The sequence below is a fragment of the Caballeronia sp. INML1 genome (assembly GCF_023631085.1).
Classification (GTDB): domain Bacteria; phylum Pseudomonadota; class Gammaproteobacteria; order Burkholderiales; family Burkholderiaceae; genus Caballeronia; species Caballeronia turbans.
In genome coordinates, this window is sequence record NZ_JALQDT010000079.1 from 113,153 (window position 1) to 170,213 (window position 57,061).

At 64.0% G+C, this 57,061-nt stretch carries 54 protein-coding genes (2 of these 54 cut by a window edge); 19 read left to right on the top strand and 35 right to left on the bottom strand.

What is annotated here, in order from left to right; translation table 11 throughout:
- Positions 1-945: the 5' portion of an amino acid ABC transporter substrate-binding protein gene (locus tag NCR38_RS32210; protein WP_061118466.1), read on the bottom strand. 93 nt of this gene lie to the left of the window's left edge; only the first 945 of its 1,038 coding nucleotides appear in the window; it begins with the start codon at positions 943-945; its stop codon lies off the left edge, out of view.
- A gap of 283 nt (positions 946-1,228) precedes the next feature.
- Between NCR38_RS32210 and NCR38_RS32215 the strand changes: the two genes are divergently transcribed.
- Positions 1,229-1,642, top strand: coding sequence for a hypothetical protein (locus tag NCR38_RS32215; RefSeq protein WP_250478359.1), 414 nt, complete (start codon positions 1,229-1,231; stop codon positions 1,640-1,642).
- Positions 1,643-2,137: 495 nt separating this feature from the next.
- On the opposite strand, the gene NCR38_RS32220 is transcribed toward NCR38_RS32215, so the two are convergent.
- The 5 genes from NCR38_RS32220 to NCR38_RS32240 form a co-directional block, all read right to left on the bottom strand.
- Positions 2,138-2,455 carry a Rieske (2Fe-2S) protein gene (locus NCR38_RS32220; protein WP_250478360.1) on the bottom strand — a complete coding sequence of 106 codons (318 nt, stop codon included), beginning with the start codon at positions 2,453-2,455 and terminating at the stop codon, positions 2,138-2,140.
- A 271-nt stretch (positions 2,456-2,726) separates the two neighbouring features.
- Complete coding sequence (locus tag NCR38_RS32225) at positions 2,727-4,076, bottom strand: MFS transporter (RefSeq protein ID WP_284502487.1); 1,350 nt, start codon at positions 4,074-4,076, stop codon at positions 2,727-2,729.
- A gap of 162 nt (positions 4,077-4,238) precedes the next feature.
- Positions 4,239-5,294, bottom strand: a complete 1,056-nt coding sequence (locus NCR38_RS32230) for a 3-keto-5-aminohexanoate cleavage protein (RefSeq protein WP_061118470.1) — start codon at positions 5,292-5,294, stop codon at positions 4,239-4,241.
- 52 nt (positions 5,295-5,346) lie between these two features.
- Positions 5,347-6,195, bottom strand: coding sequence for a TauD/TfdA family dioxygenase (locus tag NCR38_RS32235; RefSeq protein ID WP_061118471.1), 849 nt, complete (start codon positions 6,193-6,195; stop codon positions 5,347-5,349).
- A 10-nt stretch (positions 6,196-6,205) separates the two neighbouring features.
- Entirely contained in the window at positions 6,206-7,186 is a 981-nt protein-coding gene (locus NCR38_RS32240) for a quinone oxidoreductase (RefSeq protein ID WP_250478361.1), read from the bottom strand.
- Positions 7,187-7,665: 479 nt separating this feature from the next.
- On the opposite strand from NCR38_RS32240, the gene NCR38_RS32245 reads away from it, so the two are divergent.
- From NCR38_RS32245 to NCR38_RS32275, 7 genes are all read left to right on the top strand, one after another.
- The gene (locus tag NCR38_RS32245) at positions 7,666-8,811 is read left to right on the top strand and encodes a porin (protein ID WP_061118472.1); all 1,146 of its coding nucleotides are present in this window, start codon (positions 7,666-7,668) and stop codon (positions 8,809-8,811) included.
- A gap of 41 nt (positions 8,812-8,852) precedes the next feature.
- On the top strand, positions 8,853-9,224 hold the full coding sequence (locus tag NCR38_RS32250; protein WP_250478362.1) for a BON domain-containing protein: 372 nt from the start codon (positions 8,853-8,855) through the stop codon (positions 9,222-9,224).
- Positions 9,225-9,298: 74 nt separating this feature from the next.
- Positions 9,299-10,936, top strand: coding sequence for a fatty acid--CoA ligase (locus NCR38_RS32255; RefSeq protein ID WP_250478363.1), 1,638 nt, complete (start codon positions 9,299-9,301; stop codon positions 10,934-10,936).
- A gap of 22 nt (positions 10,937-10,958) precedes the next feature.
- Entirely contained in the window at positions 10,959-11,423 is a 465-nt protein-coding gene (locus tag NCR38_RS32260) for a MaoC family dehydratase (protein ID WP_250478364.1), read from the top strand.
- A gap of 32 nt (positions 11,424-11,455) precedes the next feature.
- The gene (locus NCR38_RS32265; protein ID WP_250478365.1) at positions 11,456-13,147 is read left to right on the top strand and encodes an alpha/beta fold hydrolase; all 1,692 of its coding nucleotides are present in this window, start codon (positions 11,456-11,458) and stop codon (positions 13,145-13,147) included.
- A gap of 146 nt (positions 13,148-13,293) precedes the next feature.
- Positions 13,294-14,091 carry a poly(3-hydroxyalkanoate) depolymerase gene (phaZ, locus tag NCR38_RS32270; protein WP_409241451.1) on the top strand — a complete coding sequence of 266 codons (798 nt, stop codon included), beginning with the start codon at positions 13,294-13,296 and terminating at the stop codon, positions 14,089-14,091.
- Between the two features lie 75 nt (positions 14,092-14,166).
- Entirely contained in the window at positions 14,167-14,865 is a 699-nt protein-coding gene (locus NCR38_RS32275) for a DsbA family oxidoreductase (RefSeq protein ID WP_250478367.1), read from the top strand.
- Positions 14,866-15,008: 143 nt separating this feature from the next.
- Here the strand turns inward: NCR38_RS32275 and NCR38_RS32280 are convergent, their stop codons facing one another.
- The 3 genes from NCR38_RS32280 to NCR38_RS32290 all read right to left on the bottom strand — a co-directional run bounded on the left by NCR38_RS32280 (position 15,009) and on the right by NCR38_RS32290 (position 19,082).
- Positions 15,009-16,799: an acyl-CoA dehydrogenase gene (locus tag NCR38_RS32280; protein ID WP_250478368.1), complete on the bottom strand. Its 1,791-nt coding sequence runs from the start codon at positions 16,797-16,799 to the stop codon at positions 15,009-15,011.
- 548 nt (positions 16,800-17,347) lie between these two features.
- Positions 17,348-17,794, bottom strand: coding sequence for a type II 3-dehydroquinate dehydratase (locus tag NCR38_RS32285; protein WP_061118477.1), 447 nt, complete (start codon positions 17,792-17,794; stop codon positions 17,348-17,350).
- A gap of 4 nt (positions 17,795-17,798) precedes the next feature.
- On the bottom strand, positions 17,799-19,082 hold the full coding sequence (locus NCR38_RS32290) for an MFS transporter (RefSeq protein ID WP_061118561.1): 1,284 nt from the start codon (positions 19,080-19,082) through the stop codon (positions 17,799-17,801).
- A gap of 186 nt (positions 19,083-19,268) precedes the next feature.
- Between NCR38_RS32290 and NCR38_RS32295 the strand changes: the two genes are divergently transcribed.
- Entirely contained in the window at positions 19,269-20,054 is a 786-nt protein-coding gene (locus NCR38_RS32295) for an IclR family transcriptional regulator (RefSeq protein ID WP_061118478.1), read from the top strand.
- A gap of 232 nt (positions 20,055-20,286) precedes the next feature.
- Here NCR38_RS32295 and NCR38_RS32300 read toward each other — a convergent pair whose 3' ends face one another.
- Positions 20,287-21,645 carry an epoxide hydrolase family protein gene (locus tag NCR38_RS32300; RefSeq protein WP_250478369.1) on the bottom strand — a complete coding sequence of 453 codons (1,359 nt, stop codon included), beginning with the start codon at positions 21,643-21,645 and terminating at the stop codon, positions 20,287-20,289.
- Between the two features lie 422 nt (positions 21,646-22,067).
- Between NCR38_RS32300 and NCR38_RS32305 the strand changes: the two genes are divergently transcribed.
- Positions 22,068-22,259 (top strand): hypothetical protein, encoded by a 192-nt coding sequence (locus NCR38_RS32305; protein ID WP_250478370.1) that lies wholly within the window; start codon positions 22,068-22,070, stop codon positions 22,257-22,259.
- A 13-nt stretch (positions 22,260-22,272) separates the two neighbouring features.
- Here the strand turns inward: NCR38_RS32305 and NCR38_RS32310 are convergent, their stop codons facing one another.
- The 9 genes from NCR38_RS32310 to NCR38_RS32350 all read right to left on the bottom strand — a co-directional run bounded on the left by NCR38_RS32310 (position 22,273) and on the right by NCR38_RS32350 (position 30,485).
- A complete protein-coding gene (locus NCR38_RS32310) occupies positions 22,273-23,046 on the bottom strand; it encodes an OBAP family protein (RefSeq protein ID WP_250478371.1) in 774 nt (257 codons plus the stop codon).
- Positions 23,047-23,176: 130 nt separating this feature from the next.
- Positions 23,177-24,106 carry an electron transfer flavoprotein subunit alpha/FixB family protein gene (locus NCR38_RS32315; RefSeq protein ID WP_250478372.1) on the bottom strand — a complete coding sequence of 310 codons (930 nt, stop codon included), beginning with the start codon at positions 24,104-24,106 and terminating at the stop codon, positions 23,177-23,179.
- Positions 24,107-24,856, bottom strand: a complete 750-nt coding sequence (locus tag NCR38_RS32320) for an electron transfer flavoprotein subunit beta/FixA family protein (RefSeq protein ID WP_250478373.1) — start codon at positions 24,854-24,856, stop codon at positions 24,107-24,109. It abuts the gene before it with no gap.
- A gap of 23 nt (positions 24,857-24,879) precedes the next feature.
- A complete protein-coding gene (locus NCR38_RS32325; protein WP_250478374.1) occupies positions 24,880-25,476 on the bottom strand; it encodes a HutD family protein in 597 nt (198 codons plus the stop codon).
- Complete coding sequence (locus NCR38_RS32330; protein ID WP_250478375.1) at positions 25,457-26,644, bottom strand: FAD-binding oxidoreductase; 1,188 nt, start codon at positions 26,642-26,644, stop codon at positions 25,457-25,459. Before NCR38_RS32330 ends, NCR38_RS32325 begins: the two co-directional genes overlap by 20 nt.
- 115 nt (positions 26,645-26,759) lie before the next feature.
- Positions 26,760-27,545, bottom strand: a complete 786-nt coding sequence (locus NCR38_RS32335; protein ID WP_061118487.1) for an ABC transporter ATP-binding protein — start codon at positions 27,543-27,545, stop codon at positions 26,760-26,762.
- Entirely contained in the window at positions 27,533-28,300 is a 768-nt protein-coding gene (locus NCR38_RS32340) for an ABC transporter permease (RefSeq protein ID WP_061118488.1), read from the bottom strand. The genes NCR38_RS32335 and NCR38_RS32340 overlap by 13 nt, the downstream gene beginning before the upstream one ends.
- A gap of 10 nt (positions 28,301-28,310) precedes the next feature.
- Positions 28,311-29,333: an ABC transporter substrate-binding protein gene (locus NCR38_RS32345; RefSeq protein ID WP_061118489.1), complete on the bottom strand. Its 1,023-nt coding sequence runs from the start codon at positions 29,331-29,333 to the stop codon at positions 28,311-28,313.
- Positions 29,334-29,483: 150 nt separating this feature from the next.
- Complete coding sequence (locus NCR38_RS32350; protein ID WP_250478376.1) at positions 29,484-30,485, bottom strand: LysR family transcriptional regulator; 1,002 nt, start codon at positions 30,483-30,485, stop codon at positions 29,484-29,486.
- A 189-nt stretch (positions 30,486-30,674) separates the two neighbouring features.
- On the opposite strand from NCR38_RS32350, the gene NCR38_RS32355 reads away from it, so the two are divergent.
- Positions 30,675-31,625 carry a GlxA family transcriptional regulator gene (locus tag NCR38_RS32355; RefSeq protein WP_250478377.1) on the top strand — a complete coding sequence of 317 codons (951 nt, stop codon included), beginning with the start codon at positions 30,675-30,677 and terminating at the stop codon, positions 31,623-31,625.
- A gap of 5 nt (positions 31,626-31,630) precedes the next feature.
- Here NCR38_RS32355 and NCR38_RS32360 read toward each other — a convergent pair whose 3' ends face one another.
- From NCR38_RS32360 to NCR38_RS32405, 10 genes are all read right to left on the bottom strand, one after another.
- A complete protein-coding gene (locus tag NCR38_RS32360; RefSeq protein WP_250478378.1) occupies positions 31,631-32,824 on the bottom strand; it encodes an FAD-binding oxidoreductase in 1,194 nt (397 codons plus the stop codon).
- 57 nt (positions 32,825-32,881) lie between these two features.
- Positions 32,882-34,510, bottom strand: coding sequence for an FAD-dependent oxidoreductase (locus NCR38_RS32365; protein ID WP_250478379.1), 1,629 nt, complete (start codon positions 34,508-34,510; stop codon positions 32,882-32,884).
- Positions 34,511-34,528: 18 nt separating this feature from the next.
- The gene (locus NCR38_RS32370; RefSeq protein WP_250478380.1) at positions 34,529-35,932 is read right to left on the bottom strand and encodes an MmgE/PrpD family protein; all 1,404 of its coding nucleotides are present in this window, start codon (positions 35,930-35,932) and stop codon (positions 34,529-34,531) included.
- Entirely contained in the window at positions 35,929-37,008 is a 1,080-nt protein-coding gene (locus NCR38_RS32375; RefSeq protein ID WP_250478381.1) for a flavin reductase family protein, read from the bottom strand. The genes NCR38_RS32370 and NCR38_RS32375 overlap by 4 nt, the downstream gene beginning before the upstream one ends.
- A complete protein-coding gene (locus NCR38_RS32380) occupies positions 37,001-38,260 on the bottom strand; it encodes an SRPBCC family protein (RefSeq protein WP_250478382.1) in 1,260 nt (419 codons plus the stop codon). The genes NCR38_RS32375 and NCR38_RS32380 overlap by 8 nt, the downstream gene beginning before the upstream one ends.
- Positions 38,261-38,339: 79 nt before the next feature.
- Positions 38,340-39,212, bottom strand: coding sequence for a nitrilase-related carbon-nitrogen hydrolase (locus NCR38_RS32385; protein WP_250478383.1), 873 nt, complete (start codon positions 39,210-39,212; stop codon positions 38,340-38,342).
- A gap of 3 nt (positions 39,213-39,215) precedes the next feature.
- Positions 39,216-40,139 carry a glycine betaine ABC transporter substrate-binding protein gene (locus NCR38_RS32390; protein WP_086961087.1) on the bottom strand — a complete coding sequence of 308 codons (924 nt, stop codon included), beginning with the start codon at positions 40,137-40,139 and terminating at the stop codon, positions 39,216-39,218.
- Positions 40,140-40,162: 23 nt separating this feature from the next.
- Positions 40,163-40,879 (bottom strand): ABC transporter permease, encoded by a 717-nt coding sequence (locus tag NCR38_RS32395; RefSeq protein ID WP_250478384.1) that lies wholly within the window; start codon positions 40,877-40,879, stop codon positions 40,163-40,165.
- Positions 40,876-42,066 (bottom strand): ABC transporter ATP-binding protein, encoded by a 1,191-nt coding sequence (locus NCR38_RS32400; protein WP_086961091.1) that lies wholly within the window; start codon positions 42,064-42,066, stop codon positions 40,876-40,878. Before NCR38_RS32400 ends, NCR38_RS32395 begins: the two co-directional genes overlap by 4 nt.
- On the bottom strand, positions 42,063-42,806 hold the full coding sequence (locus tag NCR38_RS32405) for an ABC transporter permease (protein WP_086961093.1): 744 nt from the start codon (positions 42,804-42,806) through the stop codon (positions 42,063-42,065). Before NCR38_RS32405 ends, NCR38_RS32400 begins: the two co-directional genes overlap by 4 nt.
- 294 nt (positions 42,807-43,100) lie before the next feature.
- Between NCR38_RS32405 and NCR38_RS32410 the strand changes: the two genes are divergently transcribed.
- On the top strand, positions 43,101-44,081 hold the full coding sequence (locus NCR38_RS32410) for a LysR family transcriptional regulator (RefSeq protein ID WP_250478385.1): 981 nt from the start codon (positions 43,101-43,103) through the stop codon (positions 44,079-44,081).
- Between the two features lie 39 nt (positions 44,082-44,120).
- The gene (gene hutG, locus NCR38_RS32415) at positions 44,121-44,918 is read left to right on the top strand and encodes an N-formylglutamate deformylase (protein ID WP_061118499.1); all 798 of its coding nucleotides are present in this window, start codon (positions 44,121-44,123) and stop codon (positions 44,916-44,918) included.
- Positions 44,919-45,105: 187 nt separating this feature from the next.
- On the opposite strand, the gene NCR38_RS34580 is transcribed toward hutG, so the two are convergent.
- Positions 45,106-45,378 carry a GntR family transcriptional regulator gene (locus tag NCR38_RS34580; RefSeq protein WP_409241452.1) on the bottom strand — a complete coding sequence of 91 codons (273 nt, stop codon included), beginning with the start codon at positions 45,376-45,378 and terminating at the stop codon, positions 45,106-45,108.
- Positions 45,379-45,463: 85 nt separating this feature from the next.
- Here NCR38_RS34580 and argG point away from each other — a divergent pair, with 85 nt between their 5' ends.
- Positions 45,464-46,795: an argininosuccinate synthase gene (argG, locus tag NCR38_RS32420; protein WP_061118500.1), complete on the top strand. Its 1,332-nt coding sequence runs from the start codon at positions 45,464-45,466 to the stop codon at positions 46,793-46,795.
- 164 nt (positions 46,796-46,959) lie between these two features.
- Here argG and NCR38_RS32425 read toward each other — a convergent pair whose 3' ends face one another.
- Entirely contained in the window at positions 46,960-48,174 is a 1,215-nt protein-coding gene (locus NCR38_RS32425) for an MFS transporter (RefSeq protein ID WP_250478397.1), read from the bottom strand.
- Positions 48,175-48,511: 337 nt separating this feature from the next.
- Here NCR38_RS32425 and NCR38_RS32430 point away from each other — a divergent pair, with 337 nt between their 5' ends.
- The 3 genes from NCR38_RS32430 to NCR38_RS32440 all read left to right on the top strand — a co-directional run bounded on the left by NCR38_RS32430 (position 48,512) and on the right by NCR38_RS32440 (position 53,225).
- Positions 48,512-52,135, top strand: coding sequence for an AAA family ATPase (locus NCR38_RS32430; protein ID WP_250478386.1), 3,624 nt, complete (start codon positions 48,512-48,514; stop codon positions 52,133-52,135).
- A gap of 18 nt (positions 52,136-52,153) precedes the next feature.
- Complete coding sequence (locus NCR38_RS32435; RefSeq protein WP_250478387.1) at positions 52,154-52,450, top strand: nickel-binding protein; 297 nt, start codon at positions 52,154-52,156, stop codon at positions 52,448-52,450.
- A 184-nt stretch (positions 52,451-52,634) separates the two neighbouring features.
- Positions 52,635-53,225, top strand: coding sequence for a YSC84-related protein (locus tag NCR38_RS32440; RefSeq protein ID WP_061118502.1), 591 nt, complete (start codon positions 52,635-52,637; stop codon positions 53,223-53,225).
- 227 nt (positions 53,226-53,452) lie between these two features.
- Here the strand turns inward: NCR38_RS32440 and NCR38_RS32445 are convergent, their stop codons facing one another.
- Complete coding sequence (locus tag NCR38_RS32445; protein WP_250478388.1) at positions 53,453-53,824, bottom strand: YciI family protein; 372 nt, start codon at positions 53,822-53,824, stop codon at positions 53,453-53,455.
- A 185-nt stretch (positions 53,825-54,009) separates the two neighbouring features.
- Positions 54,010-54,444, bottom strand: coding sequence for a hypothetical protein (locus tag NCR38_RS32450; protein ID WP_061118504.1), 435 nt, complete (start codon positions 54,442-54,444; stop codon positions 54,010-54,012).
- 235 nt (positions 54,445-54,679) lie between these two features.
- Between NCR38_RS32450 and NCR38_RS32455 the strand changes: the two genes are divergently transcribed.
- On the top strand, positions 54,680-54,898 hold the full coding sequence (locus NCR38_RS32455) for a hypothetical protein (RefSeq protein WP_250478389.1): 219 nt from the start codon (positions 54,680-54,682) through the stop codon (positions 54,896-54,898).
- A gap of 105 nt (positions 54,899-55,003) precedes the next feature.
- On the opposite strand, the gene NCR38_RS32460 is transcribed toward NCR38_RS32455, so the two are convergent.
- Together NCR38_RS32460 and NCR38_RS32465 are read right to left on the bottom strand one after the other, a co-directional pair.
- Entirely contained in the window at positions 55,004-55,372 is a 369-nt protein-coding gene (locus tag NCR38_RS32460) for a YqjD family protein (protein ID WP_250478390.1), read from the bottom strand.
- Positions 55,373-55,467: 95 nt separating this feature from the next.
- Entirely contained in the window at positions 55,468-56,595 is a 1,128-nt protein-coding gene (locus tag NCR38_RS32465; protein ID WP_086961127.1) for an L-dopachrome tautomerase-related protein, read from the bottom strand.
- Between the two features lie 214 nt (positions 56,596-56,809).
- On the opposite strand from NCR38_RS32465, the gene NCR38_RS32470 reads away from it, so the two are divergent.
- Positions 56,810-57,061, top strand: partial view of a hypothetical protein gene (locus NCR38_RS32470; RefSeq protein ID WP_250478391.1) — the 5' portion only. 9 nt of this gene lie beyond the right edge of the window; the window shows 252 of its 261 coding nt (coding positions 1-252); its start codon is at positions 56,810-56,812; the stop codon falls past the right edge of the window.

Genomic DNA, 57,061 nt, shown 5'->3' on the forward strand with positions numbered 1-57,061 from the left:
GCGGTCGAACATTTCTCCGTAGTTGCCAGCGCTCTTCAGCGCGCGAAGCGTCCAGCCAGGTGCGATGCCCAGCGTTGCGGTCACGCTCGCGTCCGGAACGAGCGCGCGCGCGACGAGCGGATCGCGGACGCGCTCGGCCTGGTTCTGACGCGTCACGCCGAGTTCTTCCGCGGCGATCAGCGTGAAGAGCACCCAGCGCACGATGACGAGCCACGCCTCATCGTCGCGGCGCACGGCCGGCGCGTGCGGCTGCTTCGAGATTCGTTCCGACAGGATCGTCAACGCCGACGCACCGCCGGGCGCGCGGCTGCGCAGCGTGGCCAGCAAGGAGACGTCGGCCGTCACGGCGCGACAACGCCCGGCGGTGAAGGCCTGCTCGAGTTCCGCCGCAGAGCCGACTACCAGCGGCTTCAGATCGAGCGCGTTCGCATTCGAGTAGATGACGAGATTGGTTTCGCTGGTCGTCTCGCGCTGAACGCAGATGGTCGCCCCTTTGAGCGATGCGAGCGTGCGAATGCCGCTCGCCGTCGGCACCATGAAGGCCTGCGCGTCGTAAAACAGCACGCCCGCGAATTGAACGCCGAGCGTGCCTTCGCGCAGCAGGGTCCATGTCGTGTTGCGCGCGAGCACATCGATGCGGCCTGTTCGGAGTGCCGGAAAGCGGGCGGACGTCCTGAGCGGGACGAAGGCGACCTTGTTCGCATCGCCGAGCGTCGCGGCGGCCACCGCCCGGCAGAAATCCGCGTCGATGCCGGACCAGTGCCCGGACGCATCCTGTTGAGAAAAGCCTGCGATGCCGTCGCTGACGCCGCATCGCAGTACGCCTCGCGCCTCGACCTGCGCGAGCGTGACCGATCCCGCCGCGAAGGCGGGGACCGACGATGTCAGCAGCGCGAGCAGCGCGGCGCCTACGATCGCGATGAATGTCACCGCAGAGTTGCGCATCGTCTTCTCGATATGAAGACTCCCGTTCACGGCGTCTTGTCACGTGGTTCGTGCTCGTAGCGGCAGAGCGTCTGCTGTTTCCTGTCTCTGCCCGGTCCGACGGGACACGTGTCAGATTAGGTTGTAGACGAAAACTGGTCCAGTTCAAGCGGTTGTTTCCCCGTATTCGAGGCAATGGCATGAAGCGCGTCGCGTCGATCTTCGCTGCTGTAGTGCGAAAGCGCACGGAAGGACCGGCTCGTCTGCCAGATACTGTGCCCTCCCCAAAGGCCGGGAGGTTTCGATGCGCGCTTACGTCTCGCTGCCGGTTCTTGCACTTCTGATTCCTCTCGCCGGGTGCAACACGCCACCCATTCCGCCGGGAAAGTCGGTGGATATCCCGACGGCGCTCCAGAATGTCCTGGACGGAGTGTGCAACTTCAAGAAGGCTCAAGCCGAACGCAAACAGGATTACGGTGTTGCGATCGACTCGATCACCGTCGAACTCGACCTGACTGTCGACGGAGCGCAAAGCCCGCCCGTCGCCGTCGCGCCCGATATCAAGTTCATCCCGACAGTCAGTTACGGGCACATCATCACGGCGAATACGGGAAGCAGGCTGCTCGTTTCGCTGAAGAACGTGGATGTATCCAAAGGGGCCGGCGTGACGTGTCCGCCGTCCGCGCCAGCGAAGCAGGAGAAGACGACGGTTCAGTGAGGCGAGGGGAAAGTCTGCGCGGTCGCTTTCAACGGGCGCGTTGGCGGCGGCCGTATGGATAACATCGGTCGCGCCAGCCATCGGCATCGCGAAGCAGACGACAGCGCTCAGGTTGCGGAAACGTCACGCTCGCGTGGCGATCGAAGCCGCCGCATGCGGCGAACACATGCGTGATCAGTCTTATCGACGCACCACATCATTCGTTCCGGCCGAGAACAGCCAGGGACTCTGCTGAAGGTTCGCGCGCTCGCCTTCTGATACGGATACTGTTGCCGCTGGTGCGATTTCCTCCGAGGGGGGCGGCGTTACCGCCGCACGGACGAGGACGCCAGCCGATGTGAGGAAAATTGCGGCCAACAACAGGATTCCCATGGCGTTTGCCTTGCAGGTCTGGCAGTTGTGAGACGCGGAGCCGTACTGTCAAGTTACACTCACGCACCGGTGTCCGATTGACACACGTCAACCGTTCGCAGACGCGTGCGACGGATTTTCATGTCAATCGCCGGTTCGCATCTCGACTTCGCCATCGATCGTTTCGACGTGGAGCTTCGTGAGACACAAGCCCTTCGCGCCGACGACACAGCCCGACCTGAGATCGAAGCGCAGTCCGTGCGCGGGGCACTGCAGTATGTGACCGTCGAGACGGCCGTTCGCGAGCGATGCGCCATTGTGCGGGCATGAATTGTCGATGGCGTGAATGACGCCTTCGACATTGAAAAGCACGACGCTACGCCCTTCGACGAACCGGAGCACGCGTGAGCCCGGCTCCGGCGCGTTGCCGCCGGCGATCGATATCGATGTGTTTCGCGTCATTTGTGTGGTGCCTAGGTGAACGTGTCTGCATCCTGGTGCAGCGACGCTTCGTGCAACCCTCTCCGTGAGAGAGGGCTGCGCGCATGCCGACGAATCGGGCGTCGCTGAAACGATACTCAATGCCACGCGCTCAAATCATGGCAGGGCGTATGCGCATCCATCCAGTCGTACGGGTCGTGCTGTTTTCCCCACGACCACGTCTGCACGGCCGGTACGCGGCTTTTTGCAACCTGCAATGGCACAGCCTTCGCCTCCAGATGAATAGCAGAGGCTACGCAAGCGGCTTCTGCAAAGGCTCATCGTTCGCCGCTTCCCCACGCAGCGTGTCGATGCGGCTCAGGTCACGCGCATATCTCGATCTGCCGATCGCGAAGGCGATCATCGCCGCGACGCTTACGAGCGGAATCAGCTGCAGGGCGCCCAGCAGACCGATACGGTCGGCGATCGCGCCGGTGACGAGCGGACCGGGCGCGAGGCCGATCAGGTTGTTGGCTAGCGTCAGCGTCGCGAATGCGGATGCATGGATCGCCGCCGGAGTCAGGTTCGCGACCATCGCGCCCGCCGGTCCCGATGTGCCCGCCACGATGAGAATCCCCGCGCCGAGCAGGACGAGTTGCAGCGGGCCGGCATCGAGCCTGAAGCCGATGGAGAGAAACACGAGCGAGAACAGACAATAGGCGAGCGCGGTGATCCACTTGCGCGACGGCGCGTTTCTGCAGATGCGGTCCGTGAGCACGCCGCACGCGACCATGCCGACGCCGCCCAGCAGCACGAAGACGGCTGCGCCCGCGGCTGCCTTGTCGGCGGGCATCGCATAGTAGCGATTCAGGAAGCTGGGCATCCACGCGATCACGGCGCCCATGATGAAGAGTTGCAAGCCGCTGCCGATATACGCGCAGACCACCGAGACCGTCGAGAACAGACCTGCCAGCAGCGTGCGCAGGCTCGTGCGCACACCGTCCGCGCGCCGTTTCGCAGCCGGGACATCGGGAAACCGTGCGGCGATGCGTTTGTCCGACACCACCAGCCGGTAGGCGATCACGAGCAAGAGGCCGAAGGCTGCCATCGCTCCGAAAGACGCTCGCCATCCGAAGTGCACGGCGACGAATCCGCCCAGCGCCATGCCGAGCACCGAGCCGAACGCGCCGCCGGCCATGAACGCGCCAGTGAGCGTGGAGCGCAGATGCGACGGAAAAATACTGAGGATGAGCGCGATACCCACGCTGCCGTAGGCAGCTTCGCCGAGTCCGACGCAGGCGCGGGCGATCAGCATTTCGCCATAGTTCGTGGCGACGGCGCAGCCGAGCGTCGCGACGCTCCAGAGCGCCGCCATCAGAACGAGGCTGCGCACGCGGCCCCAGCGGTCCGCGAGAACGGAGAGCGGGAAGGTCAGAAGACCCACCATCAGCGCGACGACGCCGCTCAGCGAGCCCAGCTGCGTGTCGGAGAGGCCCCACGCTTGTTTCAGCAGAGGGAATACCGCGTTGAGGACCTGTCGGGACATGTAGTCCGACAACAGAAGTCCGAACGTGAGCGCGAATACGATCCATGCGTATTTGCGCGATACGGCGCGGGTGGCGTCGATGTTGCGCGCGCCCGGCTCGATGCAGTCGATTTCCAAGATTGTCTCCTCCAATGTACGCCGTGGGCATCGTCATGCGCATGCGTGCGCGGCGTGCCTTTGTTCGTTGTGACCGGGAAGACGTACTTCCCGGCCTGCGCCGTGGCGTTTCAGTGTAAGTGTGAAGGCGCGGCGGCCAGCGCCGCGCCCGCGCGCCGTATGTCAGGCCGCGCGCAGCGGCATGTTGACCTGGCCCGGCTTGCGGTTCGGCGCCATGCCGTTCGCGGCAAGCGTCTCGTCGGCGGTCTCGTACTGCACGCCGATACGGTAGATCTCGCGCGCTTCCTTGCCGCTCGCGATCTCGCGTCCCAGTTCGCGCGCCACGCGCACGCACTGCTCGATCTGCTGCACCGACGTGAAGCGGTTGCCGTGCTGATCGATGATCGTGTCCTCGATGCCGCAGCGCGGATGCAGGCCCATCGACATCGCCATCATGTTGAACGGCAGGACGTTCTTCAGCAACGACTCGGCCGTGAGCGTGCAGCCGTCCGGCGCACGATGGACGAAGTTGAAGAAGTTGAACGGGTTCGGGCCGTCGAAGCCGCCGCCGATGCCGATCCACGTCAGATTCAGCGGCCCCTTGTAGACGCCCTTGCGCACGAGGCGTTCGAGCGTTTCCAGCGCGTGGATGCCGGTGAGCTGGAAGTGCGGCTGGATGTTCGCGGCCTGCAGGCGGCGCAGATGCTCCTCGACCCATGCCGGGCCGGCGGGAACGGTCATTTCGCTGTAGGCGGCCATGAACGCGGGATTCGACAGCGAGGTGCCTTCCAGATACTCCGGATACAGCAGCTCCATGATGTTCATCTGCGTCGTGTTGATCGCGACGGTCACCTGGTCGGGCTTGGGATCGAGCTCGGCGAGCATGTGGCGCGTATCGTCGGACAGCCACTTGGCGGCCTGACCGTCGTCTTCCGGCGCGAACGAGATGGAGCCGCCGACCTGAATGATCATGTCCGGCACGGCGGCGCGCACGCCCGCGATCAGCTCGTTGAACTTCGACAGGCGCTTGGAGCCCTTGCCGTCCAGCTCGCGCACGTGCAGATGCAGGACGGTGGCGCCGGCGTTATAGCAGTCGACGGCTTTCTGGACCTGTTCGTCCATCGTCACCGGAATGTCTTCCGGGAAGTCGGCGGGCATCCATTCGGGGCCGTAGGGCGCGACCGTGATGACGACCTTGTCCTGGTTTTCGGGGTGAAGCGAATCGTCGAGGAATTGCATGTTTTGCTCCAGCTTGAAATTGAATTCGATTAGAGGTGTGCGCCGCGCGGTATCAATACGGCACGTCGCCGATGATTCCGGCACGTTCCATCTTTCGATGGCAAGGCGGGTAGTCCATGACCGCGTAATGCTGCGTGCTGCGGTTGTCCCAGATCGCGACGCTGTTCTTCTTCCAGCGCCAGCGAACCTGGTATTCGGGGATGTATGCCTGGCTGATCAGGTAGCTCAGCAACTGACCCGCGCCGGGATTGGCGTCCTGCCCGAAGCGCACGCGCGCCGGCGTGTGATAGTTCGTGAAGTGCGTGGTGAAGGCGTTCACGAACAGCGTTTTCTCCTGCGTATCGGGATGCGTACGCACGACGGGATGCTCCGCGTCCGGGAACTGGGCTTTCAGGGCGAGCCGCTTTTCGATCGGCATGGCGGCCCCGAAGCTGGCTTCGATGCTGTGGCGCGCCCGCAAATCGGCGATTTGCGCCTTGACGTGCTCGGGCAGGTTCTCATAGGCGAGGACCATGTTGGCCCAGATCGTGTCGCCGCCGACTGGAGGCGTCTCGACGCAACGCAGCACGCAGCCGAACGGCGGCGCGGCACGCCATGTGGCGTCCGTGTGCCAGGCGTTTTCGTAGCGATCGTTGGGCTGGTCGGGGTTCTTGTAGATTCGCACCAGACCCGGATGCTCCGGATCGCTGCCGGCGACGGGGTGATCTTCCAGTTCGCCGAAGCGGCGTGCGAACGCGACGTGCTCGGCACGGGTAATGTCCTGATCCCGCAGGAACAGCACGCGATGCTTGAGCAGCGTCGCGCGGATTTCCGCGAACAGGCCGTCGTCGTGCACCGCATCGGCGATGCTGACGCCGCTCAGTTCCGCCCCGATGGCGCAGGTGATTTGGTCGACGCGCATAGTTTTCTCCTTACACGACGAAAATGGATGAACCGGTGGTCTTGCGCGACTCGAGATCGCGATGCGCCTGGGCCGCATCCTGCAACGCATAGCGCTGGTTGATCTCGATGCGGATGCGCCCGCTCGCCACGTGGTCGAAAAGCTCGCCTGCGAGCGCGCTTTTCTCGGCCGGATCGGCGATGTAGTCGGCGAGCGCCGGGCGCGTCAGATAGAGCGAGCCTTTCATCGCGAGCAATTGCGGATTGAACGGAGGAATCGGACCCGACGCGGTGCCGACGCAGACCATGAGCCCCCGGCGGCGCAGCGAGTCGAGCGACGATTCGAATGTGCTCTTCCCGACGCTGTCGAACACGACATTCACGCCGACGCCGTCCGTCAGTTCACGCACGCGTTTCGCGACATCCTCATGGCTGTAGTTGATGACGTGCTCACAACCGTGCGCGCGGGCGATCTGCGCCTTTTCGTCGCTCGACACCGTGCCGATGACCGTAATCCCCAGGAGACGCGCCCACTGCGACACGATCAGGCCGACACCGCCGGCCGCGGCATGCAGCAGGATCGAATCGCCCGGTTTGAACGCGTGGATGCGGCGCATCAGGTACGACGCGGTCAGGCCGCGCATGGTCATCGCGGCGGCCGTCGCGCATTCGATTCCGTCCGGCAAGCGGATGAGGGCCGCCGCGGGCACGAGGCGTTCGGTGCTGTAGGCGCCGAGCGTGTTGATGAAACCGGTGTAGGTCACGCGGTCGCCCACGCGCACCTGATCGACGCCCGCTCCGACGGCCTCCACCACGCCCGCCGCTTCCACGCCCATGCCGGCGGGCAGGGGGACCGGATACAGGCCGCTGCGGAAGTACGTATCGGCGAAGTTCAGGCCGACGGCCTCGTGACGCAGCCTGACCTGGCCGGGGCCGGGCGTTTCGACCGGGACTTCTTCCCATCGCAGGACTTCGGGGCCGCCCGTTTCGTGAAAGCGGATCGCATGTGCCATTTGTTTCTCCATTCATGCACGCGAGCTAACCGGCTCGCAGTGGATAAAGAGCCGATGCACGGCGCTTTACGCAAATTCGGTGGGTGTGTGAACTGATACGCATCGTAGTGCAGGGTGATTTTCTGCAACCCTCTCGCGTAGGGAGGGGTCGCCCCCCAAAGCGCTACGGAGCCTTCTGAAGCGCTTTTCACGCTCTATTCGATAGGCGGCCCGCGCCTCGTCGAATAGAGCGACGCGCTGCCAGGTTTGTCGAACGCCGTGGCCCCTCCCACCGCGAGAGGGGCTTGAATCGCGTTCGTTTCGTATTCTTGCTGCAATCCTTCACACACTGTCCCGATGCCGTCGGGTTGGCCCGCAACGCTGCATCGGCAGCCAGTCGAACGATGCGTCTGTGAAGGGGCCCCTTAACCGATTGCCCGGCCCTGGCCCACATTCTTCCGCCCATCGGCACGTGCAAGCGAAAAAAATATGGATACCTTATGAAGCGATGTGCAACCAGTGCGGCCGTGCTGCTGGCTTTTTCCGGCGCCGCAAACGCGCAAGGCTCGATGACGCTGTACGGCGTGGTCGATTCCGGGCTGCTTTACCAAAGCACGGCGGCGGCATCGTTCGCCCCGAATGCCCCCAATCTCGGCAAGGTGTATCGGTTCAAGGACGGCGGCATCTATTCGAGCGGCTGGGGCCTCAAGGGCACCGAGGACATCGGCGGCGGCTATCGCGTCAACTACAAGCTGCAGAGTTCATTCGACAGCGGCACGGGCAGATTCGGCCTGAGCGACACACCGGGCGTGACCGCCCAGTTCAACCAGTACGCGACGCTCGGCGTATCCGGGCCTTTCGGCAAGCTCGACGCGGGCCGCCAGATCGTCCCGATGATCTGGGCGATGTACGACACGGACGTGCGTGGCGCGCAGTACTTCGGCAGCATCCTGACCGCGTGGCTCGGCATGAACCAGGCCGCGGGCTGGCCCGGCACGAGCACGAATGGCGCGATCGGCGCGCTGTACGACAGCAACGCGCTCGTCTACGAATCGCCGAAGTTCTATGGCGCGTCCCTCGCGCTGGAGTACGCGCCTGGCGGTGTGCCCGGGCATTTCCAGGGCGGCACGCGCGAGTCGGCCGTGCTCAAGTATTCGAACTACGGACTGAACCTCGCCATGGCGTATTACAACGGGCATGACGCCAACCCGTTTCCCGCCACGTATCCCGCCACCCCGGCGATTCCGGCGACAGGGCAAGCGAACAACCGATTTTTCTACGCTGGCGCCCAATACACGTTTTACGGTTTCTCGGTGTCCGGCTCATACGGCCATGGCAAGAATCCGGCAAACAGCAGCCGTGCCGATATCGATATGTATTCAGCTGGTCTCGGCTATCGATTCACCCCCGCTTTCAAAGTGACGTCCGGTTTCTATTACCTGAAGGACAACAACAACTCGACGAATCATTCGAGCGAGTTTGCGGTGGGCGCGGAATACAACTTGTCCAAGCGCACGCTCGCTTATGCGCAGGTCGGTCATGTCGACAACCACGGAACGATGAATCAGACGATCGTATATGGACAGCCTGTCGCGCCCGGCGAATCGACCACGGCAGCGATGATCGGCGTTCGCCATAACTTCTGACTCGCGGCCGAACATCCCTTGAACAATAAATGGAACAGTCCATGAAGAGCATCAAGTCACTCCGTTCAGGTTGTGCAGCGTTGGTCGTCCTCGCGTCCATCGCAGGCATCTTTCACGCCGGCGACAGCGTCGCGGCGGCGAGCGCGCCTGCGGTTGCGTCGAGCGCGAGCGCGCCTGTCGCCACGCGCAAGGACAATCGCGCGCTGCGCAAGCTCGTCTACGCGGAATTCGCGAAAGACAAAAGCATCGACGCCGGCGATATCGGCGTCGGCGTGAAGAGCGGCGCCGTGACGCTGACCGGCACGGTCAGCGACGCCGCGCAGAGCGAGAAGGTCGCCGCGCTGACGAAGGGTGTTCCCGGCGTCGTATCGGTGACGAACAAATTGACCATCAGACGGAATTTCGCGCAGTAGTCCATGCAGCGTGCAGAGCAGGGCGGTGCCGTTGCGCGCCGCCTGGCATCAAGGAAACTCAAGTGAATCACGACATGTTCGAACCTTCTCAGTCGGCGTATGCGTACCCGCTGCTCATCAAGCATCTCCTGCACACACCGCTCGCCCACGCGCCGGATCAGGAGATCGTGTATCGCGGCGAGACACGCCTGACTTACCGCGCGATGCAGGAGCGCATCGCGCGCCTCGCCAACGGGCTTGGCCGGCACGGCGCGGTCATGGGCAGCACCGTCGCGGTGATGGACTGGGACAGCCATCGCTACCTCGAATGCTACTTCGCCATTCCGATGATGGGCGCCGTGCTGCAGACGGTCAACGTGCGGCTCTCGCCGGCGGAGATCGCCTACACGATCAATCATGCGGGCGCGCAGATCCTGCTCGTCCATTCGGACTTCCTGCCCGTCGTCGAATCGATCAGGGATCAGCTCGAATCGGTGCGCACCTTCATTCTGATCGACGACGAAGTTAGCGCAGCCAGCGCGCACGCGATCCCGTTCGCGGACGAGTACGAAAACATGCTCGCCAGAAGCGAGCCGGCATACGACTTCCCGGACTTCGACGAGAACACGCGTGCCACCACGTTCTATACGACGGGCACGACGGGCTTGCCCAAGGGCGTCTACTTCTCGCACCGCCAGCTCGTGCTGCACACGATCACAGGCATGGCGGCGCTCGCGAGCCCGGTTTCGGGACAGCGCTTTCATCGCGGCGACGTGTACATGCCGATCACGCCGATGTTCCACGTCCACGCGTGGGGCATGCCCTACATCGCCACCGTGCTGGGCGTGAAGCAGGTCTATCCCGGCCGCTATGTGCCGGAGCGGCTCGTCGGGCTGGTGCGCGACGAGGGCGTCACGTTCTCGCATTGCGTCGGCACCATCCTGCACATGCTGCTCAATTGCGAAGAGGCGAAGACCGTCGATCTGAGCAGATGGAAAGTGGTCATCGGCGGGGGCGCACTGCCTCACGGCCTTGCGCGCGCCGCGCTCGATCGCGGCATCGATGTCTTCGCGGGCTATGGCATGTCCGAGAGCTGCCCTTTGATGAGCCTCGCGCAGTTGCAGCCCGGCAGCGAGACGCTCGGCCTCGACGAGCAGGTGCCGCTGCGCTGCAAGACGGGTCTGCCGCTGCCGCTCGTCGACCTGCGCATCGTGAACGAGGAAGGGATCGACGTCGCGCACGACGGGCGCGCGAGCGGCGAGGTCGTCGTGCGCGCGCCGTGGCTCACGCAAGGCTATCTGAAGGATGCCGCCGCGTCGGCCCAGCTTTGGGAGGGCGGCTATCTGCATACGCAGGACATCGCGAACATCGATCCGAACGGATATCTGCAGATCACCGACCGCATCAAGGACGTGATCAAGTCCGGCGGAGAGTGGGTGTCATCGCTCGAAATCGAGAGCCTGATCTCGCTGCATCCGGGCGTCTCCGAAGTGGCCGTGATCGGCGTGAAGGACGAGAAGTGGGGCGAGCGGCCCGTGGCGCTGGTGGTCCCCAAGCCGGAGTTCACGCCGGCTGTGACGGAGGCGGAGATCAGGAATCACGTGCTGACGTTCAGCGAAACAGGGCGGATTTCGAAGTACGCCGTGCCGCAAGTCGTGCGGATCGTCGAATGCCTCGAAAAGACGAGCGTCGGCAAATTGAACAAGAAGCGGCTGCGCGAAGCGTTCGCGTGATCGTTCGAAGGAAAGAAAAAGCATGAGCATGACCGGATACAACATGGCGACGATCGAAAACTTCGTCGGCCGGGAGCTTGGCGTGTCGGAGTGGGTCGTCGTCGACCAGGCACGCATCGAAGCATTCGCACACTGCACCGGCGACACGCAGTGGATTCACATGAACGAGGAGCGCGCGAAACGCGAGGGCCCGTTCGGCGGCACGATTGCGCACGGCTATCTGACGCTTTCGCTGCTGGCGACGCTCGCGATCGAAGTGGGCCTCATCCCGGCGGACGCCTCGGCTGCGCTGAATTACGGGCTGGACAAAGTGCGCTTCATGACACCGGTACGGTCCGGCAGCCGCGTCAGAAGCCGCGTCGTGCTGATCGGAGTCGAAAGGAAGGGCGGCGGGCGCATCGTCGTCAAGGCGGACAACGAGTTGCAGGTGGAAGGCGAGGACAAGCCCGCGCTGATCGCGCAGACGCTCGCGATGATCGTGGCGTGAAGCGTGACAAGAAAGAGAGTACGGAGACGGACATGGCAGCAAACATGAGCAGCGACGACAACGACATCACGGCTCGCGCAACCGACGGCATGCTCGGGCCCAACCCGTTCGTCGGGCTGCGCGCCACGGATATGTTCGAAGCCGCCGGGCAGATCTGCACGCAGGCGATGCTTCATCCCGCACTGCTGCTGGAGCAGACCGCGGCGCTCGCGCGCGATCTGACGTCGGCGGCGAGCGGCAACGGCACCCCCTCGCCACCGCCGGGCGACAAACGCTTCGCCGATCCGGCATGGCGCGAGCAGTCGCTCTACCGCACGACGCTCCAGGGTTATCTGGCCTGGCGCAATGCGCTTGCGGGATTCGTCGAGCGTTCGGCGCTGGACGACCGGAGCAAGGAGCGCGCGCAGTTCGTCGCGTCGCTCGTGACGGACGCGCTTGCGCCGACCAACACGCTGCCGGGCAATCCCGCGGCGCTTCGCAAGTTCGTGGAGTCGGGCGGCGCGAGCGTCGTCGCCGGCCTGAAGAACATGCTGGCCGATACGCTCGGCAACAACGGCATGCCGTCCCAGGTCGACAAGCGCGCGTTTCAGGTCGGCAAGAATCTCGCCACTTCCGCCGGCGCCGTCGTGTTTCGCAACGAAGTACTCGAACTCATCCAATACACGCCGGCGACGCCGAACGTCCATGCGCGCGCGCAACTGATCGTGCCGCCGCAGATCAACAAGTTCTACATCTTCGATCTGTCGGCGAACAAGAGCATCGTCGAGTATCTGGTGAAGAGCGAGTTTCAGGTATTCGCCGTGAGCTGGCGTAATCCGGCCGGGAAACATCGCGACTGGGACATGAACACATATGTCGCCGCGCTCATCGAGGCCATCGAGGCGGTGCGCGACATCACCGGCAACCCGGACGTGAACCTGCACGGCGCATGTTCCGGCGCGATGACGATCTCGGCGCTGCTCGGCCATCTGGCGAGCCGCGGCGACAAGACGGTGCATGCGGCCACGCTGATGGTGGCCGTGCTCGACAGTAGCTCGCCGTCGCAACTCGGGCTCTTCACCACGCCCGAGACCGTCGAAATCGCCAAGCAGAACAGCAAGGCGAAGGGCGTGCTGGCCGGCGAGGACATGGGTCGCGTGTTCGCATGGATGCGGCCCAACGATCTGGTATGGAATTTCTGGATCAACAACTATCTGCTCGGCGAGGCGCCGCCCGCCTTCGACGTTCTCTACTGGAACAACGACGCGACGCGTCTGCCGGCAAAGCTGCACGGCCAACTGCTCGACATCTTCACGCGCAATATGCTGAGCACGCCGGGGGCGCTGGACGTCCTCGGCACGCCGATCGACTTGTCAGCGGTCACGTGCGACACCTACGTCATGGCGGGCATGACCGATCACATCACGCCGTGGAAAGGCGTCTACAACACGGCGCGCGCGTTCGGCGGCAACACGCGCTATGTGCTGAGTTCGAGCGGCCATATCCAGAGCCTGATCAATCCGCCGGGCAATGCGAAGGCAAGGTTCTTCCGTAATGCCGAACTGCCGGAGGACGCCGACGCATGGCTTGCCGGTGCCCAGCCCGAGACGGGTTCGTGGTGGAACGACTGGCGCGAGTGGCTCGCAGAGCGCTCGGGCGAATTGCGCGCGGCGCCCAAAACACTTGGCAACAAGCGGCATAAACGCCTTGCCGATGCGCCGGGAACGTATGTCATCGAGGCTTGATACACGGGGCTTCAATCGATGTGAATCACGGTCTCGTCAGACGCAAAGTTGTGATCGCAGAAAGGCGGATCGAAAAAAGTGCCGCGCGTTGGCGCGGCCTTACGCCGACATTCACATGGACAAGAACGATGAAAAGTGTGCGCACAATGGATATACAGACCGTCGCGCTCGACGGTCAACTGCTTCGCGTCGGCATCTGGCGGGGCAGTAACGCCTCGCCGCCGCTCCTCATCTTCAATGGCATCGGCGCCAATCTGGAACTGGTCCAGCCATTCGCCGACGCGCTCGGCGACGTGGAAGTCGTGATCTTCGATGTTCCCGGTGTGGGCGGATCGTCCACGCCGCTCGCGCCGTATCGCTTCTCCACGCTGGCCGTGCTGGCCGACAAGCTGCTCGCGAAGCTCGGCTATGCCGGACCGGTCGATGTCCTCGGCGTGTCCTGGGGCGGTGCGCTCGCGCAGCAGTTCGCGTATCTGTATCCGTACCGTTGCCGGCGGCTCGTGCTTGCCGCCACATCGCCGGGCGTCATCATGGTGCCGGGGAGGCTCTCGGTGCTTTCCAAGCTGATCGGCGCGCGCCGTTACCGGGACCCGGATTATCTGCGCGAGATCGGCGCGGAGATCTACGGCGGCGCGTACCGGCGCGACCCCGAACTCTTGGCCGAACATGGGCGTCACATCCAGGCGCCGGGCGGGCGCGGCTACGTGTATCAGTTACTGGCCACATGCGGATGGAGCAGCCTGCTCTGGCTCGGTTCGCTGCGCCAGCCGACACTCGTCATGCACGGTGACGACGATCCCATCGTTCCTCTCGTCAACGCGAAGATTCTTGCGCGCTGCATCCGTCGGGCGAGGCTGCATGTTATCGAGGACGGTCATCTGTTTCTCATCACGCGAACGAGCGAAGTCGGCCCTCTGGTGCGTGACTTTCTCATGCAGCAGTAGGAACGATTTGAAGCCTGCGAAAATCCACAAGCCGAAGGGCTGCCCATGAAACGTGTCAGTACGATTCCGGCGTCGATGGAGCGCAACTCCAACGGCGCCGCACCTGCTTTGTCGATCGACGTCTTTTTCGATTTCGTTTGCCCGTGGTGCCTGATCGGCAGCCGCCAACTGAAGGCCGCGATGAGCCGGTTCGCCGATTTGCGCGCCGACGTCAAGGTCGGCGTGAGATGGCGTTCATGCGAGCTTTTGCCCGAGACGCCTGCGGGCGGCGTCGATTACCAGGCGTTCTATCTTGCGCGCCTCGGCAGCGCGGAGAATGTCGCCGCCCGGCGGCGGCAGGTCAGGGAGGCGGGCAAGTCGGCAGGTATCGACTTCCGCTTCGAGCGCATCGGCGTGTTGCCGAATACCGCGGTCGCACATGCTCTTGTTGCTTTCGCGGGGGACGCGGGCACCGGGGCGTTGCAGGCGGATCTGATCGAAAGCCTGTTCACCGCCTATTTCATGGAGGGCGAGGATATCGGCGACCTGGCCGTGCTGGAGGAGCGCGCAGTCGAATGCGGCATGGAGCGTGGTAGCGTGCGCGAGCATCTGGCAGGCTGGTACGGCCGGTTCCATCGGGCGATGGACCGGCGATCGCAGAAGCCGTCTCACCCGATCGGCGGTGTGCCGTTGTTTGTGTTCGACGAGTCGTTTGCGGTGTCCGGCGCGGCATCGGCCGAAACGCTGCTCGACGCAATGCTTCGTTCGGTTCGGGATCGAAGGCAGTCGGCCTGACGCATCGGGAGGCCGCGTTCGGTCCGGGCCCGCATGCGATCCGCATGTTCATATAGCCCGGTTGGCGGTAGCTTCGGGCGTTGACCCGCGCGATGTTCTGCGTCGGGGGACCGCGCCCGGATCGTCACGATGTAGCCGCTCGTTCAGAACTGGTCCTCGTCGAGCGCGAACACGCCTTGATCGCTCTTCGTGCTGACGATCGACGCTTCGAGCGCAACGGCCTGCGGCAGCAGATGGTCGGCGAAGAAATGCGCCGTCGCGATCTTTGCGCCGTAAAACGCGGGATCGTCGGCGTGTTTCGAATGCGCCACGAGCAGTGCGCGCGCCATCTGCCAGCCCGACAGCACGATACCTGCGAGCTTCAGATACGACACGCCGCCGGCGAACACCGCTCTAGGGTCGTCTTTCGCGCTACGCAGGATGAACTCGATGGTGCTCGCAAGTGCAGCGCGTCCGGCCGCGAGGCGCCGTTGCATCGCATCGAATGCCGCGCCGTCATGCCGTCCGAGCGCGGCAAGCGTCTCGTCGACCTGAGCGAGGATCATGCGGGCCGTCGCGCCGCCGTCGCGAATCGTCTTGCGGCCGATCAGGTCATTCGCCTGGATCGCGGTCGTGCCTTCGTAGATCGTCAGGATGCGCGCATCGCGGTAATGCTGCGCCGCGCCCGTCTCCTCGATGAAACCCATGCCTCCGTGCACCTGCACGCCGAGGCTCGTGACGTCGATCGACATCTCCGTGCTCCATCCCTTCACGACGGGCACGAGGTATTCGTAGATGGCGGAATGCCGCGCGCGCGTTTCGGCGTCGATCGCGTGATGTGCGATGTCCGAGTGCGCCGCCGCGACATAGGCAAGCGCGCGGGCGCCTTCGGTCAGTGCGCGCATCGTCGCGAGCATGCGGCGCACATCCGGATGATGGATGATGGCGACGGCATGTTTCGCGGAACCGTCGACGGGACGGCTCTGCACGCGATCCTTCGCATAGGCGGCCGCCTGCTGGCAGGCGCGATCGGAGACCGCGATACCCTGCACGCCGACCGCGAATCGCGCGGCGTTCATCATGATGAACATGTATTCGACGCCGCGATTTTCCTCACCGATCAGATAGCCTGCTGCGCCGCCATGATCGCCGTATTGCAGCACGGCAGTCGGGCTCGCCTTGATGCCGAGCTTGTGTTCGATCGATACGCAATGCACGTCGTTGCGCTCGCCGAGCGAGCCGTCCGCATTCACCATGAACTTCGGCACGAGGAAGAGCGAGATGCCCTTGACGCCCTCGGGCGCGCCCGGCGTGCGCGCGAGCACGAGATGGACGATGTTGTCCGCCATGTCATGCTCGCCGTATGTGATGAAGATCTTCGTGCCGAAGACCTTGTATGTGCCGTCGCCCTGCGGTTCGGCGCGTGCGCGCACCATTGCGAGGTCGGAGCCCGCCTGCGGCTCGGTGAGGTTCATGGTGCCAGTCCATTCCCCCGAAATGAGCTTGGGCAGATAACGCTGTTTCAGCTCGTCGGAACCTGCGGTGAGCAGCGCTTCGATCGCGCCGTCGGTCAGGAGAGGGCAGAGCGCAAACGACATGTTCGCGGCGTTCAGCATCTCGATGCAGGGCGTGGCGATAAGTTTTGGCAGCCCTTGTCCGCCGAACTCCGTCGGATGCATGACGCTTTGCCAGCCGCCTTCGCCGTACTGGCGGAATGCTTCCTTGAAGCCGGGCGTCGTCGTGACCTGGCCGTCATGCCAGGTGCTCGGGTATTTGTCGCCCTCGGCGTTGAGCGGAGCCAGAACCTCGCCGTTGAACTTCGCGGCTTCGTCGAGCACGGCCTGTGCGGTTTCGAGCGTGGCGTCTTCGAAACCGGGCAGCGTGGAAATGCGCGTTATGTCGGCGAGTTCATCCATCACGAACAACATGTCTTTCAGCGGCGCGGTGTAGCTCAATTTGTCTCTCCGAATGAATATGTCCGAGCGCTACGGTAGCGTTGAAGTATTTGTCGAATGCGGGTGCCGTATCGCAAGACGACTGGAGGTCGCGGCCGATGTGAGACCCCTGAGCCGTTATGGCCGGGATGTACTTCTGGCGGACGTTCCGGGGGACGCGACGTCGGCGTGGCCGACGATGACGAGGCTCGATGTCACGAGGCTTCTCGCATTCGACACGCATCGAACCCGATCATAGAGCGACGTGGTTACGACACGCACCTCTCGCGGCGGGAGGGGATGACCTGGAGAGTACGTCGGGAGGAAGATGATGCGGCGCCGGTCCATGCCCGGCATCCGTACTTGGCTTGCACGCCGATATGTGTATCTGGCCGTGACGGCGAGACGTTCGCTGCGGGCCGTCATGGCGTTGCGCTAGGCGCGGACCGGCGCTTGCCGGCCCGGTTTCAGACGTTCGGGTCCGAAATTCACCCGATGCTCAGCCCACGCATGTCAGTGAACGCGGACTCCTCGCAGAGTCCGCGTGCGCCCTGGACTGAGCGACAGGTTCAACCCTGATTGGCCCAGAGATCGTCGACCGCGCGGATCGCCAGCAGGTAGCCGTTCGCGCCCGCTCCGCATATCACAGCGGTGGCCGCCACGGATATCGTCGAGTGACGGTACTCTTCGGTGCGCCGGTGGATGTTCGTGATGTGGACTTCCACCACCGGCCGGCCGATCAGCTTGACCGCGTCGAGCACCGGAATCCGCCCGAACGAAAAACCGGCCGGGTTGATGATCAACGCAGCGTCCTGCGTGAACGCTTCCTGAATCCAGTCGATCAGGTCGCTTTCGCTGTTGGTCTGGCGAAAGACGCAGTCAAACTTGAGCGCGTCGGCCAACGCAAGGCAGTTCCGTTCGATGTCCTTGAGAGTGGTACTGCCGTAAAGCTGAGGCTCCCGTACGCCGAGCATGTTCAGGTTGGAGCCGTTGAGGATATAGAGCTTGCGAGTCATGGTTTCAGTGTGTAGCGCAGCGTTCGAGGGCGGTGCCTTTGGTTTCCCGGGACGCCGCGATCATGAGGAAAGAGAGCAGGTTCAACGAGCCGCAGACCGCGACGATCGCCCACGGCGATCCGTGAAAGGCATTGAGCAGCGCCACGGCGACGATAGGCATCGGCCCGCCAGTGAGCAGGTTGGCTCCCGAGTACGACAGTGCGGAGCCCGTATAGCGCGCTTCGGTCGGAAAGGATTCGGCGAACCACACCGGCTGGATGCCGCTCTGGAACTGTGTGAAGCCCAGAAAGGCACCCATCACGGCCGCCGTCATGGCGATCGAATTGTGGTTGAGGATCGGAAAGTAGATGAGGCAGCACACCAGCGTGCAGAACGAGCCGATCAGGAGCGCACGCTTGCGTCCGATCCGGTCGCTCAGATAGCCGCCCGCGAGCGCGCCGACGATGGCGCAGACATTGGCGATCATCAACAGCATGAAGCCGGTCTGCTTCGGTACGCCGAGATTCTTCGTCAGGTAACTCAGCGAGAACACGACGATCAGATAAAACAGCGCAGCCGGGCCGCAGAAGAACAGCGTCAGGCGCAGCGCCGTGCGCCAATGGAATTTGAGAACGATGCCGAGCGGATTGGCAGCGCGCGGGCGTTGTCCACTCTTCCTGAGCGCTTCGAAGGCGGGCGTCTCGCTGACCTTCATGCGGATATAGATGCCCAGCAACACGAGCACGAAGCTCGCGAGGAACGGGATTCTCCATCCGAACGATTCGAAGTCCTCGAGCGAAAGCAGGCCTGACAGCGTGAACAAGGAGAGATTGGCGAGGATCTGGCTGAGCGGCGAGCAGATGCCCAGCAGGCCGGAATACAGCCCGCGCCGTTCGGCAGACGCATGTTCGACTGCCATCAGTTGCGCACCCGTCGATTCCCCGCCGAGCGCGAAACCCTGAACGATGCGCAACGAGACGAGCAATGTCGGCGCAAGGATGCCGACTTGCTGGTAAGTGGGCAGCAGCCCCATCAGAAACGACGACGCGCCCATCACCGAGACCGTGAGCAGCATCAGGTTGCGGCGTCCCCAGCGGTCGCCGAGCACGCCGCAGATCACCGCGCCGAGCGGGCGCGCGGCCAGCCCGGCCCAGAAGCTCGCCAACGACGCGAGCAGCGAAGCCGTCGGGTCGAGCGACGGAAAAAACAGCTTCGGAAAAATCGTGGCTGCGACCACGCCATACAACGCGAAGTCGAACCATTCCAGCGCCGTACCGACGGTCGCGCCCGCCACCGCGCGACGCGCCATCATTTGAGTCTGTGCGGTTCGTTCGCTCGCCGCGATGTCTGAGTCAGCAAGAACTGACATTTCGTCTCCCCCCATTTTCGATATGTGAAGCGTTCGTTTCTGTCACGAACAAGTGTTATTGTTTGCGCTATAGAAGGGGGGCGTTCCGCACCGGAACTACATTTCATATCATGAGAGCACGCGGAAATGTCGCTTAAGAACGGCTTGCGAATTCTCGATTTCCTTGCGTCGCAAGGCGAAGGGGCCGGGCTCCTTGCCATTGCGGATGCCCTGGGCCTGCCGCGCAGCACGTGCCACCGCCTGCTTGTGGATCTCGTCGAATGCGGATACGTCAGGCAGCTCGTCGAGCACGGCCGCTACATCCTGACGATGCGCATGACCTCGAACGGACTGGAATTCCTGAGCCTGACCGGCATCGCCGATATCGCCCAGCCGATCATCGAGCGCGTCGCTGCGCGGACCGGCGAACTGGCGCGACTGTCGCTCGTCGACGGCGAAGCGATCATCTGGGTGGGGAAGGCGGATGGCCAGCGCACCGGCTTTCGCTACGATCCGGACATGGGGCAGGCGGCGCGTCTATCGTGCACGTCGACCGGCCACGCATGGCTCATGACGATGACCGACGAACAGGCGGCAGCGCTGGTGTTGAAGCAGGGCTTTGGACAGCCGAACGAGTTCGGGCCCAGTGCGCCGACGACGCTAAAGGCACTGCTCGGTTTCCTGCACGCTGCGCGCGTGCGCGGCTACGCGATGATCGACGAGGTGTTTGCCCCGCGCATGTCAGCGGTGGCGGCGCCCGTGGTCAGCGGCACACGCTGCGTCGGCGTCATCAGCCTGGCCGGTCCGCGTGTGCGGCTCACGGTCGAGAAGATCCACGAATATTCGGTGCTCTTGCGCGAGGCGGCTAACGAACTGGCCCAATTGAGCAACCTGGCCGGGTTCCCCGGTCGGCCGCCGCTCGGCAAGGGATGAGCCTGAACCAAAGCATCGACCTTCGGCCCGCTGCGAAAGGCGTGGCCGTCCTTGTTCGAGACGGGAAGTAGGGCTGGCGCTCCGCCGGACGCGAAGCAGAAGCAAGGAATCGGATGTGCGCGCGCAAGCCTCGATGGCTTGCACACGCGTGGCCGGATCGTTCGGGCTCGACAGGAAGACCGCTTGCGCTTCGCCGTATCGACTTGTGGGCGACGGAGTCACCCGAAACGGTCTACTTGCGCAGCGGCCTCAATCCCGCCCGGACTTCCTCGGCGAACAAGTCCGGCTGTTCCCACGCGGCGAAGTGTCCACCCTTGTCGAGCCGGTTGTACCAGATGAGGTTGTGATAGGCGCGTTCCGTCCAGCTCCGCGGCGCCTGATAGTTCTCGCGGGGAAAGACGCTCACGGCAGCGGGCACCGACACATCCGCCGCGGCAGTGAAGTTGATGTGCGACTCCCAATAGAACCGCGCAGCGGAGATTCCTGTGTTGGTCAGCCAGTAGAGCGTGATGTCGTCGAGGACGTCATCGCGCGTCATCGCTCCGGACGATTCACCGTTGATCGCGCGCCCATAGACGGCGGACGTCAGCGCCGCCGCCGGCTGTGTGTACCCGTCGCCGTGATCGAGCAGCCATCCCGCGAGGCCAATGGGCGAATCCGACAATCCATAAAGCGTTTGCGGACGTGTACCTTGTTCGAGCGCGTAGGCGCGCCGCTTCTTGGCGCCGCTGCTCAACTGTTCGTACGCGTGACGCTCGTCATCCGAGAGGCCGGCGGGCGCGGGATCGCCTGCGGCGAGCGCCTTGACGATGTCCGCGGGCACCGTCGCCGGAAAATTCACATGGATGCCGAGCAACTCGGGCGGCGCCTGTTTGCCCATCACGTTCGCGACGACACCGCCCAGATCGCCACCCTGCGCCGCGAACTTGTCGTATCCCAGCCGTCTCATGAGCGTCACCCAGGCGCGCGCGGTCCGTTCGGGGCCCCAGCCGGTTTGCGTCGGCTTGCCCGAGAATCCATAGCCGGGCAAAGAAGGAATGACGAGATGAAAGGCATCCGATGCACTCGCGCCGTGAGCCACAGGGTTGGTCAACGGATCGATGATCTTGAACTGCTCGATGACCGAACCGGGCCAGCCGTGCGTGACGATCAGCGGCATGGCGTTCTCATGCTTCGAGCGAACGTGGATGAAGTGAATGTCCAGTCCATCGATCTCGGTCACGAAGTTGGGGTACGCGTTGATTCGCGCCTCGCACCTGCGCCAGTCGTAATCCGTCGACCAGTGACGCGCGAGTTCCTGCATCAATGCGAGCGGCACGCCTTGCGAGTCGTCGGAGACCGTCTCGCGTTCCGGCCAGCGTGCCGACCGGATGCGTCGGCGCAAATCGGTGAGATGCGCTTCGGGCACGTGCACGCGAAGTGGGCGAATCGCTTCCTTGTCGTCGGTCGCTGAACTTCCGAGTGAAGTGATTGATGAAGTGGTCGAGGCAAAAGCGAGCTGACTCAGCGATGCGGCAGCAACGCCGGCGGCCGCGGCTTCCACGAAACGACGGCGCGCGGGTGACTGGGGGAGGCTTGTGTTATCCGACATGAGAACTCCGGGAGAAAGATAGGGGCTGCGCCTTCAGCGGCAAAAGTGACTTCGCGTGTGTCGCGAGCGCCCGCACCGGGTATCCGTTCGCAAGCAGCAGGGCTGTGAGACTTCAGCCGATGCTGCGCCGCGGCGCCTGCAGCACCCGTTACGGGAGGACGGTCGTGCCCTCTTCCCGGCGACGCTCAAGGGCGCGCGCGATGAGCGTATTGAAGCCTGCGAACGTATCCCGCACGTGTCGAAAACGAGGCGTTGTGTATGCGTCCTTATCCGTCTGCGCAGGGGACACGTTGCGATACAAGGCGGGGCGATCGAGCAGGGCCTCCCTGTTCAGCGCGCGAAGCTCGGCACTCCAATTGCTGACTGGGAGGACAGATGAATCGGCATCGAGCCGATCATCAACATCTTATTAGGAGCGCGTCATGAGCACGTCTGCACAGAATCCCGAGCAGGAAAAGCCCAAAGGTGGCGATGAAACCTTTACCACCGATATCTCCGAGACCGACGATGAAGGCACGACGATACGCGAGGCCGAAGTGCGCGAGGGCGATCTGACGGAAACGAAGCCGGGCGAGGGCCCGACCAGCCGCGAAAGCGGTGACGCCGGCGTTTGAGCACGCGCTTCGCTTATCGCCGTGGATCGAACGGCACTTCCTCCAGCCTCGTCTGGAGCGAGGTGCCGGATTCCCACGCGTTCGCGCCCGGCGCGATATCGCCCACGGGGATGTCGTAGCGTTTGCGTTTTCTGTTCTCGTGCGACACCTTGAGGCGCTTGTCGCGCGCGGCGACGGCCGCTTCATCGACCTGTCCGTCCTGCGTGAAACCCATCATGAGTTGCGGCGCGCCGTAGGGGAAATCGTCCCGGTCGATCTGCCAGGTGTGGAACGTCTTGCCGTATGTAGTGACGAGGTCCTTGAAATACGCACGTTCGGCCAGTTCAGGAATGCCTGGCGCCACGAGGACGCCCGACTTCACCTCGTAGTGGTGGCTGTGCCACAGCCGCTTCTCTTCCTCGGGGAGCTGCAGAAAGCGCTCTTCCGGAATGATGTATTCGATGCCGATGAGCCGCGCGCCCGGTGCGTTCGAATCGAAGATCACGCACTGATGCAGATCGTGACGCAGATGAATGCAGAAGTGATGCGCTTCCACCTGCCGGCCCATGTCGTCGGCGTAGAAGTGAAATCCGTTCAGCCATGTACTCATCGCCTGAAGCGGATACTTCGGCTGCATGACGCCGGCAGCGAAGTCCAGCGCGCGATGTTTGGCCGAATGACCGGCGCCCACGCTCATGACAGCGGCCGCCCGACGCGCGATCAACGCGGCGGCAGCGGCGGCCAGACCGGTGATCAGGCCGGCGGCGAACGGCGTAAAGCTGTCGGTTTCCTCGGGTCGATAGCTCATGATCGCGCCCCCATGGAATCAGTGTCATTCGGGCAGCAATCGTCGTTCCATGCGCGCTTCGACAAAGTCGTCGAAGCGCGACCATGCCGAAGCGAAGCTCGCGCAATCGGCCGTGACGGTTGGCGGTTTTCTACAACGCCTGCGTGAGCTGCGGTATCGCTTCGAACAAGTCGCCGACCAGTCCGTAATCCGCGACACTAAAAATGGGCGCTTCAGCATCCTTGTTGACGGCAACGATGACCTTCGAGTCCTTCATGCCAGCCAGATGCTGAATCGCGCCCGAGATGCCGACCGCGACATACAACTGCGGCGCGACGATCTTTCCGGTCTGTCCGACCTGCCAGTCGTTCGGTGCGAAGCCCGAATCGACGGCCGCCCGCGAAGCCCCCACCGCCGCACCGAGCTTTTGCGCAAGCGAATCGAGAAGCGCGAAATTTTCCGCACTGCCCATACCGCGGCCGCCCGACACGACGATGCGCGCCGACGTGAGCTCGGGCCGCTCGCTCACCGCGACCTCGCGGCGCACGAAACGCGCACGCTGCGTCCCTGCAACAGCCGCCTTCGTGTCGACAGGCGCCGGCGCACTCGCCGAAGGTGCGGCATCGAAGGCAGTGGTTCGAATCGTCAAGATCTTGATCGCGTCATCGCATCGCACGGTGGCGATCGCATTGCCAGCATAGATCGGGCGGTCGAACGTATCGGCATCGTGAATGGCGATCACATCGGAAATCTGCGACGCATCGAGATTCGCAGCCACGCGCGGCGCGACGTTCTTCCCCGCCGCCGTGGCCGGAAAAAGCACATGCGTGTAGGACGTCGCAAGCATCAGCACCTGTGCTGCGATGTTTTCCGCGAGACCGTCCGCAAGATGCGGCGCATCCACGAGAACGACACGGTCCACGCCTTCGATGATGCGCGCGGCATCCGCCGCACCGCGCGCATCGTGACCTGCAACCAGCACGTGCACACCGTTGTTCAACTGGCGCGCCGCGCTGATGGTATTGAGCGTGGCCGCCTTGAGCCGCGCGCCTTCGTGGTCGGCAATGACGAGAGTGGTCATTCAGATTACCTTCGCTTCATTCTTGAGCTTGTCGATCAACGCCGAGACGTCGTTCACGCGGCCCCCCGCCTTGCGCGCCGCAGGCTCGACGACCTTGAGCGTCTTCAGGCGTGCAGAAGCATCGACGCCCAGATCCGCAGGGCTCCATGTCTCGATCGGCTTCTTCTTCGCCTTCATGATGCTGGGCAGCGTGACGTAGCGCGGCTCGTTCAGGCGCAAATCCGTCGTGACGATGGCAGGCAACGTAAGCTCGAGGACTTCGAGACCGCCATCCACTTCACGCGTGACCGTGGCGGTATTCGCGCCGATCCGGATGTTGCTGGCGAATGTCGCCTGCGGCCAGTCGAGCAACGCAGCGAGCAGTTGGCCCGTCTGGCCCGCATCGTCGTCGATGGCCTGCTTGCCGAGAATCACCAGTTGCGGCTGTTCACGTTCGACAGCCGCCTTCAGCAACTTGGCGACCGCCAGAGGCTGCAATTCGACGTCCGTCAGGATGTGGACGCCGCGATCCGCACCGATGGCAAGCGCCGTGCGCAGCGTCTCCGAGCTCTGCGCCGGACCGCATGTCACCGCGATAACCTCGCTGGCGTGACCGCCTTCCTTCAGGCGCGTGGCCGCTTCGACGGCGATCTCGTCGAACGGATTCATCGACATCTTCACGTTGCTCGTCTCGACACCGCTCTGATCCGCTTTCACGCGGACGTTCACGTTGTAGTCGACGACACGCTTCACTGCGGCCATGATCTTCATGGTTGCGTTCCCTGGTTCGAATCTCAAGAGCGAGGGTCAATGAACTCGATGAGGACGAGCGCAGCCTGCGAGCCGCGATGCGGCGCGAGATGAAGCGGCGGTCCTCGTTCGTCGCGCAATAAGACATGCGCGGCATCGAGCGTGGCCTCGAAGCCTTTGACGGCGAACGTGCATTCCGCCTCGATCGTCAACGCGACTACGAAGCATCCCGATGGCACGGTCATCGTTTCAGTCAGCGGCCGGATACTCGCGCGACAGACGCCACGCGCAGCCATCGCATTGAGGGCGAGCACCGGTCCATCGTGCAAGGTGGCGTCCCATGCGACATCGCCGTCGTAATCCGCGACGGCGCCGCTGCTCAGGCGACATTGCACATCTCCATGGCGTAGCGTGACGCCCGCGCCCTGCATGACGAGCGACAAACGCGTCATGCCCGCAAAGCGCGAATAAGGCCCGTCACGCACGACCGTTGCGAGGCTGATGCGCCACGCGCCATCCTGGTCGTAAGCGAGGGGCCGCGTCGTTCCGCCGCCGTTGCGCCAGGGCCGCGTCTCGAACGACGTCAACGCCCGGACTTCGACGCCGTCCGGCACGCGCGCTTCAGGACACTGCGCCGACACCGTATTTCCCGGTCAGCAATGCGCCGGTCGCAAAACGTTCGACGGAATACGGCGCGAGCGATACATCGGTGTCCAAGCCGAGCGCGGCCTGCGCCAGCACCTTGCCCACGGTGGGCGACAGCTTGAAGCCGTGGCCTGAAAAACCATAGCCGACCACGAGCCCTTCGATACCCGGCAACGCGCCGAGCACGGGGTTCCAGTCGGGCGTGACGTCATACACACCCGTCCACGACGATGCGATGCCCGCCGCCTCATACGCCGGAAAGCGCTCGGCGACCTGCGCGCCGACTTCGACGACATAGTCCATCGGGATATCGCCTTGTTCGGTGTCGGCGGTGTCGAGCTTTTCGCCGGCAGTGCCTTCGCTCACCAGCATCTGATTGCCGCCGTAGCTGCGGTAATACAGCATGCCCCTCGATGCGAGGTCCTTGAACACCGGCATCGCGTATGTGTAGGCCGCGCCTTCGCATTCGAGGGCGAGCACCGCATGACGCTCGGGCGAGACCGGCAGCGATTTGCCCGTCCAGCCTGCGAGTTCGGGCGTCCAGATGTTCTGTGTGCTGATGACCGTCGACGCCGCGAAATCGCCCACGCTCGTCGATACGCCGCGCACCTTGCCGTGTTCGATCAGCAGCCGGTTCACCGTAACGTTTTCGCGGATCGTCACGCCGCCGCGTCGCGCGGCGCGCGCGAAACTCGTCGCGGTGAGATAGGCGTCCGCGAAGCCGGCCTCGGGTTCGAAGCCGATCAGCGCGGCATCGTAAAAGCGTGCAATCGGCATGAGTTCGTGCGCCTGCTGCGCACTCAGCAATTCAAGCGGAATGCCTTGCTGTCTCTGCTGTTCGAGCGATGCGCGCAACGGCTCGACCTTGTCGCCCTCGGCCGCGACAATCATATAACCGCTTTTCACGAGGCCGCACGATGCTTCGTCGTCGCCGAGATAGGCCGCGAAGTCATTGAACACCGCCCATGACTTGCGCGCCAGTTCGACGTTTTCCTTCACGGAATAATGCGTGCGCAGAATGCCCGACGATTGCGACGTCGTGCCCGCGCCGATGGTCGCGCGATCCAGCACGAGCACGCTTTTCGCGCCCAGCTTCTGAAGATGGAACGCGACGGAACTGCCGATCACGCCGGCCCCGATCACCACCACGTCATAGGTATTCACTGTTGCGCTTCCTTTCTCATGCGGATCATGGACGCAGTGTGCCGCGCCAGTTGCACTTCGCCCTCGTCATAAGAGAAACCGATGCTGAGCAGAAGCAGCGATGCATACCGCGGATTCACGCGGCGCCTTCGAGGCCCTTCATGACTTCGGCCTGCACGGTTTCCCAGATCGACTTCTTCATCTCCAGATACGCAGGCGAAAGCTGCACTTCGGCCGTGCGCGGCAACGGCAAATCGTTGCGGATATCCTGCACGATGCGTCCCGGCTTCGCGCCCATCACGATCATGCGCGTGGAGAGCATCAGTGCCTCGTCGATGGAATGCGTGATGAAGACGATGGTCTTGCCGCTCTTTTCATAGAGCGAAAGTAGTTGTTCCTGAAGCACTTGCCGCGTCATGGCATCGAGCGCGGCGAAAGGCTCGTCGAGCAGCATCACGTCCGGGTCGTTGGCGAGCACACGCGCGATCGACACGCGCTGCTTCATGCCGCCCGACAACTTGCCGGGATAGCTGTCCTCGAAGCCCTTCAGACCCACCGCTTCGATATGACGCCGCGCGGCCTCGCGCCTTTGCGCCTTGCCCATGCCGCGCATCTTCAGGCCGAACGCGACGTTCTCGCTCACCGTTTTCCACGGAAACAGCGCGTACTGCTGGAACACCATGCCGCATGCCGGCTCGACATCCTTCACGACCTTGTTGTTGACGAGCACGCGGCCCTGCGTCGGCTGCTCGAAGCCGGAGATCATGTTGAGCATCGTCGATTTGCCGCAGCCCGATGCGCCGAGCAGCACGAGAAACTCGCCTTTTGCGATGTCGAGATCGACCTCCCTCAGTACCTGCAACGGGCCGTAGCTCTTCGCGACGCCTTCGAGCCGGATCATCGGATGGTTCATCGTTGCCATGACAGCACTCCGCGTTCGATGAGCCGGAACACGGCATCCGTAACGAGCACCGTGATGCTGATGAGCACCATGCCGAGCACGACGGTATCGGTCTGGAAGAACTCGCGTCCGTTCATGATCATGAAGCCGAGACCCTGTTGCGCGGCGACGAGTTCCGCCGAGATCACGCAGGTCCACGAGAGGCCGAGAATCACCTTCATGCCCGACAGAATCTGCGGGATGCAGCCGGGCAGAATGACTTCGAACATGACCTGCCAGCGATTCGCGCCGAGATTGCGCGCCGCACGGATGAAGATCGGATCGATGTTGCGCGTGGCGTCGATCACATACAGAAGCGCGGGCGCGAACGAGCCCATGAACACGATGCTGTACTTCTGCGTCTCGGTGATGCCGAACCACAGCAGCGACAGCGGAATCCAGCTCATCGACGGCAGCGGGCGCAGAAACGACAGCAGCGGATCGAATACCGCCCGCGCCACGCGCGAGGTGCCGAGCATGATGCCGAGCGGAATCGAAACGACCGCGGCCGCGAAGAAGCCGACCATCACGCGACGTGTGGACGCGAGCACGTTGTCGAGCAGCGCATGCTGATTCCACATGCGGATGCCGCGCGCCAGCACCTGCGATGGCGCGGGCAGAAAGACCGCATCGACCAGCCCGGCACGGCATACGAGTTCCCACAGCAGCAGGAAGCCGATCAGCGAGCACGCGCTCACGACGAGCAGGCCGCCCCTCCATTTGCGATTCGATGCCATTCGTCGATGCTCACAGATAGCTTGCGTTGATCCAGTCCGCCACCTTCGGCGACTGATCGATCTGCTTGAGATCGACGAGCATGTCAGAGAGCTTCTGCACGCCGTCGACGAACGGTCCCGGCTTGCCGCCGCTGCCCACGAAGAGCGATTTTTGCTGCGCGTGCGAATACCACTGGGTCTGTTTGAGGACCGCCATCTGCTCGTCTTCCGAGAGATTCGTGAGCGTCATCAGGATGGGCGCGGCTTTCTCCGGATGCTGCGTCATCATGTCGTTGGCCTGCGCGATTCCTTGCAGGAAAGCCTTCGGCACCTCGGGATGCGCGCTCGCGAACGCCGTGCGCACCAGCAGCACGTCCGGTCCCGGCGTCAGTTGATACTGCTTGTAGAGCGAGAACGACGAATCGTCGAGCAGGAGCTTCGTGTCGGGCAGCGCCTTGATGCGATCGAAGGTCGGCGTCCATGCGGCGGCGGCATCGATCTGATTGCCGCGGTATGCGGTGAGCAGTTCGTTCGCGGGCAGATTGATGATGCTCACGTCCTTGCCGGGGTCCATGTTGGCCTGACGCAGCACGTCGAGCAGCAGCACGTGCGAACTCGACGCATACGTGACGCCGATCTTCTTGCCCTTCAGATCCGCGAGCGACTTCACGTTGCTGCGCACCAGCAGCCCTTCGGACTTGCCGAAGTTATTGGGCGTCGAGATCAGCTGGAACTGTTTCGCGCCGTTGGCCATCAGCGCGAGCGCCGAGACGACGCCCGTGCCCGCGATATCGATGTTGCCCGCCATCACCGCGCCCATGCGTGCCGACGAGGTCGAGAACGATTGCCAGCGGCAGTCGATCCCGAGTTTCGTGAAGATATCGGTCTTCATCGCGACATACGCCGCGTAGTGGCCGAGCCATGCCGAACCGCCGTAATTGACGGCGGTCGCCGCGCGCGCGAGCGGCGCGAATGCCGTCGTGAAGCCCGCCGTGGCCGCTGCCGCGCCGATCCAGGAAGCCTGCTTCAGAAATGTACGGCGATTGCTTGTCATCGTTATGCCTGTCTGAATGAGAGGTGGAAAACGGCGGCGGCCTGCCCGCAAAGCCTGGTCTGCAATGGATGGTAGTGGCGAACGTGACGCGGCCATTAAGCCATCTGACCAAATCAGAAACTCTTATGTTTTAAAGCAGTTTCGCTAATGTCATGCTGCGCCTTGCGCGTCGAAGTCGTGCGCATAGGCGTCGAACAGTTCGGCGGGCATGCCGGGCAGGGCGGCGTGCAATCCCGGCGCGATCACGTCGCGCGCCACCGCAATGGACTCGCGCGACACCGCATCGGCCATCGCGGACCATTCGGAGCGGCGCGTGAGAATGTAGAAGTGGCGATGCCCGATGCGCGTTGCGGGCAGCGGAACGACAGTCACGTCCGGCAGATGCGCGCGCGACTGCCACAAACAAAGCGGCGACGTGATCGCGCAGCCGAAGCCGGACGCGACGAGACTGAGCAGCGGATCGGTGGCATCGAATTCGTAGCGGTTCGGTGCATGGAAGTTCATGTGCTTGACGAGCCGCTCGACCTGTTGCCCGATCAGCGAGCGGCCCGTGTAGCGCAACAGCGGCAGTTCGCGCGCGACGTCGTGGAAGCCGCGCAGCTTGCGGCCCGCGCCGAATTTTTTCGGCGCGACGGCGATGAAGGTCTCCGAGAACAGCGGGCGCAATTCCACACGCCGCGGATCGAGCGTGGCTTCCGTGCAGATGGCGAGATCGAGTTCGCGATTGGCGAGCTGCTCGCTGAGCGTCGGCGTGAGGCCGGACCACATCGAAAGCGTCTTCATGCGATCGGACAGGCGCTGCACGAGATGCGGCCCGACGCTGGCGGCGAACGAATCCACGCAGCCGATGCGCAGGCTCGGCACGCCTTCGCTGGTTGCTGTGCGCACCTTATGCGAGACCGCCTGCGCATGTTCGAGCAGCCCGCCCGCCTGTTCGAGCAGGATACGGCCTGCCGCGTTGGGCCGCACCGGCCGGAACTCGCGATCGAATAACGCCACGCCCTGTTCGCGCTCCAGTGCGGCGATGAGCTGGCTCACCGCGCTCTGCGTGACGCCAAGCACACGCGCGGCTTCGGTCATCGAACGCGTCTCGCAGACTGCGACGAACGCCTGCAACGCACGCAGGTCCACCCCGACGAATGTATTTCGCATGGTCTCCTCCCGGGCCTATTCTGCCGCATAAGCCTCGTCGCGCCCTGTCCATCGGGCGGTTTTCGCGGCCATAATAGCGGGCACAGGTATCGAACCGGGCGCCTTCGCATGGACATGGGCTGATGCGAGGGCACGCAGGTCAACCCCACATCGCGCGCTTTGGTCAATCACACTTCCTCGTCCGACGCCATGCCGCGCCGGTTCGTGTTCCTCCTCGCGGACGGCTTGTCGATGATGAGCCTGTCGTCCGCCATCGAGCCGCTGCGCTCGGCCAACCGCCTCGCGGGCGACACCTTGTACGACTGGACGCTCGCGAGTCTCGACGGCGAGCCGGTGCATTCGTCGGGCGGCATCGCGCTGGCGGCGCGCAACTTCGACGACGTCTACAAGAATGCCGATTACGTGTTCGTCTGCGGCGGCCTTCGTCTCGCGCCCGCGCTCGAACCGGCCTTCGTCGCGGCGCTGAAACGCGCGGCCCGCACCGATGCGGTCATCGGTTCGCTCTCGACCGCGACGTATCTGCTTGCGCTCGCGGGATTGCTCGACGGCTACCATTGCACGATCCACTGGGAGAATCTGCCGGCGTTCACGGAGGCGTTTCCCAACCTGCTATGCAGCAGCAAGCTGTTCGAAATCGACCGCGACCGCATGACGTGCTCGGGCGGCATCGCTGCAATGGACATGATGCTGCATCTCATCAAGACGCAGCACGGCAGCGATCTGGCGGTGCGCGTCGCCAATCAGTTCCACCACGAACGCATGCGCGATACGGCCGATAATCAGCGCGGCTGGCGCGACCAGAATCACGCGAGCCTGCCGCGCGGCATCCGCCGGGCCATCGAGATGATGCGCGCGCATGTGGAAACGCCGCTGCAGATCAACGATATCGGCTCGGCCATCGGCATGACGTCGCGCCAGATGGAGCGGCTATTCTTGCGGCATCTGAACGCAACGCCCGCGCGCTACTACGTGCAGTTGCGGCTGGAGCGCGCGCACGAGATGCTGACGTATTCGAGCGTGCCCGTGGCCGATGTGGCCGTGGCGACGGGTTTCGCGTCGCCGTCGCATCTGGCGCGCTGGGTGCGTCGGGCGTATGGCATCAGCCCGACGGAGTTGCGCGCCGCGCAGCCGAGGTCGTGAAGGGCTTATGCCGCTTCGAGCTCCGGCGCTGCGGCTCGCAGCGGCAACGGCAGCCAGCCTTGCAGCTCGCGCCAGTTCGGTTCCAGGTGCGCAAAGCGCGAAAGCGACAGCGACGAGAGATCCGCGAACGCGCATCGCCCGTCCACCACGAGATCGCGGATCGCGTGGCCGCTCGCCGGCGACAGCCCGAAACCCACGCTCGATAACGTCGCGACCGTCACGTTGCCCTTCGCATCGGGGCGATCGATCACGGGCCGTCCATCCGGCGTGTTCTCGATGTAACCCGCCCAGCTGCGGATGACCTTCGCATGCGCGGCCTTCGGCAGCAGCGCCGCGAGCCGCGCCGCGATGCTGCATTGAAGCGGCGTCGAATGCGGACGCACCTTCGGCACGTCGTCGAGACCGATCCATTCGTGCGGACCGCCGCCGTACGCGAGGTTGCCGCGCAGCGTCTGCCGCCCGTACAGGCCGTTGCCGTCGACGCCGCCGAGCGGCATCTGCGGAAGCGGTTCGGTGACGATCATCTCCGCGCGCGCCGCCGCGAGCGGCACGTCGATGCCGAGTTGCGCGGCAAGCACGCCCGTATGCGGTCCGGCCGCGATCACGAGGTGATCGCAGGCAAAGTCTCCGCTGGACGTCTTCACCGCGCTGACGCGTCCGCCTTGCGTGACGAAACCCGTCACCGGCGTATGTTGCAGGATGCGTGCGCCGTGATCCTCCATCGCCCATGCATAAGCCTGCAAGGTGCGATGCGGATTCGCATGCCCGCCGAAGTGATAGAAATAGCCGGCATGCACGTTGTCGCCCGCGAGCGGCACGAGCTCGCGCACCTGCTTCGCATCGAGCACGTCGGAGCGCAGGCCGTGATGCGCCCCGTTCTCCAGTGCACGCCGATACAGCCGGAACTGATGCTCGTCGAGCGCAATGCGGATGCGCTCGCGGCAAAATTCGGTCGGATAGCCGAGCAGTTCGTCCATCATCGGCCAGAGGCGCTGTTCTTCCATGAAGAGCGGGCTGTGATGATGCGAGCAGCCGCCGCCGTTGCGCCCCGACGCGCCCCAGCCGATCATGCCCGCTTCGAGCACCAGCACGTCGATGCCTTCGCGCGCGAGCCACCATCCCGCGGAGAGGCCCGTCACGCCGCCGCCGACGATGACGACCGATGCGCCCTTGATATTGCCTGCTGCCAACGTGTTCATGCTTGCGAGCCTTGATTGCGAGATTTCGTTTCGATGAAAAGCCGATGCCGATGTCCGCTATTCGCTTGCAACCGGTTCTCCGACGCGCCGCGTGCCCGCGCGATACAGCGGATCGACACGCCAGAACGGCACCCATTGCGAGGCCATGCCGAACCAGCTATCCCAGTGCGCCGCGGTCGATGACGCTTCGGCCACGTCGGCGAGTTGCCGCAACGCGAGCGGGCGCACCGGCGCGCGAAAGGTCGCGAGCGGAATCTGCGGCAGGGCACAGCCGGCGCCGATCGCGACCAGTGCCGCCACTTGCTCGCGGCATCGGCGGCCCTGGCATGGGCCCATGCAGGCGCGCGTGAGACGCTTGACCGCATCGGGATTCGGCGGGCCGCTGCGTGCGAGGCCGGCGACGCCGCGCGTGTCGTGCGCCGGATCGGCGGGATGCCAGTCGAGGTAGCGCGGCGGGCGGACATCGAGGATTTCGCGCGCGGTGACTTCCTCGCACTGGCACACGAACGGCTCGCCCGCCGCGCCGAGAACGCTCGCGCGCACCCATTCCACGCGCGATCGGGCGATATCGTGCTCGGGTGCTTCGGGCTGCACGACCTGCGCTAGGTCCGCAACGCTCGACGCATCGAGCGCCGCACGCGCCGCGCGACGGCCTTCTTCGCGCGCGATGGCTTCATCGCGGCTCTTCGCCGCCCAGACGCCCGCGCAGTCGCCTGCTGCGTAAGCGAACGGCAGCGACGTCCGCTGCATTGCATCGACACTGACGACGTGACCGCCGCGCGCCGCATCGAACGCAGTCGCGCAACCTGCCGCTTCGAGCAGTTCGATCGCGGGCAGCGCGGCGATGCCGAGCAGCACCGTGTCGCAATCGAACCTGGCCGACGCGCCCGCATCGAGCGATGCCGCTTCGACCGACGTCACGCCATACGCATCCCCGTGCGCGTGGCGCACGACATGACGCGTGAGCATGCGCGCGCCGCCCGCTTCGAGTTGCGACGCGAGTGCGGCATCGCCGAGGATCGCATCGGACTGTTCGATCACCGCGACGATCTGCACGCCGCGCGTCATCAGTTCGACGCCCACGTTGAGCGCGTCCGTGTCGCTGCCGATCAACACCGCGCGACGCGCATCGAGCGCGCCGTACAGCGCCGCCAGCCGCCACGCGGCGCTTGCGCCCATCACGCCGGGACGCTGCCAGCCGTCGAACGCGAGGCCCATGTCGCGCCGACCGGATGCGACGATCACCCGCTTGAAACTCATGAGCCACGTATGCGATGAATCGGCGAGACCGGCGACATGCGTGTCCATCCAGGCGCTCGCCGGGCCGTGCGGAAAGAGGCCCCAGACTGCCGTGCCGAGCTTCACGTCGATGCCTGCTTCGAGCGCATCGCCGAGTTCAGGGCGCGCTTCGAGCATGGCTTCGAGCATCGCGTTGGCGTTGCCGGCCGCCGCGCCCATGCGAGCGCCGAAATGCAGCGGCACGTCCTCGCCCATCGTTTCGAGCGGCACGGGATTCTCATCGACGAGCGTCACGCCGATGCCGCGTCCGGCCGCTTCGAGCGCGGCCGCGATGCCCGCCGGACCCGCGCCCACGATGAGCAGATCGGTCGATTCATCGACGGGCGGCGCCTTGCCCGCCACGGATGCGGGATCGTAGAAGGGCGTTTGCATGGCTTCGTTTTCCACGGGTTCGACTCTTTGAGGTCAGGATGTCATGGCTTGCGCGTCGTCCCGCCGCGCATCCGATTCGCCGATGGCAGTCGGCGCGTTCAGCACGAGCTCGCACAAGGCGGCGGCGCTTGTGTCGGGTTCGGCGAGCGCATCGACGGCCGCTTCGAGTTCGCTCGCGAAACGTGCGCCGAAGCGCGCGCCTGTCAGCGTGCGGAATTTCTCGCGCTCGGCGCCCGGTGTCATCGGACGGGCGGGATCGCCGCTTGCCTGCATCGCGCCGGAATCGAGACGTCGTCCATCGCGCAGTTCGATTCGCACGCGCGCCCAGCGCTCGGCGGGAAACGCCGCGTTGAATTCGGCATGCTCGCGCGTGACGAGGCGCGGCAGCAGCGCGCGCACCGCAGGATCGGCGAGACCCGCATCGCCGATGGTGCCGGCATCCACGCGACCATGCAGCAACGCGGCGGCGACGGGAAACAGCACGCCGTATTGCGCTTCTTCGGTAGTGCGGGGCGCGCCGGACCACAGGCGCTTCGCCTCGTGGAAGGTCTCGATCTCCACACGCTCGATGTCGGCCGCATCGAAACCGGCCTGCGCGCGCACCGCCAGCGCCGCTGCAATCGACGGATGCGCCCAGCGGCAAACCGGATATGGCTTTACATACTGTTCGAGGATCAGCCAGCGCTCGCCGAGATCGGCCCAGATCGCGGGCGCATCGCGCTCCACGGTTGTCGCCGGTGCGCCGGTGAAGCCGCGCGATGCGAGCAGCGCCGCGCTGATGCCCGCGAGCGCGCCCCAGCACGAGCCGTCCTTCAGCATGGTCGGATGATCGATGCAGCGCATCATGTCCGAGCGCGGCCCGTGATACTCCGCGATGCCGAGCGCATGCCGCGTCGTCGTCAGGTCGAAGCTAAGCGCGCGGCTCGCGATGGCCGCCGCCGCGAGCGCATTCCACGCGCCGGAGGTGTGATATTCGCGGCTCGTCGCGTGCAGCGCGATGCCCGCGCGCGTGCCGAGTTCGTAGCCGAGGACGGTCTGCACGATGAATTCCCGCCCGCTCATGCCGGGCACGCGCTCGGTCATTGCGAGCAGCGCAGGCAGCACGGTGACGCCCGCATGTCCCTTGGTGAGCGCGTGGCCGTCGTGACCATCGAAACTGTCGATGGTCGCCGCGCCCGCGAACGCCGCGCCCGCCGCGCTCGCGATGCGTCCGTCGAACAGCATGCGCGCGGGCGTGCGGCCTGCGGCGAAGCAATCGAGCGCATGCTCCCGCGCAATCGACGACATGCGCGTAGACGTGCCCGCCGCCGCGATGCCGAAGAGGTCGAGCAGACGGCGTTGCGCATCGCGCACCACGGCATCGGGCAGCATCTCGAAGCGCAACGCGTGCGTGAAGCGGCTTGCGTCGTCGAGCAAAGGCAGGGCGGCGGTCATCATCGGAAGGCGATTTCGACGTCGGTGGACGGGCGGCTGGAGCACGCGAGAATCCAGCCTTGCGATTCCTCGGCGGCCGACAAACCGCCCGCGTGGTGCATCGATACTTCGCCGGACACGCGGCGCACCTTGCAGGTGCCGCACATGCCGCTCGCGCAGCCGCACGGAATCACGACCTGCTGACGCGTCGCCGCGACGAGCAGCGTTTCGCCCGCGCGCACCTGGAAGCGCTTGTCGCCGAGGGTGGCGTGATGAACCACGCCGTGCATTTCTTCGGGCAAGGAGGTTGCATCGTGTTCGGGTGCCGCCGAAGGCGAAGGCCCGAAATGCTCGATATGAAACGCCGCGCGTCGCGCGCCTTCGGCTGCATGAATCTGCCGGATGCTCTGCATGAAACCCGCAGGCCCGCAGCAATACACCGTGCGCCGCCCGAAGTCCGGCGTCATCGCCCAGAGCGTGCCGCGCGAGATGCGCCCGCGCAAGCCGAACCATCCCGGCGCGGGCGCGCTCAGCCACACGCTGACCTTGAGGTTCGGCATGCGCGACTGAAGCGTCGCGAGTTCGCTGGCGAAGAGGATGTCGTCGGCGTTGCGCGCGCAATGCAGCCATGCGACGTCGGCATCCGGCCTGCGGAGCGCGAGCGTGCGCAGCATCGACATGAGCGGCGATGCGCCCGATCCCGCCGACACGAGCGCAAGCGGCGTCGCGTTCGATGGATCGAGCGTGAAGCGGCCGAGCGGATAGCGCGCGTCGATCCGCATTCCCGGCGCGCAGCGCTCGTGCAGCCAGCGCGTGACGACACCATGCGCCTGCGCCTTGATGGTCAGTTCGATCACGTCGCGCTCGACGGACGACGATGCGATGGAAAACATTCGGTCATGACGCACGCCGTCGATGTTCAGCGCGAGCAGCATCGCCTGACCCGGCGCGAAGAGGCGCACGCCGTCGGGATGCGGATCTCGCAGGCGAAAAGTCTTGACGCCCGGCGCTTCGTCGCGCACGCCGATGCATTCGAGCGTGCGCGCTTGCGCTTCATCGAAAGCGCTGACGCTTTCGGCGTCGATCAGCACGTCAGCCATTCGACACCTTCAGCTCGAACGAACGATGCGCATGCGCGCTATCGAGATGAGTCGACAGCTTGTTCGCATACCAGTTGGTGAAGTTGCGCAGCATGAATTCGGACGGCGCATACGGCCCCGGCGTATAAGCGATCGATCCGACGCCGAGTTGATTGTTGGCCGCGAGCCGCGCGTCCTGCGTGTTGGTCGCGTTCCACACGGAGGTCAGTTTGTCGATGTCGTAATCGACGCCTTCCACCGCGTCTTCGTGCACGAGCCAGGTCGTGCGCAGCACCGTGCGCGACGCCGACAGCGGCAGGATGCGGAAATGGATGATGTGATCCGCGAGAAAGTGATTCCAGTTGTTCGGCACGCGGAACATGCGCACGGAGCCGAGATCCGGTTCGGTGAGATCGCCGAGCAGCTTGCCGCATGCAGGCGATCCATCCGGCGTGAACGACACCGCGCCGCGATGAAACGGCAAGCGAATGCAGCGGAACTCGTCGCCGCCATCGGCGGGCAGATGCGGCAGGCCGTGACGTTCCCACTTCGCGGCTTGCGCGTCCATCAGCAGGCGGAAGTCGCGCGAGCCGGCGGGATCGTCGGGCAATGCGAATTCGACCAGCGTCGCGAGCAGTTCCGGATGATTTCCCGCGCAGTGATAGCACTCGCGATTGTTTTCGATGACGAGCTTCCAGTTCGCGTCCTCGATCATCGTCGAGACGGCGGCGACCTTGGTACGCCACGGCTGATGCGGCGCGATGTACGGCGTCACGGCATCGCGAAAGCGGGCGATGTCGGGCGGCGTATCCGCGAGGCAGATGTAGACCATGCCGCACACGATTCCGACATGCACGGGACGCAGCCCATACGCTTCGCGCTCGAAGCCTGCGGGCATCTGCCGCGCATGCAGCAGCGAGCCGTCGAGCTCATAGACCCATTGGTGATAAGCACACGTCAGCCGATGCGCATGCCCCTTTTCGTCGAGACAGATGCGCGAGCCGCGATGACGGCACGTATTGAAAAATGCGCGAATCTCGCCGTCCTCGTCGCGTAACACGATGACCGAAGTCGCACCGATTTCGAGCGTCAGATAGTCGCCCGGCTCGCGCAACTCGCAGCTATTGCACGCGAACAGCCACTCGTTGTTGAAGACGGCGTCGATATCGAGTCGATGAAACGCTTCGTCGGTATAGAACGGCTGCGGCAGCGAGAAGTTGTCGCGGCGTTGCGCGAGGGCGGCGCGCACGCGCGTCGGGTCGATCATCGTCATGCTCTCCGTGCAAACGATCAGTTAAACCGATTGTCTGTCGCTGATTTCGCCGATGCGCACAGACAGACGACCAACCCGATCACGAAACCGACACGATGTCGTTTCCGGACCCGCGCTGCGCCAGAATCGTGTCGATGGCGCGGGCGTCGCGCACCGTCGGCAGGTCGAAACGCGCGTTGCGCACGGCGCCGTAGTCGAGCGCCGCGATCACGAGCTCCTCGCGTGCCGACTCGCTCTGCGCGAGGATCTCGCCACGCGGGCCGACGATGCGCGAGCCGCCCCAGAATTGCAGCGTGCCTTCCCGTCCGACGCGATTGGCGAACACGATCGGCAGGCCATAGACGAGCGCGTGAGCCCGCAACACGGTGTCCCAGCCGCGCGGGTTGTCGAATTCGGTGCCGACGGCTTCGACGGCCGAACTGACCGGCGCGGCGCACAAGGTCGCGCCGTCGCGCGCCAGGCGATGCATCAGCGCGGGGCTCCACAGGTCGGCGCAGATCGGCGTCGCGACGCGCCAGCGCGGATCGTCCGGCATCGGGAACTGGTCGAGGCACTCGCCGTGTCCGTAGAACTTGCCGTCGTCGAGCTTTCCGTAGGTCGCCAGCGCGATCTTCCGATGCACCTGCACCACGCGCCCCGCATGTAGCGTCGCGACGCTGTTGTAGAACGACGCGCCCGGCGCCTCCTCGATGAAACCGACCACGGCGCACAGCGACGTACAGCAGCGCGCGAGTTCGAGCAGCGTCTCGTCGTCGCGCGTGATGGCGAGCTTCAGCGCGTGCTCACCCGCGCCATGCCCCACGAGCGACAACTCGGGAAACACGAGCAAACGCACGCCGCGCGCCGCGGCTTCTTCGATCACCCGCCGATGCGCCGCGGCATTCGCCGCGAGATCGCCGACGACCGTCTCGACCTGCGCGGCCGCGACGAGCAAGGGTTCCGTCGCGCGCATGGATCAGAGCAGGCCGGCCGACTTGAGGAACGCGCTCGATACGTCGCCGAGCGACTTCTTCTGGACGTCGACCTCGGCGTTCAGGCGCGCCATCGTTGCGTCGTCGAGCTTGGCGGACAGCGCGTTCAGGACGCCCGCGAGATTCGGGTTGGCGTCGAGTGTCGCCTTGCGCGCGACCGGCGTCAGCGCATACGCCGGGAAGAAGTTCTTGTCGTCGCGCAGCACGATGAAGTCGAACGCGGGCACGCGGCCATCGGTCGTGAAGACGAGCGCGGTATCGACCTGACGATCCTTCAGCGCCTGATACGTGAGGCCCGAATCCATCCGCTTGATCTGCGCCGGCCCGAAGTGGAAGCCATATTCCTTCTCGAGCGGACGCAGACCGTCGGGCCGCGCGTAGAACTCGGAATTGCACGCGAAGGTCAGCTCCTTGCCGCCGTTGAGCACCTTCGCGAGATCGCTGAGCGTGGCGATGCCGAGTTTTTGCGCGACGTCACGGTTCATCGCGAGGCCGTACGTATCGTTCGCCTTCGACGGATCGAGCCAGACGAGACCCTTCTGCGCGTCGAGTTCCTTCACGCGCGCATAGGTCTGCTGCGGATCGAGCTTGTCGGTCACCTTGTTATAGGTGATCAGCGACGTGCCGGTGTATTCCCAGTACACGTCCACTTGTCCGTTCTCCTGCGCCTGACGCAGCACCGTGCTGCCCATGCCGTCCTTCTTCACGACCGTGAAGCCCTTCGCCTGCAGCAGTTGCGTGGTCATCTCCGCGAGCAGCACCTGCTCGGTGAAGTTTTTCCCGCCGACGGTTATGGTCGATGCAGCCCGCGCGGACTGACCGACGCCCAGCGCGCCGACGGCGAGCGTGAACAAAGATGCGCCGAGCAGGCGCGACCACAGCTTGCGTGACAATAGCGGCTTGAACATGGGCTTCGGTTCCCCGAGAAGGATCAACGTTGAGGACTGACGCCGCGCGGCACCAGCCAGTGCTGAAGCTGCGCGACGAACAGATCGGTGGCGACCGCGAGCAGGGCGGTCGGGATGGCGCCGGCAAGCAACATCGAAAAATCATTCAGGTCGATGCCGGTAAAGATAAGTTCGCCGAGTCCGCCGCCGCCGACGAGAAACGCCAGCGGCGCGGTGCCCACGGTGATCGCGAGCGCGGTGCGTACGCCCGCGAGGATCACGAACATCGCGTTGGGCAGTTCGACCTTGCGGAGAATCTGCCATTGCGTCATGCCGATGCCGTTGGCCGCTTCGATCAGCGCGGGCGGCACGGCGCGGATGCCTTCGTAGGTGTTCATCGCGATGGGCAGCAGCGTGGCGAGCCACAGCGCGAGAATCGCGGGCTTCGCGCCGATGCCGAACGCGCTCATCGCGAGCGCGAGAATCGCGAGTTTCGGCACTGCCTGACCTGCGTTGAGCGCGAACATCACCAACTGTGCGGCGCGGCCGTTCGCCGGGCGGCTCAGCCAGATGCCGACCGGCACCGCGACGACGATCGCCGCAACGCCTGCGATCAGCACCATCAGCATTTGCTGGCCGGCCTGATACACGATGTCCGCGCGATACTGGCCGATCGACGCGAACCAGTTGTCCGCATGCGCCGATGCGCTGAGCACTGCCGTCAGCGAGCCGGTAGCGATGCGGGCGGCGCGTCCGTTCATCGCGCACCTCCGAGCACGAGCGCGGGTTCGGGCGCATCGGGCGTGGCAGCGGGAACATGCGGCGACGCCTCGCCCGACGCGCACGCCGCGCGCGCCATCAGCGCGATGCGTTCGTGCGTCACATAACCGATGAAGCGCCCGTCGGCATCGACGCCCGGCAGCCACGTCGCGCCGTGCGCGAGCAGCATCGACATAACGGAGCGCAGGTCGTCGGTCGCACGTGCCAGGGCAGGCAGCGGGCGCAGTTGCGCGGCTTCGAGCGTGGCACCGCCAGCGGCGAGTTCCATCGAACCGATATGACCCACGGGCTTGTCTTGCGCATCGAGCACGACGAGCGTGTCGGCCAGGTGATCGCGCAGCAGCGCACGCGCATCCGCGCTCGAAAAGCCTAAACGCGCGACGCGTGCCGGTTCCAGCGCCGCATCGGCTGCGCGCATCAGGCGAAGGCGCTTCAATGCGCGGTCGGCGCCGACGAAATCCGCGACGAACGCGCTTGCCGGGCGCGCCAGCAGCTCGTCCGGGCTCGCCATCTGCTCTATCTTGCCGTCGCGAAAGATGGCCACCTTGTCGCCCATCTTCATCGCCTCGTCGATGTCGTGGCTCACGAACATCACGGTCTTTCTCAGGCTCTTCTGGATGTGGCGGAATTCGTCCTGAATCGACGTGCGGTTGATCGGATCGATCGCGCCGAACGGCTCGTCCATCAGCATCACCGGCGGATCGGCGGCGAGCGCCCGCGCCACGCCGACGCGCTGCTGCTGTCCGCCTGACAGATCGCGCGGATAGCACGGCATGAAGGTCGCCGGATCGAGCGATACCATCGCCAGCAGTGTTTCCGTGCGCTCGCGGATGCGCGCCTTGTCCCAGCCGAGCATCTGCGGCACGAGCGCGATGTTTTCCGCCACCGTCATGTTCGGGAAGAGGCCGACCTGCTGGATCGCATAGCCGATGCGCCGCCGCAGCTCGACGATGTCGAAGCCGGCCGTATCGACACCGCCGATCAGGATCTGGCCCGACGTCGGCTGCACGAGCCGGTTGATCATCTTGAGCGTCGTGGTCTTGCCGCAGCCGGACGGCCCGAGCAGCACGCACAGTTCGCCTTCTTCCACCGTCATCGAGATGTCGTCGACGACCGGCTTTGCGCCGCGCAACGCAAAGCGCTTGGTCAGGTTTCGAAGCTCGATCATCGTCCCTCCGCCGGGGTGGCTGCCGCATTGACGAGAGGCGCCGCGAGCGGCGGCTGCAGCCCACCGCGCCGCCAGAGGAAGCGCACCCGGCGCGGGCGCATGCCTTCCGGTGTGAGACGCCATTGCAGGGCGGCGAGGCCCAGATCGGCGAGGATCGCGAGCAGCGCGACGATCACCGCGCCCGCTACGAGCTGGCGCGGGTCCGACTGCGAGATGCCGCGGCTGATGAGCCGCCCGAGCCCGCCCGCGCCGATATACGTCGCGATCGCCGCGATGCCGATGTTCATCACCACGGCCATGCGCACGCCCGCCATGATGATCGGCACGGCGATCGGCATTTCGACGCGATACAGCCGCTGCCACGGCGTCATCCCCATGCCGAGCGCGGCTTCGCGCAGAGCGGGGTCGAGGTTGCGGATCGCGGCGTAGGTGTTGCGCAGGATGGGCAACTGGGAATAGAGAAATAGCGCGATGGCGGCGGGCAGAAAGCCGATGCCCTGGCCGATCAGCGACAGCACCGGAATCAGCAGGCCGAAAAGCGCGATGGATGGAATCGTCATCAGCATCGCGGCGGTGTACAGCACGACGCGGGCGAGCCGCTCATCGAGCGTGATGACGATGCCGAGCGCGACGCCCGTCACGATCGCGCAGCCGACCCCGGCCAGCACGAGCAGCATGTGATCGACGAGCATATGCCCGATCGATGCCGCGTTATTCCAGATGAAAACCAGTGTATCCACTGCGGCCCTCCCGCGCACCGATGCCAGCGTTGGTCGAATGTAACGGGCCAAAATCGGCTGGACCGACACAAACTCGACATCTACTGTCACCAATCCGACTCGGCCTGTGCGAACGCACACGACGCCCGCGCATCGTGGATCGTGACGTGCGAATATTTAGCATAAGACAAACTGATGGTCGTCATCGGCGGTTTGCTGATGACGCCAGGGCCATCCCCTGAAAGGCGCATGATGAGCGCCGCGCCGCGCCGCGGTTTCCAGATCCAATGCACCAGGCAGCATCACGGAGTCTCGATGAGACGCACCCCATCACCGCTTGACCTGCGCGCGCTGCAGGCTTTCGTCGCCGTTTGCGAGACCGGCTCGATGACCGCGGCTGCACGCCGCCTTGGTTTGAGCCAAAGCGCGGTGAGCCAGTCGATTGCAACGCTCGAACGCGAGCAGGGCACGGCGCTGTTCGATCGCGACAGCCGTCCGCCGCGTCCGAATCGCGCCGGGCGCGCGCTGCTCGAACTCGCGGGTCCGCTGCTCGATCACGCGCAGATGGTGAGCGCGCGCATCGGCGATGCGTCGCTTGAGGGCGCGTTGCCGTTGCGGCTCGGCTGTGTCGATTCCTTCGCGGCAACGGTCGGCCCTGAACTGATCCGCGCGATGTCCGGCTCGGCGCGGCAGATCTCGTTATGGTCGGGTTTGACGCCCGGCCTGTCGGCGCAGATGCACGCGCGCGAAGTCGATGTCGTCGTCTGCACGCAGACCGCGTTGAATGACGCGCGCATCGTCGAAGTGCCGTTGTTTTCGGAGGCGTTCGTGGCCGTGGTATCGCGCCGCTGGCTCGAAGAGCGCGAGCCGCTTCGACACGATGCGTCGGCGTGGCGCACGCTCGCCGATGAGCTGCCGCTGATCCGCTATACCGCGCGCTCCGTCATCGGCCAGCAGGTCGATCGCTTCGCGCGGCATCTCGGCATCGAAAGCCCGCGCCGTTTCGAATTCGACGCAACCGATCCGCTGCTGAGCCTCGTCAGCGCGAAACTCGGTTTCGCCGTTTCGACGCCCTTGTGTCTCTGGCAGGCGCGGCATTATCTCCACGAGATCGCCGTATTGCCGCTGCCCGAAGGACGTCTCGCGCGACGCGAGTTTTTCGTGCTGCATCGGCAAGGGGAATGGGACGATTTCGTCGATGAAACCGTCACGCTCACGCGCCGCGTGCTCGATCACCTGATTCGTCCCGCACTCACGCGCGCCGTGCCGACGCTGCCGGACGATGCGCTGTTATGACTTCCTTGTCGCAAACCACTTCACAATCGACATCATTCAATGGACGATCTCTACACGCTCGAACGCGGCGATGGGCCGCTGCTGCTCTCGATCCCGCACCTCGGCACGATCATCCCCGACGATCTGCGCGACCGGTACACGGATATCGCGCTGACGGTTGCCGACACCGACTGGCACCTCGACCGGCTCTATGCGTTCGCGCAGCAGCTCGGCGCAACGATCCTCGGCGCACGCATGTCGCGCTATGTGATCGATCTCAACCGGCCTTCGTCCGATGAAAGCCTTTATCCAGGGCAGACGACGACCGGCCTGTGCCCCGATCTGACGTTCCGTGGCGAGCCGGTGTACCGCGAAGGCTGCGTACCCGATGCCGCCGAAAAACAACGTCGCGTCGCGAAGTACTGGAAGCCGTATCACGACAGGATCGTCGTCGAGCTTGCGCGCCTTCGCGAGCGGCACGCCAATGTGCTGCTGTGGGAAGCGCATTCGATTGCGAGCGTGTTGCCTCGTCTGTTCGACGGCAAGCTGCCGGACCTGAACATCGGCACGCAGGATGGCCGCACGGCGGCGGCATCGGTGATGAAAGCCGTGACGGATGCGGCCGCGCGGAGCGATTACTCATGGATCGCGAACGGACGTTTCAAAGGCGGCTTCATCACGCGGAACTATGCGGCGCCGCAGGACGGGATTCACGCCGTGCAACTGGAGATGTGCCAGTCCGCCTACATGGACGAAGCACCCCCGTTCGATTACCTGCCGGCAAAAGCCGAAGCGATCCAGCCGACTTTGCGCGATATGGTCGGCGGCGCGCTCGACGCTGTCGTGGCGTTGTCCTGAGGCGTCGGCGGGCCGTTCGGGATAGCGCGCCGACTCCGCCAGCGGAGCCGATCACGGCGGGGCGCGAACTATTCGAGCTCCGCGCCCTCGGCTCGGAATGAGCGTGATGGTCGCGATGACATCGACGATATGGACGCACTTTCGTCAGATAGCCCGGCATGCTGTCTGCGGCGGTGAACGCATCGATTCATGCGACAATCGAGCCCGCAAGAAATACAGGCAATGGGCTCTGGAGATACACGTGACCACGCGAGCGACGAGATTCTGACGACGCTCGAGAGCGAGATCGCATTGCGGGCTGGCGGGGACGCAGCGTGATCGGCGCCTCCGATGCGAGCTGCCGCAGCGCCTCGCGGACCGGCGTGCGCGAGCATGCGAAGCGCTCGGAAAAGCTCGGTTTCCTCCAGCCGCGAACCGGGCGGCAGCCGCCCCGACACGCCGGGGCGAAGCGTGCCGCCATTTCCGGTTACGCTTGTCATTTGTCCGGCCATCGCGGACTCGATAGTCCGACCAGTTTTCCATTAATCGATTAGACGGTATTGCTCATGAGCACAATTCTCGAAAATCTTCCGGTCGGCCAGAAGGTCGGCATCGCGTTCTCCGGCGGTCTCGACACCAGCGCCGCGCTTCACTGGATGAAGAAGAAAGGCGCCGTGCCCTACGCCTACACCGCGAACCTCGGCCAGCCCGACGAGGACGACTACGATTCGATCCCGCGCCGCGCGACCGAATACGGCGCAGCGGGCGCGCGCCTGATCGACTGCCGCGCGCAACTTGTCGCGGAAGGCATTGCCGCGCTGCAAAGCGGCGCGTTCCATGTATCGACGGCGGGCGTCACCTACTTCAACACGACGCCGCTCGGCCGCGCCGTCACGGGCACGATGCTCGTCGCCGCGATGAAGGAAGACGGCGTCAACATCTGGGGCGACGGCAGCACCTACAAGGGCAACGACATCGAGCGTTTCTACCGCTACGGTCTGCTCGTGAATCCGGATCTGAAGATCTACAAGCCGTGGCTCGACCAGCAGTTCATCGACGAACTCGGCGGCCGCGCGGAGATGTCTGAGTTCATGCGCCAGTCGGGCTTCGCCTACAAGATGTCGGCGGAAAAGGCCTATTCGACGGATTCGAACCTGCTCGGCGCGACGCACGAAGCGAAGGACCTCGAAAGCCTGGAAAGCGGCATCCGCATCGTGAATCCGATCATGGGCGTCGCGTTCTGGCGTGACGACGTGAAGGTCGACCGCGAAGAAGTCACGATCCGCTTCGAGGAGGGCCAGCCGGTCGCGCTCAACGGCAAGACGTTCCCGAACGCGGTCGAGCTGCTGCTGGAGGCGAACCGCATCGGCGGGCGTCATGGTCTCGGCATGAGCGATCAGATCGAGAACCGCATCATCGAAGCGAAGAGCCGCGGGATTTACGAGGCGCCCGGGCTCGCGCTGCTGTATATCGCGTACGAGCGGCTCGTGACCGGCATCCATAACGAAGACACCATCGAGCAGTATCGCGAGAACGGGCGTCGTCTGGGCCGCCTGCTGTATCAGGGCCGCTGGTTCGACCCGCAGGCCATCATGCTGCGCGAGACGGCGCAGCGCTGGGTCGCGCGCGCCATCACGGGTGAAGTGACCGTCGAACTGCGTCGCGGGAACGATTACTCGATCATCAGCACGAAGTCGCCGAACCTCACGTATCAGCCGGAGCGCCTGTCGATGGAAAAGGTCGCTTCGACGTTCTCGCCGCGCGACCGCATCGGCCAGCTGACCATGCGCAACCTCGACATCACCGATACGCGCGACAAGCTGCGAATCTACTCCGAGGTCGGTTTGCTGACGCCGGGAGAAGCTTCGGCGCTGCCGCAGTTGAAGAGCGAAGAATAACGTTCAAGGTTTCTTCGCGGTTTCGCTGAAGTACACGAGCGGCCATCGGTCTTCGCACCGGTGGCCGTTTTTTTGTGCCCGCCGAGTTCGTGCCTGCCTCTGCTTCGTATAGACGGGCTCGCACTGTGCCGCAAGTTGCGAGCTTGCGGGCGTCGCGCAGCGATTCAGCGACGCCGGCGTTGGTGAACTGAAGAAAGTAGCAGGATGGTCGCGACGCAAAACCCCGCACCGACATAGAACGTCGCTGCTGCACTCACCCGATCCCATATCGCTCCAGCGAGAATGCTGGACAGCAAGGTAACGCCCCCGCTAAACAGGTTGAAGAAGCCGAACGCCGTGCCGCGCGAGTCAGCCGGCGCAGCGTGTGCAACCATGGTCGCGAGGAGACCCTGTGTCATGCCCATATGCATCCCCCATAGGACGACGCCCGCAAGCACGAAGCCCCAATGCGCACTCTGCGCGAGCATGATGTCAGCGGCGCAAAGCACGAGAAGGCCACCGATCAGCAGACGCGTATGGCTGACTCTATCCGCGAGCTTGCCGAACGGATAGGCACAAATCGCGTACACGACATTCATCGCGACCATGACGAGCGGAACGAGCGCCACTTGCACGCCGCTTCCCATCGCACGGAGAACCAGAAACGCCTCGCTGAAGCGCGCCAGTGAGAACACCGCACCGATGGCGACGACCCACCAATAGCCGCTGCCTAGTTCGACGAGCTTCTGCCAGCGGATCGGATTGGTGGCTTTGGCGCCTTTGGTGCCAGGCGCGTGCTCGGGCTCCTTGATGCCGAATGCGAGCAGTGCGACCGCAAGCACTCCCGGTATGACCGCGATCCAGAATGCGAGGCGATAGTTGTCCGACCAGGCGAGCATGATCCAGACGGCGAGCAGCGGGCCGAGGAATGCACCGACGGTATCGAGAGACTGACGCAAACCGTACGCAGCGCCGCGCAGATGCGGCGGCGTCACGTCAGCCACGAGCGCGTCCCGTGGCGCCCCTCTGATGCCTTTCCCTACTCGATCCATGACGCGCGCGCCCACGACGACGCCGATCGTCGGCGCTACTGCGAACAGAGGCTTGCTCAGTGCCCCGAGCCCATAGCCCGCGACGGCGAGCCATTTGCGATTCCGGAGATAGTCGCTCAGCGCGCCGGAGAACACCTTGACGACAGGCGCCGTTGCCTCCGCGATGCCTTCGATGACGCCAATCGTCGTGGCACTCGCGCCGAGGCTCGCCATCATGAACATTGGCAGAAGGCTATGGATGATCTCCGACGAGACGTCCATGAGCAGGCTGACGCATCCGAGCACCCAGACGCTGCGAGGGATCTGGTGAAGAACGCCTGGTCTTTGTCGGCTTTTTATTCTTGGCATGCAACAGGGGTTCAGCTGGAAGTGACACTCACCCCTTACGTTATACGCAATATCGTGCACGCATACATCGAAGGATGAGGCGCGGCTAATGGCCCGCGTTCGCCGGATCAAAGGGCAGGCCGAGGCACTCATACGAAACGAGATGAGAGGAACCCCAAGCACGGTGTTTCAAGGTGATATCCGCGATTACAGCAGAATCGGGTGCGCGGTTTATCCACATACTTCAAGAAGTCCCGCCGCCCCACGGCGATGCGGCATTACCGGGATGGGCAAAGGCGCGTGACAAGTCGCGCTGCCACGGGGATGATGACATTGGAGAAATAGCAGAGATTCTGCGATGACCGACGATCTGGCGACATGGTTGACGCGGATTGGCCTCGGCGCTCACGCTGCGAAGTTCATTTCGCAAGGAATTGACTGGGATGTGCTTGGGGACCTTTCCGAGTGCGACCTGAAGGAACTCGGCCTCGGGCTCGGTGACCGCAAGCGGTTTGCGATAGGGCTTGCGGGCCTGAGCGAAGCCCACGCGAATGCGCCGAAGCGGGCGAAGGAACGAGCGGACTCAGCTTCGCCGCGCACACGTGAGTCCACCGAGGCCGAGAGGCGGCAAGTCACGGTCATGTTCGTCGATCTCATCGACTCGACATCGCTGGGCGAGCGATTCGATCCAGAGGATATGCGGCGCCTCCTGGGCGTCTATCACCAAGCCTGTGCACGCGCGATCGAAGCTCGCGAAGGCCATATCGCGCTGTATATCGGCGATGGCCTGCTCGTCTATTTCGGCTATCCCCACGCGCACGAAGACGACGCCACGCGCGCAGTACTCGCCGCGCTCGCCGCCGTAGCGGCGCTTCGCGAGGTGAACGATAACGTCGAGGCCGAGTATGGGCTGCGTCTGCGGGTGCGGATCGGAATCGAAACGGGACTTGTCGTCGCTGGCGCGATCGGCGCGGGATCTTCGCTGGATCACCAGGCGATCGTCGGCGAGGCGCCCAACATCGCGGCACGGCTGCAGGCGCTCGCTCCGCCCGATGCAATCGTCGTGGGGCCGAGGGCACAACATCTGATCGAGGGATCGTTCAAGCTCGAAGACCTCGGTTACCGGGACTTGAAAGGGGTCACCGGTCCGGTCCGAGTCCAGCGCGTTCTGGCGCCGGCCGATGCGATCGACCGTTTTGAACTCAGGGCGGCCCGCGGCATGACGCCGCTCATCGGCCGGGCCGCGGAACTCGAACTGATCTTGCAGCGCTGGAAGCAGAGCGTCGAAGGCGAAATGCGCTGCGTGCTTTTGATCGGCGAGCCGGGAATCGGGAAATCCCGCGTGCTGCGCGCGGTCTGCGACAGCATCGGTGAAGAGTCGCACGCGACAGTCTCGCTTCACTGCTCTGCGTATGATCGCGATAGCCCTTTTTGGCCGGTCCTTCGCTGGCTCCAGCGCACGTTTGGCGTCGGTCTGAGCGTGGCGGATGCGTCGGATCGTGAGCGGCTGAAGGCCGGAATCCTGAAACTCGGAGCGGATGTCGACGAGACGCTTCTGGTTCTGGCGAGCCTGATCGGAATTCCGACGGACGCGTCGCATCCGACAGTCGACACTTCTTCTCCGTCCTTCAAACGCCGGACGCTCGACGTTCTTGTCGGCATTCTCGAAACATCGACGCGCGCGCAGCCAGTGCTCCTCGTTGTCGAGGACGCGCACTGGATCGATCCATCATCGCTTGAATTTATCCGGCTCGTGCTCGAACGGCTGATCTCCGCGAGGCTGCTCGTGCTGCTCACGGCGAGGCCCGAATTTGAGGCGGGATGGACTTTTCCGCATCTCGTGCAACTGAATCTCGACCGGCTGTCGCGCCGCGACTGCGCGGCGATGATCGAGCGGCTGACGGGCGGCAAGCGGCTTCCCGATCTCGTTCTCGATCAGATCGTCTCGAAGACGGACGGCGTGCCGCTCTTCGTGGAAGAACTGACCAAGGCCGTTCTCCAGGGCGACCTGTTGCGGGATGCCGGCATCAGTTACGAGTTGAAGGGCACGCCGCAGACGATCGCGATTCCGGACACGCTGCAGGGCTCGCTGCTCTCGCGGCTTGACCGGCTGGAGGCGAGCGTCAAGGAGACCGCCCAGATTGCCGCCACGGTGGGACGGGAGTTCGGCAGGAAGCTGCTGGGTCTGATCGCGTCCAGGTCGGAGATTGAACTGCAGCGAACGCTCGATCGCCTGATTGCCGCCGAAATCATCGTTCCCGCTCCGGGCAAACCCGCTGACGGCGATGCCTACGTGTTCCGGCATGCGTTGATCCAGGAGATTGCTTATCAATCGCTTCTGCTTGCGCGCCGGCGGCATTTCCACGCTCGAATCGCCGCCGCCCTGGAGGAACATTATCCGGACATCGTCGAGCGGCAACCCGAATTGATTGCGCAGAACTTCGCTGCGGCCGACCTGCCGGAACGCGCGATCGGCTATTGGCAGCGTGCCGGCGAACACGCGCTCGCAGGCGCCGCCTACGAGGAGGCCATCGCCCATGTGCGGCGCGGACTCGAACTGGTCGAGCGATGCCACTATAGTGAGCCCGAGCGGGCCGCGCGCCTGCTGCCCATGCTGCTGACGAGAGGCAGGGCGGAACTGCGCCTGGCCCAACGCGAGGCGATCGCGACTTTCCGCGAGGCCGCGCGAATCGCCCGCGACCAGAAATCCACGTCGTATCTCGTGCAGGCAGCGCTGGAATTCGACACCGCGGAGACGTTCCTCGAAGGCTCCGGCGATGCTTCGCTTTCATTGCTCGAGGAGGCGCTCGCCCTCACCGGGACCGAGGAATCGGTCATGCGCTGCCGCCTGTTGAGCCGGCTCGTCCGCACTGTTCATATGACAGGCGCTCGGGAGCAGAGCAGCGAATTTTCCCGGAAGGCCGTTGCCCTCGCGCGACGCCTGAACGATCTGCCGAGTCTCTTCGACGCATTGGCCTGCGAGGTGATGCATGTCGGTGCTCTGCCGCTGTCGGCGGACAGGTTTGCGGAGCGTGAAAGTGTGTTGCTGGAGTTGAGGCAGATCGCGGAAGAACTCGGCGATGCGCACACCATCGGTCACGCGTGCGCCCGATGTCTGGCTGGCTACCTGGAGATCGGCGACGCCGACCGATTCGAGAGCGCGCTGGAACGGTATCGGCAGATTGCCGCAAGCGGGCAGCATTTCGTCGACAAGTGGTGCGTGACGGGGGCACAGGCAATGCGGGCCATACTCGTTGGCGACTTTGCCGAGGCGGAGCACAAGACGCGCGACTCCCTGCGGATGGCGCAGAGCGCCGACGCGAATCTCGCAACGGGCGTCTATGGCATGCAGATGTTCTCGGTTCGCCGCGAGCAGGGCAGACTCGCCGAGGTGGCGCCGATCTTCAAGCGCTTTGTCGACGCGCATTCCGAGGATGCAACATGGCGGCCGGGATTCATGTTGATCTGCAGCGATCTCGGGTTCGAAGCCCAGGCCCGCGACAATCTCGAGCGGCTTGCGGAATCGGAGCACAGCATTCCCGTGGACAGCAAGCGGCTAGTCACCCTGGCGTATCTGGCGGAGGTTGCCGCGCGCCTGCGGGACGTCAAGCATGCCGAACAGATCTACTCCCTTCTTCTGCCATTTCGGGATCAGGCCGTCACGGTTCCTGTCTTTACCCTTTGCTGCGGATCTACGGCAAGGTTTCTCGGGATGCTCGCGCACGCGCTTGGCAACTGGGCAGCGGCCGAACAGCATTTCGAATACGCCCTTCACCTGGACGAACGCTTGCGTGCGTGGCCCTGGCTCGCGCATAGCCGGTACGAATACGCGCTCATGCTGGTGGCGCGCAATCGCGTTGAAGACAGAGCACGAGCGCAAGATCTGCTTTCGATGGCGGCGGCCGAAGCGAGGCGACTCAAGATGTTCGCGCTCATCGAGCGCATCGGAGGAGGGCAGATTTGCGCAAGGACCAGGAACTAGCACAGGCTAACGCGCAAGATGATGTGCGATGTGCTGTCGATACCCGAGGAGGATGTCATGCCACGTTTCATGATCGAACGTAATTTTGCGGAGCAACTCGACGTCACGAACGACAGCGCGGCGACCGTAAAGCGAATCAACGACGAGGAAGGTGTCGAGTGGCTTTTTTCGTTTCTGAGCGCGGACAAGAAAAAGACCTATTGCTTATATGAAGCACCCAGTGTCGATGCCATCCGCGCCGCGGCACGCCGAGCGAATCTTCCAGCCGACGTGATCGTCGAGGTAAGCGATTTGCGACCGGAAATGTTCAGTTGATTCCTCGGCAAGAGCTTTGTCGGGCGCGGCGCTGACCAGCATTACCGTGGCAGCCTGAAGGTCCGGATGAAGAGAACTCGCTTTCGCCTTGCGAAACTCCCATCGCCCTATGCTGTGCTATAACTCAACGTGCCTCTCGCTCCAGATCTATGCGGTTTCCCGAATTCCACGACGGAGAACAACCATGCAAAGACGGAACTTCGTGCTCAAGTCGACCGCCGTCCTGGCGCTGGGCGGCCTCGCGCTCGCCGGCTGCACGACGAACAGAAACACAGGAGCCGAACAGGCTGCGGGCGCCGCTGATCTGCGCCGCTCCATCGATGCCGACGTCGATGGCACCTTGCAGCGTCTCTATTCCACGGTAGGCGGCTCGCGCGAACTGGTCGCTAAAGCGAGCGGCGTACTCGTATTCCCGTCCGTGCTCCAGGCCGGCTTCGTCGTCGGCGCGCAGTATGGCAAAGGCTCACTGCGCGTGGGCGGTCGTACCGTAGGCTATTACAGCACCACTTCGGGCTCGCTCGGCCTGCAGGCGGGCGCGCAATCGAAGGCGCTCATCTTTTTGTTCATGACGCAGGACGCGCTCAGCAAATTCCGCAACTCCGACGGCTGGTCGGCCGGTGCGGACGCGTCCGTGGCACTCGTCAGAATGGGCGCGAACGGCATGGTCGACACGACCACCGCAAGCAAGCCGGTCCAGGTGTTCGTGCTGACCAACGCCGGCCTGATGGCCGACGCCTCGCTTCAGGGCACGAAGATATCGCGGCTGACCGAGTGAGCGCATTGCGCAGGCTGCGGCGGCATGTGGCGTAACCTGTGGTTGCGCCGCATCCGTTGCGCGAAACTCTTCACCGGTTTTGATTTGCCTCGTGAACGGAGCGCTTGCGCTCATCGGTCCTCGACAAAAAAGAGAGCAGCGGACATCGCCGCGATGACCCCCGCCGCGGTGAAGGTGTCTGTGGTGAAGAGAACGCTAACGCCTTCTGGAGAAAGGCGTCCAAATCTTCATTGGGCCAGATAGAAATCCAAGGGGATAAGCTCCACAGCCCATCCGCCTTCTTCGCCAAGTGTGGCAGCCGGGTGCATGGACGCGATGCGCAACGCCTCGTCAGGGCTATCCGCCTCGATAATGAACAGGCCTCCGACGACTTCCTTCGACTCGGTGTAGGGCCCATCGGTGACGCGCGTCTGTCCAGCGCGCGGGCGAAGCGTTCTCCACTTGTCCAGATCGCCAAGCGAGGCGGAAATCAGAACCTTGCCGGTAGCGCGCATCTTCTCGTCCAATGCCGGGCATTGGCTCACCAATTCCTTGATGTCGTCTGGAGCCATCGCGGCGAATTTTTCAGGGGCGAAGTAGGCCAAGCCGAGGTATTTCATCGGAGATCCTTTGGATGGAGTTCAGTGACGACGAATGTGATGATCGGAAATCGACAATGCTCCAGCTAGTTTTTAGCCCGTCTCGCCAGCCTGTCCGCTTTTGGTCCGAAATACGACACCGCACGGAGCACGTGGCGATCATGTACGCGACATCATGGCCACCACGCCCCGCGTGGACTCATTCCTCAATCATGACGATGACGTTTGTGATGCTTGCCGCGATGACCACGGCTGTAGTCGTCCCCATACGAATTCGATCGAGAAACATTGCCGCCCAGCGCGGCACCAGCGCCGCCGCCCAGCGCAGCGCCGATCAGGCCGCCGCCGGGACCGCCCATGGCATTGCCTGCGGCCGTGCCCGCACCGCCGCCCAGCGCGCCGCCGACGATAGCGCCCGTGCGTTCGCGACGATTCGACGTGACCGCACCGCCCGCTCCACCACCCACTGCGCCGCCGAGCACCGCGCCCGTGCTGCCTCCTACGGCGCCGCCCAGCGCGGCCCCGGCTACTCCGCCGAGCGCACCGCCTAGCGCATTATTCATGTCGCCAGCGACGGCTGGGATCGACGTCGCGGCCGTGACCGCTGCAATAGCAATAAGCTGAATGATTCGCTTCGACATTGTTCGGACGTTTTGTTTTAGACGGCGCCGAGTATAACCGCAGGTCAGAAAGGTTTTCGTAACATCATTAATAAACCTCGGTAAGAGCTGTAACAAAAGTGATTCATGAGGTTCCTATCAACGCGTGGTTCAAGCGCAGCGGACCATGCAGCATCGCGCGCTAAACGTATTCTTCATAACATTCACTTAAGGCGTGCGGCGTTACGATCAGAGCCGGACAATGCGAGTGTGCCGAATGAATCGATACTTCACCGACAAGCAAGGAGCCATCCGGCGCGTCATGGCCATCAAGCGCGATGTGATGGAAGCATGCCGCGCGACGGTCGTCGGCATGCGGAAAGATGGCGGGGAGGTCCACGGGCTCGAGCAGGTTTTGCTGCAGTTGCGGATCGGGCGGATCGCGTATTTCACTTGCACCAGTTCGATCACTTGCGACGTCGTCTTCGTCAGCTAGGCGAGGGCGCGCCCGATCTCCGCAACGTCAAAGCGGTATCGCGATGTTTTCCGTTCCCGTCTTGCCTGCAATTCCGCGTTCAGTTAATTACGCGATAAATGCGTACTAACGCGAGGCAAGCATCCCGATCACCAACCCGGCCAACGCCGCCATCGTGATGGCCTTCCACGGATTGTCGTGCACGAAATCGTCGGTCGTGTCCGCGGCGACTCTGTACTTCCTGGTCATGGCGTCCTGCACGTCGGAAAACTTGTTCTTCGCCACTGAACGCAGATCCGCGGACGCCGAGGAATTGCTGCTTGCGTCCCATGAGCGCGACGATTCGCGGAACGTGTGAGTTCCGCCGTTTGCGGATGATTCGTTATCGCCGTTCGATGCAGCGACGCTTTCGCTCGTCGGAAACTCGTAGGCATTGCCGGCTTTTTCGGTCTTGAGCGCGTCGACGGGTTGCAGAGAGCTATCGTTGTCAGCCATGTTTGCCTCCTTGGGCATTGTGAAGTTCGGTATTCTGCGGCTCGCTTGAAGAGAGACATGTTCAGCAACGCAATCGCCGTGCCGCTGACGTTCTGCTAACGCCCCCTGATCGCATAGAGTCGAGTCGGCAGCGCAATCGGGCTTTGCGGATCGAACCAGTTCATGTCCGGGATCCGCGAATCGGTGACGTAGAGCGTGCCGTCCGCGCCTTGCGAGAACGTGTCGGGCCATACAAGTTGCTTATCGCGCAATAGGGTGTAAAAGCGCTCGCCATCGCGCACGCGAATGGCGTGATGTTCCACCGACGACACGTAAAGCCGGCCGCGTTCGTCGAACCAGAGGCCGTCCGCGGGGCCATCGATACCGACCGCTTCCACGCGCGCCGAAACCTGCTGCGCGCTCAATTGCGTGTTCTGAAGCGCATCGGTCGCGATGCGATAGAGCGTCTTGCCCTTTACCGCCTGCCAGTACAGATAACGCCCATCGGGTGTCAGCGCGATGCCGTCCGCCGAGAAGCTCACGCGCCGCCCGTCGGTCTGCTGCAGCGGCTTGCCGTCGACCTTGACGGTCACGCTCTTGTCGGCCTGCGTGCTCGGATCGCCGTCGAGCACGCGCCGCGCCGCGCCGGACGTCGTATCGACCACGACAATCGCGCCGCGCACACCGGAGTCGGTTATGTAGACGAACCGGCCGTCTGGGCTCATGCGGACATCGTTGAGATAGCTGCCTTGCGGCGCGATCGTTTCATCGAATGAATAGACATGTGCGACGCGGTTCGACGCCAGATCGACCTGCACGAGCTTCGGCGCGCCCGGGACGATGAGCGATTGGGCCGGCGCACCCGGGTCGATTACCCAGAGATTGCCGCGCTTGTCCGCGACGACCGACTGCACACAGACCCAATGATCCTGCGGCGTGACTTGATCGCGGCGGGCATTGCGCCAGCTATTCCATTCGACATCGGGATAAGGCCGCAGATCGCCCGCGCTGCCGAGTTCGGCGACCGATATGGGCGCATCTTCCGTCCAGCGCGGAAAGTTCACGAACGTGCGGCCGTCCGGGGTCACGGTGACGCCGGTGACTTGATGCTCGAACGTCGCGATGAGCTGGAGCTTTGTGCCATCGCCGTGCCTCTCGGACCGGCTGGCGGTTTCCTGTGCGATGCCCGCGTGCGCAAAAGCGGCGAGGCTCACGGCGAGGATGGTGCAAACGAGCGGTCTCATGATGGGCTCCGAAGCGGCGATGCAGGGTCTCAGCAATCCCGATGCCGTATGCGTCGAAGCCCGGCACCGTTGCTTGCCCGAAGCGTAATAGCGTTCTTTCAGCTCGGTGCCCACGCCGTGACTGCCTTTTGATTTACACCAGGCGAACGGTCTGCGCGCTGCCTAATATTAAGCAGGTGGCAGTCGCCGAGTCAGTTCGGTCAGGAAGCGCATCATGGAATGGCCTGAAATGCGATACAAGGAACTGGTGCTTGTGCCCGGCCTCGCGGAAGACGACGGCATGTATGCCGTCAAGCTCGTCATTCGCTCGCCCGATGGCATACAGCATACGACCGGCGTCCTTGGCGATTTTCCCTGTCCAATCGAAGCGCTGCGCTTCGCCTTTCAGTACGGTATGGCACGAATCGATCACTGTCCACTTCCATCGCCGGAGTGGACAGTGCAGGAGTGGCACAATCGGCAGCTT

Coding starts and splice junctions, on each gene's coding strand:
- NCR38_RS34580 (WP_409241452.1), bottom strand. CDS start 45,378: ATGGCGGCACGCTTCGCCCCGGCGTGTCGGGGCGGCTGCCGCCCGGTT.
- argG (WP_061118500.1), top strand. CDS start 45,464: ATGAGCACAATTCTCGAAAATCTTCCGGTCGGCCAGAAGGTCGGCATC.
- NCR38_RS32275 (WP_250478367.1), top strand. CDS start 14,167: ATGGAGCGCAACTCCAACGGCGCCGCACCTGCTTTGTCGATCGACGTC.
- NCR38_RS32380 (WP_250478382.1), bottom strand. CDS start 38,260: ATGACGATGATCGACCCGACGCGCGTGCGCGCCGCCCTCGCGCAACGC.
- NCR38_RS32245 (WP_061118472.1), top strand. CDS start 7,666: ATGAAGCGATGTGCAACCAGTGCGGCCGTGCTGCTGGCTTTTTCCGGC.
- NCR38_RS32310 (WP_250478371.1), bottom strand. CDS start 23,046: ATGAGCTATCGACCCGAGGAAACCGACAGCTTTACGCCGTTCGCCGCC.
- NCR38_RS32385 (WP_250478383.1), bottom strand. CDS start 39,212: ATGCGCGCGACGGAACCCTTGCTCGTCGCGGCCGCGCAGGTCGAGACG.
- NCR38_RS32215 (WP_250478359.1), top strand. CDS start 1,229: ATGCGCGCTTACGTCTCGCTGCCGGTTCTTGCACTTCTGATTCCTCTC.
- NCR38_RS32315 (WP_250478372.1), bottom strand. CDS start 24,106: ATGACCACTCTCGTCATTGCCGACCACGAAGGCGCGCGGCTCAAGGCG.
- NCR38_RS32460 (WP_250478390.1), bottom strand. CDS start 55,372: ATGGCTGACAACGATAGCTCTCTGCAACCCGTCGACGCGCTCAAGACC.
- hutG (WP_061118499.1), top strand. CDS start 44,121: ATGGACGATCTCTACACGCTCGAACGCGGCGATGGGCCGCTGCTGCTC.
- NCR38_RS32430 (WP_250478386.1), top strand. CDS start 48,512: ATGACCGACGATCTGGCGACATGGTTGACGCGGATTGGCCTCGGCGCT.
- NCR38_RS32340 (WP_061118488.1), bottom strand. CDS start 28,300: ATGGCATCGAATCGCAAATGGAGGGGCGGCCTGCTCGTCGTGAGCGCG.
- NCR38_RS32395 (WP_250478384.1), bottom strand. CDS start 40,879: ATGAACGGACGCGCCGCCCGCATCGCTACCGGCTCGCTGACGGCAGTG.
- NCR38_RS32300 (WP_250478369.1), bottom strand. CDS start 21,645: ATGTCGGATAACACAAGCCTCCCCCAGTCACCCGCGCGCCGTCGTTTC.
- NCR38_RS32400 (WP_086961091.1), bottom strand. CDS start 42,066: ATGATCGAGCTTCGAAACCTGACCAAGCGCTTTGCGTTGCGCGGCGCA.
- NCR38_RS32445 (WP_250478388.1), bottom strand. CDS start 53,824: ATGAAATACCTCGGCTTGGCCTACTTCGCCCCTGAAAAATTCGCCGCG.
- NCR38_RS32255 (WP_250478363.1), top strand. CDS start 9,299: ATGTTCGAACCTTCTCAGTCGGCGTATGCGTACCCGCTGCTCATCAAG.
- NCR38_RS32410 (WP_250478385.1), top strand. CDS start 43,101: ATGAGACGCACCCCATCACCGCTTGACCTGCGCGCGCTGCAGGCTTTC.
- NCR38_RS32335 (WP_061118487.1), bottom strand. CDS start 27,545: ATGGCAACGATGAACCATCCGATGATCCGGCTCGAAGGCGTCGCGAAG.
- NCR38_RS32455 (WP_250478389.1), top strand. CDS start 54,680: ATGAATCGATACTTCACCGACAAGCAAGGAGCCATCCGGCGCGTCATG.
- NCR38_RS32465 (WP_086961127.1), bottom strand. CDS start 56,595: ATGAGACCGCTCGTTTGCACCATCCTCGCCGTGAGCCTCGCCGCTTTT.
- NCR38_RS32345 (WP_061118489.1), bottom strand. CDS start 29,333: ATGACAAGCAATCGCCGTACATTTCTGAAGCAGGCTTCCTGGATCGGC.
- NCR38_RS32425 (WP_250478397.1), bottom strand. CDS start 48,174: ATGCCAAGAATAAAAAGCCGACAAAGACCAGGCGTTCTTCACCAGATC.
- NCR38_RS32230 (WP_061118470.1), bottom strand. CDS start 5,294: ATGCAATTCCTCGACGATTCGCTTCACCCCGAAAACCAGGACAAGGTC.
- NCR38_RS32295 (WP_061118478.1), top strand. CDS start 19,269: ATGTCGCTTAAGAACGGCTTGCGAATTCTCGATTTCCTTGCGTCGCAA.
- NCR38_RS32360 (WP_250478378.1), bottom strand. CDS start 32,824: ATGAACACGTTGGCAGCAGGCAATATCAAGGGCGCATCGGTCGTCATC.
- NCR38_RS32355 (WP_250478377.1), top strand. CDS start 30,675: ATGCCGCGCCGGTTCGTGTTCCTCCTCGCGGACGGCTTGTCGATGATG.
- NCR38_RS32250 (WP_250478362.1), top strand. CDS start 8,853: ATGAAGAGCATCAAGTCACTCCGTTCAGGTTGTGCAGCGTTGGTCGTC.
- NCR38_RS32285 (WP_061118477.1), bottom strand. CDS start 17,794: ATGACTCGCAAGCTCTATATCCTCAACGGCTCCAACCTGAACATGCTC.
- phaZ (WP_409241451.1), top strand. CDS start 13,294: ATGGATATACAGACCGTCGCGCTCGACGGTCAACTGCTTCGCGTCGGC.
- NCR38_RS32305 (WP_250478370.1), top strand. CDS start 22,068: ATGAGCACGTCTGCACAGAATCCCGAGCAGGAAAAGCCCAAAGGTGGC.
- NCR38_RS32375 (WP_250478381.1), bottom strand. CDS start 37,008: ATGGCTGACGTGCTGATCGACGCCGAAAGCGTCAGCGCTTTCGATGAA.
- NCR38_RS32265 (WP_250478365.1), top strand. CDS start 11,456: ATGGCAGCAAACATGAGCAGCGACGACAACGACATCACGGCTCGCGCA.
- NCR38_RS32240 (WP_250478361.1), bottom strand. CDS start 7,186: ATGGCACATGCGATCCGCTTTCACGAAACGGGCGGCCCCGAAGTCCTG.
- NCR38_RS32440 (WP_061118502.1), top strand. CDS start 52,635: ATGCAAAGACGGAACTTCGTGCTCAAGTCGACCGCCGTCCTGGCGCTG.
- NCR38_RS32235 (WP_061118471.1), bottom strand. CDS start 6,195: ATGCGCGTCGACCAAATCACCTGCGCCATCGGGGCGGAACTGAGCGGC.
- NCR38_RS32320 (WP_250478373.1), bottom strand. CDS start 24,856: ATGAAGATCATGGCCGCAGTGAAGCGTGTCGTCGACTACAACGTGAAC.
- NCR38_RS32290 (WP_061118561.1), bottom strand. CDS start 19,082: ATGGCGCGTCGCGCGGTGGCGGGCGCGACCGTCGGTACGGCGCTGGAA.
- NCR38_RS32260 (WP_250478364.1), top strand. CDS start 10,959: ATGAGCATGACCGGATACAACATGGCGACGATCGAAAACTTCGTCGGC.
- NCR38_RS32450 (WP_061118504.1), bottom strand. CDS start 54,444: ATGTCGAAGCGAATCATTCAGCTTATTGCTATTGCAGCGGTCACGGCC.
- NCR38_RS32390 (WP_086961087.1), bottom strand. CDS start 40,139: ATGTTCAAGCCGCTATTGTCACGCAAGCTGTGGTCGCGCCTGCTCGGC.
- NCR38_RS32435 (WP_250478387.1), top strand. CDS start 52,154: ATGATGTGCGATGTGCTGTCGATACCCGAGGAGGATGTCATGCCACGT.
- NCR38_RS32220 (WP_250478360.1), bottom strand. CDS start 2,455: ATGACGCGAAACACATCGATATCGATCGCCGGCGGCAACGCGCCGGAG.
- NCR38_RS32350 (WP_250478376.1), bottom strand. CDS start 30,485: ATGCGAAATACATTCGTCGGGGTGGACCTGCGTGCGTTGCAGGCGTTC.
- NCR38_RS32370 (WP_250478380.1), bottom strand. CDS start 35,932: ATGATGACCGCCGCCCTGCCTTTGCTCGACGACGCAAGCCGCTTCACG.